53 protein-coding genes and 1 pseudogene (1 of these 54 running past the window's edge) are annotated in these 57,671 nt (G+C 52.7%); 29 read left to right on the forward strand and 25 right to left on the reverse strand.

The window, feature by feature from the left end; translation table 11 throughout:
* Positions 1-181: 181 nt before the first annotated feature.
* From DXU84_RS17105 to DXU84_RS17135, 7 genes and pseudogenes are all read left to right on the forward strand, one after another.
* Positions 182-398: pseudogene (locus DXU84_RS17105) on the forward strand (phage late control D family protein); the annotation flags it as partial.
* A gap of 94 nt (positions 399-492) precedes the next feature.
* Positions 493-714: a DNA-binding transcriptional regulator gene (locus DXU84_RS17110; protein ID WP_014341711.1), complete on the forward strand. Its 222-nt coding sequence runs from the start codon at positions 493-495 to the stop codon at positions 712-714.
* Positions 715-1,137: 423 nt separating this feature from the next.
* Positions 1,138-2,757, forward strand: coding sequence for an ABC transporter substrate-binding protein (locus DXU84_RS17115; RefSeq protein ID WP_223510035.1), 1,620 nt, complete (start codon positions 1,138-1,140; stop codon positions 2,755-2,757).
* A gap of 51 nt (positions 2,758-2,808) precedes the next feature.
* A complete protein-coding gene (locus DXU84_RS17120; RefSeq protein WP_153376311.1) occupies positions 2,809-3,768 on the forward strand; it encodes an ABC transporter permease in 960 nt (319 codons plus the stop codon).
* Positions 3,768-4,715, forward strand: coding sequence for an oligopeptide ABC transporter permease (gene opp4C, locus DXU84_RS17125; protein WP_013577989.1), 948 nt, complete (start codon positions 3,768-3,770; stop codon positions 4,713-4,715). Before DXU84_RS17120 ends, opp4C begins: the two co-directional genes overlap by 1 nt.
* On the forward strand, positions 4,712-5,716 hold the full coding sequence (locus DXU84_RS17130; RefSeq protein ID WP_153376313.1) for an ABC transporter ATP-binding protein: 1,005 nt from the start codon (positions 4,712-4,714) through the stop codon (positions 5,714-5,716). Before opp4C ends, DXU84_RS17130 begins: the two co-directional genes overlap by 4 nt.
* Entirely contained in the window at positions 5,713-6,678 is a 966-nt protein-coding gene (locus DXU84_RS17135; protein ID WP_013577987.1) for an ABC transporter ATP-binding protein, read from the forward strand. The genes DXU84_RS17130 and DXU84_RS17135 overlap by 4 nt, the downstream gene beginning before the upstream one ends.
* An 18-nt stretch (positions 6,679-6,696) precedes the next feature.
* Here DXU84_RS17135 and DXU84_RS17140 read toward each other — a convergent pair whose 3' ends face one another.
* A complete protein-coding gene (locus DXU84_RS17140) occupies positions 6,697-7,668 on the reverse strand; it encodes a LysR family transcriptional regulator (protein WP_367398104.1) in 972 nt (323 codons plus the stop codon).
* 110 nt (positions 7,669-7,778) lie between these two features.
* On the opposite strand from DXU84_RS17140, the gene DXU84_RS17145 reads away from it, so the two are divergent.
* Entirely contained in the window at positions 7,779-8,651 is an 873-nt protein-coding gene (locus DXU84_RS17145) for a fumarylacetoacetate hydrolase family protein (RefSeq protein WP_153376315.1), read from the forward strand.
* 6 nt (positions 8,652-8,657) lie between these two features.
* Here the strand turns inward: DXU84_RS17145 and DXU84_RS17150 are convergent, their stop codons facing one another.
* On the reverse strand, positions 8,658-10,073 hold the full coding sequence (locus tag DXU84_RS17150; RefSeq protein WP_370461800.1) for a PTS transporter subunit EIIC: 1,416 nt from the start codon (positions 10,071-10,073) through the stop codon (positions 8,658-8,660).
* A 309-nt stretch (positions 10,074-10,382) separates the two neighbouring features.
* On the opposite strand from DXU84_RS17150, the gene DXU84_RS17155 reads away from it, so the two are divergent.
* Positions 10,383-11,582 carry an enolase C-terminal domain-like protein gene (locus DXU84_RS17155; protein WP_112197112.1) on the forward strand — a complete coding sequence of 400 codons (1,200 nt, stop codon included), beginning with the start codon at positions 10,383-10,385 and terminating at the stop codon, positions 11,580-11,582.
* A 10-nt stretch (positions 11,583-11,592) separates the two neighbouring features.
* On the opposite strand, the gene DXU84_RS17160 is transcribed toward DXU84_RS17155, so the two are convergent.
* The gene (locus tag DXU84_RS17160) at positions 11,593-12,303 is read right to left on the reverse strand and encodes a GntR family transcriptional regulator (RefSeq protein ID WP_037032703.1); all 711 of its coding nucleotides are present in this window, start codon (positions 12,301-12,303) and stop codon (positions 11,593-11,595) included.
* Positions 12,304-12,510: 207 nt separating this feature from the next.
* Between DXU84_RS17160 and DXU84_RS17165 the strand changes: the two genes are divergently transcribed.
* Positions 12,511-12,762, forward strand: coding sequence for a helix-turn-helix domain-containing protein (locus DXU84_RS17165; protein WP_013577981.1), 252 nt, complete (start codon positions 12,511-12,513; stop codon positions 12,760-12,762).
* A gap of 3 nt (positions 12,763-12,765) precedes the next feature.
* Complete coding sequence (locus tag DXU84_RS17170) at positions 12,766-14,061, forward strand: type II toxin-antitoxin system HipA family toxin (RefSeq protein WP_013577980.1); 1,296 nt, start codon at positions 12,766-12,768, stop codon at positions 14,059-14,061.
* A gap of 63 nt (positions 14,062-14,124) precedes the next feature.
* On the opposite strand, the gene DXU84_RS17175 is transcribed toward DXU84_RS17170, so the two are convergent.
* Both DXU84_RS17175 and DXU84_RS17180 read right to left on the reverse strand, forming a co-directional pair.
* On the reverse strand, positions 14,125-16,602 hold the full coding sequence (locus DXU84_RS17175) for a membrane-bound PQQ-dependent dehydrogenase, glucose/quinate/shikimate family (protein ID WP_041673396.1): 2,478 nt from the start codon (positions 16,600-16,602) through the stop codon (positions 14,125-14,127).
* A 397-nt stretch (positions 16,603-16,999) separates the two neighbouring features.
* Complete coding sequence (locus DXU84_RS17180) at positions 17,000-17,887, reverse strand: LysR family transcriptional regulator (RefSeq protein WP_153376317.1); 888 nt, start codon at positions 17,885-17,887, stop codon at positions 17,000-17,002.
* 140 nt (positions 17,888-18,027) lie between these two features.
* Here DXU84_RS17180 and DXU84_RS17185 point away from each other — a divergent pair, with 140 nt between their 5' ends.
* From DXU84_RS17185 to DXU84_RS17240, 12 genes are all read left to right on the forward strand, one after another.
* Positions 18,028-19,587, forward strand: a complete 1,560-nt coding sequence (locus DXU84_RS17185; protein WP_153376319.1) for an ABC transporter substrate-binding protein — start codon at positions 18,028-18,030, stop codon at positions 19,585-19,587.
* Positions 19,588-19,680: 93 nt separating this feature from the next.
* Positions 19,681-20,565: a dihydrodipicolinate synthase family protein gene (locus tag DXU84_RS17190; protein ID WP_119262376.1), complete on the forward strand. Its 885-nt coding sequence runs from the start codon at positions 19,681-19,683 to the stop codon at positions 20,563-20,565.
* Positions 20,562-21,512, forward strand: a complete 951-nt coding sequence (locus DXU84_RS17195) for a nucleoside hydrolase (RefSeq protein ID WP_370461802.1) — start codon at positions 20,562-20,564, stop codon at positions 21,510-21,512. Before DXU84_RS17190 ends, DXU84_RS17195 begins: the two co-directional genes overlap by 4 nt.
* A 4-nt stretch (positions 21,513-21,516) precedes the next feature.
* Complete coding sequence (locus DXU84_RS17200; RefSeq protein WP_112197107.1) at positions 21,517-22,479, forward strand: nucleoside hydrolase; 963 nt, start codon at positions 21,517-21,519, stop codon at positions 22,477-22,479.
* On the forward strand, positions 22,476-23,450 hold the full coding sequence (locus DXU84_RS17205; protein ID WP_014416605.1) for an ABC transporter permease: 975 nt from the start codon (positions 22,476-22,478) through the stop codon (positions 23,448-23,450). The genes DXU84_RS17200 and DXU84_RS17205 overlap by 4 nt, the downstream gene beginning before the upstream one ends.
* Positions 23,450-24,367: an ABC transporter permease gene (locus DXU84_RS17210; protein WP_013577972.1), complete on the forward strand. Its 918-nt coding sequence runs from the start codon at positions 23,450-23,452 to the stop codon at positions 24,365-24,367. Before DXU84_RS17205 ends, DXU84_RS17210 begins: the two co-directional genes overlap by 1 nt.
* Positions 24,368-24,369: 2 nt before the next feature.
* Positions 24,370-26,169, forward strand: a complete 1,800-nt coding sequence (locus tag DXU84_RS17215) for an ABC transporter ATP-binding protein (protein ID WP_041673456.1) — start codon at positions 24,370-24,372, stop codon at positions 26,167-26,169.
* Between the two features lie 181 nt (positions 26,170-26,350).
* Complete coding sequence (locus DXU84_RS17220) at positions 26,351-27,310, forward strand: 3-oxoacyl-[acyl-carrier-protein] synthase III C-terminal domain-containing protein (RefSeq protein WP_121019847.1); 960 nt, start codon at positions 26,351-26,353, stop codon at positions 27,308-27,310.
* Entirely contained in the window at positions 27,285-27,545 is a 261-nt protein-coding gene (locus tag DXU84_RS17225; RefSeq protein WP_013577969.1) for an acyl carrier protein, read from the forward strand. The genes DXU84_RS17220 and DXU84_RS17225 overlap by 26 nt, the downstream gene beginning before the upstream one ends.
* A gap of 64 nt (positions 27,546-27,609) precedes the next feature.
* Positions 27,610-28,179, forward strand: a complete 570-nt coding sequence (locus tag DXU84_RS17230) for a hypothetical protein (RefSeq protein ID WP_228389021.1) — start codon at positions 27,610-27,612, stop codon at positions 28,177-28,179.
* Positions 28,176-29,528 carry an MATE family efflux transporter gene (locus tag DXU84_RS17235; protein ID WP_112197103.1) on the forward strand — a complete coding sequence of 451 codons (1,353 nt, stop codon included), beginning with the start codon at positions 28,176-28,178 and terminating at the stop codon, positions 29,526-29,528. Before DXU84_RS17230 ends, DXU84_RS17235 begins: the two co-directional genes overlap by 4 nt.
* Complete coding sequence (locus DXU84_RS17240; protein WP_013577966.1) at positions 29,518-30,573, forward strand: alpha/beta fold hydrolase; 1,056 nt, start codon at positions 29,518-29,520, stop codon at positions 30,571-30,573. Before DXU84_RS17235 ends, DXU84_RS17240 begins: the two co-directional genes overlap by 11 nt.
* A 3-nt stretch (positions 30,574-30,576) precedes the next feature.
* Here the strand turns inward: DXU84_RS17240 and DXU84_RS17245 are convergent, their stop codons facing one another.
* On the reverse strand, positions 30,577-31,122 hold the full coding sequence (locus DXU84_RS17245) for a helix-turn-helix transcriptional regulator (protein WP_013577965.1): 546 nt from the start codon (positions 31,120-31,122) through the stop codon (positions 30,577-30,579).
* A 429-nt stretch (positions 31,123-31,551) separates the two neighbouring features.
* Between DXU84_RS17245 and DXU84_RS17250 the strand changes: the two genes are divergently transcribed.
* The 6 genes from DXU84_RS17250 to DXU84_RS17275 are packed head-to-tail and all read left to right on the forward strand — an operon-like array spanning position 31,552 to position 39,420.
* Positions 31,552-32,802 (forward strand): efflux RND transporter periplasmic adaptor subunit, encoded by a 1,251-nt coding sequence (locus DXU84_RS17250; RefSeq protein ID WP_153376321.1) that lies wholly within the window; start codon positions 31,552-31,554, stop codon positions 32,800-32,802.
* Between the two features lie 58 nt (positions 32,803-32,860).
* Positions 32,861-33,577 (forward strand): ABC transporter ATP-binding protein, encoded by a 717-nt coding sequence (locus DXU84_RS17255; RefSeq protein WP_037033254.1) that lies wholly within the window; start codon positions 32,861-32,863, stop codon positions 33,575-33,577.
* A 1-nt stretch (position 33,578) separates the two neighbouring features.
* On the forward strand, positions 33,579-36,008 hold the full coding sequence (locus DXU84_RS17260; RefSeq protein WP_013577962.1) for an ABC transporter permease: 2,430 nt from the start codon (positions 33,579-33,581) through the stop codon (positions 36,006-36,008).
* Positions 36,009-36,055: 47 nt separating this feature from the next.
* Positions 36,056-37,468: a sigma-54 dependent transcriptional regulator gene (locus tag DXU84_RS17265; RefSeq protein ID WP_013577961.1), complete on the forward strand. Its 1,413-nt coding sequence runs from the start codon at positions 36,056-36,058 to the stop codon at positions 37,466-37,468.
* Complete coding sequence (locus DXU84_RS17270; RefSeq protein WP_119262382.1) at positions 37,461-38,774, forward strand: PAS domain-containing sensor histidine kinase; 1,314 nt, start codon at positions 37,461-37,463, stop codon at positions 38,772-38,774. Before DXU84_RS17265 ends, DXU84_RS17270 begins: the two co-directional genes overlap by 8 nt.
* Positions 38,731-39,420 carry a 4'-phosphopantetheinyl transferase superfamily protein gene (locus tag DXU84_RS17275; RefSeq protein ID WP_153376323.1) on the forward strand — a complete coding sequence of 230 codons (690 nt, stop codon included), beginning with the start codon at positions 38,731-38,733 and terminating at the stop codon, positions 39,418-39,420. The genes DXU84_RS17270 and DXU84_RS17275 overlap by 44 nt, the downstream gene beginning before the upstream one ends.
* Positions 39,421-39,429: 9 nt before the next feature.
* On the opposite strand, the gene DXU84_RS17280 is transcribed toward DXU84_RS17275, so the two are convergent.
* The 19 genes from DXU84_RS17280 to DXU84_RS17370 form a co-directional block, all read right to left on the reverse strand.
* Positions 39,430-40,086 carry a GIN domain-containing protein gene (locus DXU84_RS17280; RefSeq protein WP_013577958.1) on the reverse strand — a complete coding sequence of 219 codons (657 nt, stop codon included), beginning with the start codon at positions 40,084-40,086 and terminating at the stop codon, positions 39,430-39,432.
* A gap of 15 nt (positions 40,087-40,101) precedes the next feature.
* Positions 40,102-41,157, reverse strand: coding sequence for a MupA/Atu3671 family FMN-dependent luciferase-like monooxygenase (locus DXU84_RS17285; protein WP_037033172.1), 1,056 nt, complete (start codon positions 41,155-41,157; stop codon positions 40,102-40,104).
* Positions 41,141-42,457 (reverse strand): cytochrome P450, encoded by a 1,317-nt coding sequence (locus tag DXU84_RS17290; RefSeq protein ID WP_153376325.1) that lies wholly within the window; start codon positions 42,455-42,457, stop codon positions 41,141-41,143. Before DXU84_RS17290 ends, DXU84_RS17285 begins: the two co-directional genes overlap by 17 nt.
* Positions 42,450-43,394, reverse strand: a complete 945-nt coding sequence (locus DXU84_RS17295; protein ID WP_153376327.1) for a 3-oxoacyl-ACP synthase — start codon at positions 43,392-43,394, stop codon at positions 42,450-42,452. Before DXU84_RS17295 ends, DXU84_RS17290 begins: the two co-directional genes overlap by 8 nt.
* Complete coding sequence (locus DXU84_RS17300) at positions 43,391-44,242, reverse strand: hypothetical protein (RefSeq protein WP_153376329.1); 852 nt, start codon at positions 44,240-44,242, stop codon at positions 43,391-43,393. The genes DXU84_RS17295 and DXU84_RS17300 overlap by 4 nt, the downstream gene beginning before the upstream one ends.
* Positions 44,229-45,359, reverse strand: a complete 1,131-nt coding sequence (locus DXU84_RS17305) for an acyl-CoA dehydrogenase family protein (protein WP_153376331.1) — start codon at positions 45,357-45,359, stop codon at positions 44,229-44,231. The genes DXU84_RS17300 and DXU84_RS17305 overlap by 14 nt, the downstream gene beginning before the upstream one ends.
* 41 nt (positions 45,360-45,400) lie before the next feature.
* Positions 45,401-46,387 carry a 3-oxoacyl-[acyl-carrier-protein] synthase III C-terminal domain-containing protein gene (locus DXU84_RS17310; protein ID WP_153376333.1) on the reverse strand — a complete coding sequence of 329 codons (987 nt, stop codon included), beginning with the start codon at positions 46,385-46,387 and terminating at the stop codon, positions 45,401-45,403.
* Positions 46,371-47,102, reverse strand: a complete 732-nt coding sequence (locus DXU84_RS17315) for an alpha/beta fold hydrolase (RefSeq protein WP_225444953.1) — start codon at positions 47,100-47,102, stop codon at positions 46,371-46,373. Before DXU84_RS17315 ends, DXU84_RS17310 begins: the two co-directional genes overlap by 17 nt.
* A gap of 89 nt (positions 47,103-47,191) precedes the next feature.
* Positions 47,192-47,698, reverse strand: a complete 507-nt coding sequence (locus DXU84_RS17320; RefSeq protein ID WP_013577950.1) for a hypothetical protein — start codon at positions 47,696-47,698, stop codon at positions 47,192-47,194.
* A complete protein-coding gene (locus tag DXU84_RS17325; protein ID WP_153376335.1) occupies positions 47,689-48,837 on the reverse strand; it encodes an acyl-CoA dehydrogenase family protein in 1,149 nt (382 codons plus the stop codon). The genes DXU84_RS17320 and DXU84_RS17325 overlap by 10 nt, the downstream gene beginning before the upstream one ends.
* The gene (locus DXU84_RS17330) at positions 48,834-49,238 is read right to left on the reverse strand and encodes a VOC family protein (RefSeq protein ID WP_037033156.1); all 405 of its coding nucleotides are present in this window, start codon (positions 49,236-49,238) and stop codon (positions 48,834-48,836) included. The genes DXU84_RS17325 and DXU84_RS17330 overlap by 4 nt, the downstream gene beginning before the upstream one ends.
* Positions 49,239-49,357: 119 nt before the next feature.
* A complete protein-coding gene (locus DXU84_RS17335; RefSeq protein WP_153376337.1) occupies positions 49,358-50,872 on the reverse strand; it encodes an AMP-binding protein in 1,515 nt (504 codons plus the stop codon).
* Positions 50,841-52,394 carry an AMP-binding protein gene (locus DXU84_RS17340; protein WP_153376339.1) on the reverse strand — a complete coding sequence of 518 codons (1,554 nt, stop codon included), beginning with the start codon at positions 52,392-52,394 and terminating at the stop codon, positions 50,841-50,843. Before DXU84_RS17340 ends, DXU84_RS17335 begins: the two co-directional genes overlap by 32 nt.
* Positions 52,395-52,649 carry a phosphopantetheine-binding protein gene (locus tag DXU84_RS17345; protein ID WP_013577945.1) on the reverse strand — a complete coding sequence of 85 codons (255 nt, stop codon included), beginning with the start codon at positions 52,647-52,649 and terminating at the stop codon, positions 52,395-52,397.
* Between the two features lie 10 nt (positions 52,650-52,659).
* A complete protein-coding gene (locus DXU84_RS17350) occupies positions 52,660-54,240 on the reverse strand; it encodes a class I adenylate-forming enzyme family protein (RefSeq protein WP_153376341.1) in 1,581 nt (526 codons plus the stop codon).
* On the reverse strand, positions 54,237-55,127 hold the full coding sequence (locus tag DXU84_RS17355; RefSeq protein ID WP_223510018.1) for a 3-oxoacyl-ACP synthase: 891 nt from the start codon (positions 55,125-55,127) through the stop codon (positions 54,237-54,239). Before DXU84_RS17355 ends, DXU84_RS17350 begins: the two co-directional genes overlap by 4 nt.
* 119 nt (positions 55,128-55,246) lie before the next feature.
* Positions 55,247-56,158 carry a hypothetical protein gene (locus DXU84_RS17360; protein ID WP_014416588.1) on the reverse strand — a complete coding sequence of 304 codons (912 nt, stop codon included), beginning with the start codon at positions 56,156-56,158 and terminating at the stop codon, positions 55,247-55,249.
* 9 nt (positions 56,159-56,167) lie between these two features.
* Positions 56,168-57,475: a type III PLP-dependent enzyme gene (locus tag DXU84_RS17365; RefSeq protein ID WP_037033149.1), complete on the reverse strand. Its 1,308-nt coding sequence runs from the start codon at positions 57,473-57,475 to the stop codon at positions 56,168-56,170.
* On the reverse strand, positions 57,456-57,671 hold the 3' portion of the coding sequence (locus DXU84_RS17370) for a hypothetical protein (protein WP_013577940.1). The gene runs 87 nt beyond the window's last position; 216 of the gene's 303 nt are visible here — the last part of the coding sequence; its start codon lies beyond the right edge, outside the window — the gene reads right to left on this strand; the stop codon is at positions 57,456-57,458. The genes DXU84_RS17365 and DXU84_RS17370 overlap by 20 nt, the downstream gene beginning before the upstream one ends.

Here is a 57,671-nt window from a genome sequence, read left to right on the forward strand (position 1 = left end):
TTCATGGGGATGTCCTCATGTGGCTTATGAAGACATTACTAACATCGTGGTGTATTAATCAACGGGGAGCAGGTCAGACGCTACTAGAAATAAATCCTTTTATTTCATATTTTTAAGCTATTTTTAAAGCGACTTCTCCGTCGCCTTAAAAAATTATTCCGCCAGCGCCGCTTTCTGCGCCTACGCCACGCAAAAGGCCGCCATGCGTGCAGCCCAGGCAAAAGGGGACAAACTCCAGCGCGGTGTCGGGTTTTAAATCCGTGATCGACGCGCAGCCCTGGCTAATCAGCAAGGTGACACACAACCTGGACAGCAGCAGATTTGTGACGATGTTGAATCTGGAAGTATTGCTGTCGGATGTGAGTTATGAGGCGACGGAAAGCGACGGTGCTGAATAAGCTGAATATGTAAATCACTGTAATGTCAGATGTATGTTTTAGCGAATGACATACAATGATTGTATCTGATTAAAATGATTACATGGTGATTATTATGATGCACTGCCCGAAATGCCAGCACGCCGCTCACGCCCGTTCCAGCCGTTACCTGAGCCTCAACACCAAAGAGCGTTATCATCAGTGTCAGAATATTAATTGCAGTTGCACGTTTAAAACTCATGAGTCGATTGCGGACATCATTGTTGAGCCTGGGACGGTTCACGCCGTGCAGTTGCATCCGGACAAACATCAGCAGCAATCTCTACAGATGCACTAAAACAAGAAACCCGCCAATGGCGGGTTTCTTGTCTATTGTGCCTTATCAATGATTACAGGCTGTGATTGTTCGCCGCATTAAGGAGGGCGTTAGCTCTACCGCCATTTCATCGCCATCATAAAGCGTATAGCTAAAAATCAACTTAATTAATCAAAAAATAACATTATGAATTTATTGAATTTAACTTGATTATTTGAAGTTATTTTTTGGCATTAAGAAATAAAAAATAGCTATAAGCCATATTTTTTCGTTGTTAGACAAGGGTAAACGGCATCCTTACTCTTTGTCATGTTTTGTAAACCGTTTGCACACTTATGATGAGGATGTCTTTTGGCTACGTTATTACGCTCTGCATTCGCGCCAGCCGCACAACGCGCGCACCGTACTGCTTCTTTCAAAATCGCATTACTGGCCAGCGCCGTGATGCTGTCTTCTTTTGCATTCGCTGATGATGTATTAAAGGAAGGCATCACACCGGCAACAGATGTCAGCCAGATTCCTGCGGCTGCAAAACTGCGCACTGATACAGTGATCGCCGGGATCTCCGAACCTCAGGGGATTTTTAACCCGTATTTCTTCGTCAACGGCTGGGATGAAAATGTCACTAACGTGATTTTCGCCCGTCTGATTGACTGGGACAGCCAGGGCAAGCTGGTTCCCGGCTTGGCGCAAAGCTGGACCGTCAGCCCGGATGGCAAAACCTATACCATCAAACTACGTCCTGACCTGAAATTCAGTGACGGTTCACCACTGACTGCAGAAGACGTCGCGTTCACGCTGACGGTGTTGTATGACCCGAAATACGATGGTGATACCGATATCACGCTGGCACACATTGCCGGTGGTGATGAATATAAGCAGGGCAAGGCGGACAGCATCAATGGTCTGAAAGTGATTGACCCGTTGACGTTGCAGGTCACCACCACTCAGCCGGGAGCCACCACGTTGCAAAAAATCGGCGGGCCGGTGCTGTCGAAAGCGTATTACGGCAAAGGCTATCAGCGAGGAAATCTCGATTACCTGCGCACGCTGCATGGCAAACCGTTGGGTAATGGCCCGTATGTGTACGATAAGTACATCCCGGGGCAGGAGATCCGTTTCCACGCCAACACCAATTATTATCGCGGCGTACCGCCGACTCCGCGCTTTATCTATCGCGTGACCAATCCGTCGACTAACTTCCAGTTATTCCAGACCGGCGATACTGATTACGATGCCTTCACTTCCCGACCGGATGACATCGAGCAGCTGAAAATGCTCGGCTTTGCCAACATCAACCTGTACGGATCCAGCGATTACAGCAAAATTGAATTTAACGTTCACCGCCCTGCGTTGCAGGATGTGAAAGTGCGTCAGGCGCTGATCTACGGGCTGGATCGCCAGAAACTGATCGACGTGGTTTATCAGGGTTACGGCTCTGTGGCGATTGAGCCGATCGCGCCTATCTCCTGGGCGTACAACACTGATGGCGTGAATCCCTATAAATTCGATCCGGCGCAGGCCAATAAATTGCTGGATGAAGCAGGGTGGAAAGTTGGCGGTGATGGTATTCGTGTGAAAGACGGTAAACGTCTCGAACTGACGCTGCTGGTCAGCAAAAAAGTGCTGAACGATGCGCTGATCCCGATCGCAAAAGAAGACTATCAGAAAATTGGCGTATTGCTGAAACCGCAGGTTGTGGACTTCAACGCCCTGATGTCACAGCGTAAAGCGGGTAATTACGATCTGGCCTCGTTCAGCACCAGCACGCTTAACGATCCGCACGATGGCGTGTGGGATTATTACAGCACCGAGGCTACCGAATCCGGCTACAACAACCCTGAAGTCGATAAGCTGATCAACGAAGGGAACGCGACACTGGATATCGAAAAGCGTAAGCCGATTTACCACGAGCTGTACAAAGTGCTGGCAAACGATCCGCCGGCGATCCTGCTCGGTAACCGCAAAATTCTTTCAGCCAGCAGCGCCCGCGTGACCGGTTTTAAACCGGACATCTACAACGGCCTGACCGGCAGTCTGCCGGATGTCAAAATTGTCAAATAATCAGAAATAACGCCGCTGCCGGGCTCTTCCGGCAGCTTCAATGAGAAAGTCATGAGAAATTTCATTCTGCGTCGTTTACTTCAAACCATTCCGATGTTGTTCCTCGCTTCGCTGCTGATTTTCATGCTGTTTGCCAAAACGCCGGGTGATTTTATCGATGGTAATATTACGCTGACTGCACAACGCGCTGCTGAACTGAAAGCCTTATACGGCCTGGATCAACCGCTGCTCAGCCGCTATCTGCACTGGCTGGGGAATCTGTTGCGGGGGGATCTGGGTTTTTCGTTGCAATATCAGATCCCGGTCAGCCAGTTGCTGAATCAGTACATCTGGAATTCCTTCCTGCTTGCGACCATTGCGATGGTGTTGTACTGGGGGATCGCGCTGGCAGTTGGCATTGTCTCGGCGATGAAGCCTTATTCCCTGTTCGACCATGTGGTGAGCATTGTGATTTTTGCCGCGATGTCCTTCCCGACCTTCTTCCTTTGCCTGCTGCTGATTAAATGGTTTGCCGTGGATCTTCACTGGCTGCCTGTGGGCGGCATGACCAATACCGGCAGTGACGCGACCGGCTGGGCGTGGGTGATGCAGGTGGCCGCGCATCTGGTGTTGCCGGTCGTTGCGCTGGTGATGCTGCAGGCGGGCGGCCTGACGCGTTATTTTCGCGCCAGTATGCTGGACGTCGTGCGGATGGATTTCATCCGTACCGCGCGTGCCAAAGGGCTTCGTGAACGCACGGTTATCCTCAAACACGCGTTGAGAAACGCGCTGCTGCCAATTATTACGCTGCTCGGATTTGAGTTGCCGGGGCTGTTTTCCGGGGCGCTGATCACCGAAAAAGTTTTCAACTGGCCGGGTGCAGGGCACATTCATATTGATTCACTGGCAGCGCGTGATTACCCGGTCCTGATGGGATTCACGCTGTTTCTGGCGGTTTTGACCATTCTTGGCAATCTGATTGCCGACGTGTTGTATGCGTGGGCTGATCCGCGTATCCGTGTGAGGTCGTAATGTTTGGCTCTTTATTTTCAACCAACCGCCGTCTGCGCGAAGCGCAAATTCCGGTGCTGGCTCAGGTGACACCGTCACCCTGGCGACAGGCCTGGCGGGCGTTGCGCCAAAACCGGCTGGCAATGTTTTGCTTAGTTCTGCTGCTGGTTATGGCCGTCTGGTGCATAGCGGGTCCTTACTATTCTCCCTGGCGCGATGATGCCACTGATGCGCTGATGATCAACAAAGCGCCGAATGCAGAACATTGGCTGGGTACCGATTTTCTCGGGCGTGATGTCTATACGCGGTTGCTGCTGGCGGGGCGCATCTCGCTGATTATCGGCATGCTGACCATGTTGCTGTCTGTGACACTCGGGTATCTCATGGGCGCGGTGTCCGGCTATCTCGGTGGTGTGACTGATAAAATCATCATGCGTTTTGCTGATCTGGTGATGACTATTCCGAGCCTGCCGCTGCTGATCGTGATGGGCGCGATGCTTTCTGAACTGGATTTTTCGCCGGATTCCCGTGTGTACATGGTGATCGTGATGCTCAGTTTGCTGGAATGGCCGAAGCTGGCACGTCTGGTGCGCGGGCAAATTCTCTCCCTGCGTGAACGTGATTTCATGCTGGCGACACAGGTGCTCGGCTTGTCTTCACGCCGTCGGCTGTTCGGTCATTTACTGCCAAACACGGTGCCAATTCTGGTGGTGATGGCCACGATGGCCGTGGCGAACGCCATTCTCAGCGAATCTGCACTCAGCTATCTGGGATTAGGCGTGGTGCCGCCGACGCCGTCTTGGGGAAATATGATGGATGCGGCGAACAGTCTGATCGACTTCCAGCGTCGCCCGTGGTTGTGGATGCCGCCTGGCGTGGCGATTTTTATTACGGTGATTGCGATTAACGTGCTGGGTGATGGCCTGCGTGACGCGCTCGATCCAAAACTGAAACGGAGCAAAAAATGACACAACCGTTGATCCGTTTTAATCAGCTTTCGCTGTCGTTCTCCAGCGATCAGGGCCGTGTGCGCGCGGTACAGGATGTCACCTTTGACGTTCAGGCAGGTCAAACTGTCGGTATTGTCGGGGAATCCGGCTGCGGGAAAAGTGTCACGGCGATGTCGCTGATGGGGCTGTTACCGCCACAGGCCGCACGTATTGATGGCGGTGAAATTCTGTTTCAGGGGCGTGACCTGCTTAAACTGCGGCCGTCACAAATGGCGGATTTGCGCGGTAACCAGCTGGCGATGATTTTTCAGGAACCCATGACCGCGCTGAATCCGGTGCTGACCCTCGGTGAGCAACTTGTCGAGCCGCTGATCCGCCACCGCGGTGAATCGCCGAAACTGGCGTGGGCACATGCGACGGAGATGATCACCAACGTCGGGCTGGCGCGTGCGGAAAGCCTGATGACCAGTTATCCGCATCAGCTTTCGGGCGGTATGTTACAGCGCATCATGATTGCGATGGCGCTGAGCTGTAAGCCGCAGTTGCTGATTGCTGACGAGCCCACCACTGCACTGGACGTCACCGTACAGGCGCAGATCCTGCGTTTATTACGTGAACAGGCGCAGCAAAATCATATGGCACTGATGCTGATCACTCATGATTTGGGCGTGATCGCGCAGATGGCCGACCACGTGGTCGTGATGTACGCCGGTAAAATTGTCGAGCAGGGGGCGACCGCCGATGTGCTGCGCAATCCGCTACATCCGTATACCCAGGGACTTATTGCCTCGAGGCCGACACCGGGCGAACGCCGCCGCCGCTTGTATTCCATTCCCGGTCAGGTACCGGATCTGGCCGCGCTGCCGCCTTACTGCGCATTCACCGAACGCTGTTCCCGCGCCACGGAAAGATGTCGCCAGGGCATTCCGCCGCTGGAAGGTCAGTTCCGGCAGGCCGCATGTTTTTATAGCGGACTGAACGCGGTCAGTGAGAAGGAAAACTGGGGGTTACAGCCATGAGTGCTGAATATCTGATTGAAGTGGATGGCCTGAAAAAGTATTTCCCGATCCGTGACGGCGTATTCGGACAGGAAACCGGGCAGTTGCGGGCCGTGGATGGCGTCAGTTTTAACATCCGCAAGGGCACGATTTTTGGGCTGGTCGGTGAATCCGGCAGCGGTAAAACCACCGTCGGACGCACGTTGCTGGGGCTGTATGACAAAACGGCGGGCAGCGTAAAATTTCGTGGCGAAGACCTGCACGGACTGAAACCTAAGCAACTGAAAGCGTTACGTCCGAAAATCCAGCTGGTCTTTCAGGATCCTTACAGTTCGCTGAACCCGCGCATCCGCATTGGTGATGCTATCGGTGAAGCGATGCTGGAACACAAGCTGTGTACGCGGGCGCAACTGCACGGGAAAGTGGTGGAGGTGATGAAGATCTGCGGGCTGTCGCCGCTGCATTACAACCGTTTCCCGCATGAGTTTTCCGGCGGTCAGCGCCAGCGTATCGGCATCGCCCGCGCACTGATCCTGCAACCCGATTTCATTATTGCCGATGAACCCATTTCGGCGCTGGACGTGTCGATTCAGGCACAGATCATTAATTTGTTCGCGGATTTACGTGACGATCACGGCGTGACGTTTCTGTTTATCTCGCACGATCTCGGCGTGGTGGAACATCTGTGTGATGACGTGGCGGTGATGTATCTCGGCCAGTTAGTGGAAACGGCCAGCCGTGATGCGTTGTTCTGTCAGCCCCTGCATCCGTATACGCAGGCGCTGCTGGCGGCGGTGCCGACGCTGGATCCGGACAGTGAGCCGGTGGCGATGGTCAGTGGTGAAATTCCGGATCCGTCAAAACCGCCTGCCGGTTGTCGTTTCCATACCCGCTGCCCGTGTGCAACCGACCGTTGTCATAAAGAAATTCCGTTACTGCGTGAGGTAGAAAGCGGTCATCACGTGGCCTGCCATCTGGTGTAAAAACAAGCCCGCCGGATTTCAGTCTTCCATGATCCGGCGGGCTTCCATCTGCATTTTTTGCCCAACGCTTTTGGTCACGTCGATCACTTTCTGTGTGGCCGGTGAAAGAAACGCACCTTCCAGCCAGGTGATCCCGACCCGGCGTTCCATCACTAACTGGTCGTTATCGATACGGATCAGCCGCGAAAGGAATTCTTCTTCGACCAGAATATTCTCCGACAAAAAGCTCAGCAATCCGCTTTTCGCAATCAGCCCCGGCACCGACGCCAGTGAGCTGATTTCCACTTTCACGTCTGGCGGTGAGCAATGATTTTCATAGAACATTTTATCCAGCCACTGGCGCATCGACACGGTTTTCGCCGGTAAAATCCAGCCATAACGGCTGAGTTCACGCAGGCTGGCGGGTTTACCGGCCAGCGGGTGATCGCGTGACGCGGCGACGATCACCCGGTCGGCGGTTACCGGCAACTGCACCACCGGACTGTCGTAGTTGACCAGCGGACCGATGATCACATCGATCGCATGACGTTCCAGCAACGTAAAAAGCACGTCGTTCATGCCGATCTGGATTTCCAGTTTCATATTCGGCACCTGCGATTGCAGCATTTTGCAGATTTCAGGCAGTAAGAATTGTGTCGCAGAACCTGAGACACCCACGCGAACGATACCGCCCGCGCCGCTGCTCAGTTCATTCATGATTTCCCCAAGCTCAAGATAGGAACTTTGCAGCGCTAAACCACGCTGATAAAGCACCCGTCCCGCCTCGGTCAGTTCCAGCCCGCGACCTGCCCGTTTGAACAGTTTGATGTTCAGTTCTTTCTCTAAACGGGTGATGGATTTCGAAAGCGCAGGTTGAGTTATATTTAAATTTTGTGACGCAAGTCTCAAATTCATTATCTGCGCAGCCGTCACGAAATACTCTAAGTCTCTGTTATTTAACATTGATTCCTGAAATTCATCAATTTGATAATAAAATATAGTAGAAGGCATGAGAGGCAGGGTCAATAATCACGCCAACGTTGTGACCGGCACGCCGTTTTCGCAACACGAACGCCAGCGAATTTACCTGTTTTAAGTAAAATAAGAATCTAAGTGCATCTATGAAAATTGTTAATTTCACCATCAATAAAGACCACACCAAAAGCTTCGGTATCTACCAAAAAGAGGGGATTGTCGACGTCGGCAGTCACTCAGGATGCCGCGATATTAACGAATTCATGGCACGCCATTCACTTGCAGAACTGCAACGCTATGCTGAGTCCCCTGCGGATCTTCAACTGAATGACATCAGTTTCCTGCCGGTTATCGACAGGCCGGGCAAAATTTTCGGCGTGGGCATGAACTACGCGGAAAAACGCAAAGAATTTAATGAAACCAGCGACGCGCCGACATTGTTTGTCCGCTTCGCGGATTCGCAGGTCGGTCACAACGGCACCATCATTAAACCGGCTTCTTCTGAGCAGTTTGATTATGAAGGCGAACTGGCGATTATTATCGGCCGCACGGGCCGCAATATTTCAGCAGAAAACGCACTCGATTTTGTCGCCGGTTACAGCTGCTACATGGATGGCTCAGTACGCGACTGGCAGCATAAATGGTATACCGCAGGTAAAAACTGGCCATCGACAGGCGCATTTGGCCCGTGGATGGTGACGCCGGATGAAGTCGGCGACCCGCAAAATCTGAGTATCAAAACCTGGCTGAATGACCGGCTGGTGCAGGACGACACCACAGCCAATATGGTGCACACCATTCCGCAGATGATTGCCTATATCAGCACCTTCACCCAGCTTTCACCGGGCGATGTGATCATGACCGGTTCACCGGGCGGTGTGGGTAAAACCCGCGTACCGCCGTTGTTCCTGCATGAGAATGACAAGATTGAAGTGGAAATCGAAAATATCGGGCGTCTGACCAATCTTATTCAGAATGCACCGTTGTCTGAGCTTACGCATTCAAAGACAGCGGCCTGATAAATCTCAGCGCGTTTGATTCACCAAAGGCACCGATTGTTCGGTGCCTTTGTTTTTGACGACCATCAGGTAGGTCAGCGTAAACGACAGCCCCAGTGACAGCACTACGCCCATCAGAATGTAAATAAAATAGGGACCGATGTAGGCGGGCAGGCTGAAAATGCTCGACAGAATATAGCCGTACAAACGCACTCCGAAGAACGCGATAAATGCCGACGCCACGGAACTGCTGATGGTGGTGGCGATAAAGGCTTTTTTGTAGCGCGTCAGCACGCCGAATAATGCCGGTTCGGTGATCCCCAGCAAGCCGGAAATCGCCGCAGAGAGCACCACGGATTTTTGTTCACGGGTTTTAACGTGGAAATAAATCGCAAAGGTGGATCCGGCAATCGCCATGTTGGCCATAAACATCATCGGCATCAGCATGTCCCAGCCCTGATCGGTAAAGTTCTGCAACGCAATTGGCGTCATGGCGTGATGCATGCCGGTGAGGATCGCCACCGGGCGGATCGCGCCGACAATAAAGCCCGCAAACACCGCCGATACATCGAACAATCCCTGGATGCCAAACGCCAGCAACTTACCGAGATAAATCCCCGCCGGACCAATCAGCGTCAGTGACACCAGCGCCGCGATAAACAAGGTCAGCGTCGGCGTAAAGACGGTTTTCAGCACATCCGGCATGATTCTATCGACCCAGCGATGGATGTAACTCAGCGCCAGCACCGAGAAAATCACCGGAATGACGCTTGCCGAATAGTTGAAAACAGACACCGGCAGCACATCCATAAAATACAACGCGGTCGGTGCCCCGGCCGTGTGGCTGGCGAGTGCTTTCGCCGCGTCCATCAATGTCGGGTACATCAGGCAGGCGGCTACGGCAGCGGCCAGATATTCATTGGTTTTGAAGATCTTCGCCGCAGAAACCGCGAGGAAAAACGGCAGGAAGTAAAATACGCCGCTGGCGATCAAATCGATGATCATCACGGTTTCGCTTTTGGCCGATATGACTTTCAGGGCAATCAGTCCGGCCAGTAAACCTTTAATCATCCCCGCGCCCGCAATGGCCGGAACGATCGGGCCGAACACGCCGGAGACAGTATCCATGAACATCGATACCAGGCTTTTTCTTCCTTTTGTGGAAACATTTCCTGTTGGTGTTTCGGCGTTGCCGCTCACCGGATCCAGTTGCGACACGATAGCCTCGTACCAGATATTCACCTTTGGTCCGATGATGATTTGCACCTGATCACTCTGGCTTTGCGCGCCGAGCACGCCGGGCAGATTTTTAATCTCATCCCAGGCCACTTTATTTTCGTCGCGTAAATCAAAACGCAGGCGGGTCATGCAGTGCCAGACTTTATTAATATTTCCCGCACCGCCCACCAGTTTAATTACCGAGAGCACTATTTCTGTATTCACCCTAAACCCCGCGACGAAAAAATGAATTATTCTTTATTTGAGTGAAGAGGAGTGTAATGAGGGATATTTTTAAAAACAAACCAATAAAACAGGATCCCCGTCACATAACTTCACTGATCGGTGCAGGTTTGGCACGTCATGGTTAAATTGGTCTGTTTTTTGGTGATATTCAGCCATGCTTTCAAACCAAAATAAAAGCCTGAATTTTAGGTTTACAAGCAGGATAAAAATACGTTGAAATAACCCCAATACGAATATTCCCGCCGCCTTTTTGTGAAAAGGAATTACGGTCTTTATTAAGGATTTATCATGCAGCCTGTGCTGATTACTCATATCGAATGTCAGATAACGCGCCCTGATCGTCATAATTTAGTGGTGGTCAGAATTGAAACTGATCGTGGTATTTTCGGTCTGGGCTGCGCGACATTCCAGCAGCGCCCGCTGGCGGTCAAACTGATGGTGGATGAATATCTCAAACCGCTTTTGATCGGCCGCGATGCCAATCACATCGAAGATTTGTGGCAGATGATGATGGTGAACGCTTACTGGCGTAACGGACCTGTGATCAATAACGCCATTGCGGGCATTGATATGGCGCTGTGGGATATCAAAGGCAAGCTGGCAGATATGCCGCTGTATCATCTGTTTGGCGGTAAATCGAAAGATGCCGTCACGGCGTACAGCCATGCGGCCGGTGAAACGCTGGAAGAATTGTACGGTGAAGTGGATCGCTTGCTGGCTGAAGGTTACCGCCATATCCGCTGCCAGCTAGGTTTTTACGGCGGTAATGCGCGTGATTTCCACAGCACCCGCCAACCGACGGCGGGTGCGTATTACGATCAGGATCAGTACATCGACAACACGCTGGCGATGTTCAAAGCGCTGCGTGAAAAATACGGCAATCAGTTCCACATTCTGCACGACGTTCACGAACGGTTGTTCCCGCAGCAGGCGGTGCAGTTCGCCAAAGCCGTCGAGCAGTACCGGCCTTACTTTATCGAAGATATTCTGCCGCCGGACCAGAACGAATGGCTGGCGCAAATCCGCAGCCAGACTGCGGTGCCGCTGGCGACCGGTGAATTATTTAATAATCCGGCGGAATGGAAAGATCTGGTTATTAACCGCCGCATAGACTTTATCCGCTGCCATGTTTCGCAAATCGGCGGTATCACACCGGCATTAAAACTGGCGCATTTCTGTCAGAGCTTTGGCGTGCGACTGGCGTGGCATTGTCCGCCTGATATGACGCCGATTGGTGCAGCCGTGAATACGCATCTGAATATTCATCTGCATAATGCGGCAATTCAGGAATTTGTCGCGTATCCGGCTAACACGCAGCAGGTCTTTCCGGGCGCACGGGCACCGGAGAACGGGTATTTCTATCCGGGAGAAGAAGCGGGCATTGGTGTGGGCTTTAACAGCCAGGCTGCGGCTGAATTTCCGGTGGTGTACCGTCCGCATGAATGGACGCAAAGCCGCCTGCCGGACGGCGTGATCCACACGCCCTGACAACAGGGTGTTACTTCTGGCGGAAAGCCAGATTGTCCTGATTAAACGGGATGACGTAGGTACAGGAATAATCGATGTCGATAATGTCGCTGAACGCATAAACTTTGCCGCCCTGCAAAATGCCTCTGTTGGTAATGTGCATGGCGGCAATGCCTTTTTTACATCCCAGGATGTGCGCCTGTTCTTTATTGACTGTCACCGCCTGATAGCGGGTGAGGGAATGTGAAATCGCATAGCCCTTGCTCAGAACATATTGCTGAATGGAATGTTCGATGGTCTTCTGATTCAGATCACCAAATTCACGGGCAGGCATACGGGAGTATTCAATCTGTACGTTGCGCTGGCTGATACGCCGCAAACGGGTGAATGCCCAGATAAAATCATCCACACTCAGATCGAAAACCTGCTGCTCTTCTTTATCCGGCCGCCGCTTGTGCAGCTCCAGCATTTTAAAGCTGATCTCGGCGAATTTCTTTTCGGTGATCGAGTTGTACACCAGCGGATTACTGCTCACGCCGGGATTAATGTAAATTCCCGAGCCCTGCACAATGCGCACCGCCCCGATGCTCACCAGTTTTTCCAGCGCCTTGCGCACGGTAAAGCGCGAAACCCCGTATTCTTCCGCTAACTGGCGCTCCGGTGGTAACTTCTCCGGCAGCGATCCGCTGTTCTGATAAATCTTGCTCAGTAAATCCTGAGCGATAAATTCGCTTTTTTTCATGAGGTTTCATCCGTGCGTGGAACAGGTATTTGAGCATGAGGAGGCGGTAGCGGGCAAATTACAGCGTATAAACTGTATTTATCTTTTACAGCTTTCAGGCTGTATTATCCCCTAAAAGGGATATTTTAATTTTATTTGCTTTAAGGGATAAAAGTTGATTTATCCCTTACAAGGGATACACTGAGATTATCCGCCAGGGAGGATAATATGAACATTACATCTGCAAAAATGCTCGCCAATGCGCTGCGTAATGAGCGAAAAAAGCGCAAACTCAGCCAAAGTAAAACGGCTGAAACCATTGGCCTGAAGCAGTCTACGGTTTCTGAGTTCGAAAATTATCCGGACGGTACCCGTCTGGAAACACTGTTCAAATTATTGGCGGCGCTGGATTTAGAGCTACAGATCACGCCAAGGGATAGCAATCCGCAGGAAAAGTGTACCTGGGATCAGGAGTGGTAATACATGGATAAGTTAACGCTCGCATTAAATGGCATTGCTGTCGGTACCCTGGAAAAAGGCGGCAGTGGTGAAATGTCATTTGTTTACCATCAAAGCTGGCTCGATCGCCCCGGAGCCCGCGCCATTTCATTATCATTACCTCTTCAGGCAGATAAATTCCGTGGCGCAGTGGTATACAACTTTTTTGACAATCTTCTACCCGATAACGAACAGATACGCAGCCGTATTCAGGCACGTTTCCACATCCCGACGAAGCAGCCTTTCGATTTGCTTTCGCGGATCGGTGGTGACTGTGTCGGTGCGATCCAGCTCTATCCTGAAGGTGATCAGGTTGCACCTGTCACGGAAATTCATGCCCAACCGCTTGGCGAAAAGGATATTGAGCAGCTTCTGCAGGGATATAAGGATGCACCTTTGGGCATGGAAGCTGACATTGAAGACTTTCGAATTTCTCTGGCCGGTGCACAGGAAAAAACGGCTTTGCTCTGGTATCGCGACCAGTGGCATCGCCCGCAGGGAAGTACGCCTACCAGCCATATCCTTAAACTTCCTATTGGTTATATCGCTAACAATGGCATTGATCTCAGCGAGAGCGTGGAGAATGAATGGTTGTGTCTGAAGATAGCCGAAAAATTTGGATTTCCTGTTGCACGGTCTGAGATTGCCAGTTTTGGCGCTCAGAAGGTGTTGGTCGTTGAGCGTTTTGACCGCCGCTGGTCGCAGGATGGATCCTGGCTGATGCGTTTACCTCAGGAAGATTTTTGTCAGGCGCTGGGTGTTGCTCCCGCATTGAAGTATGAATCTGATGGCGGCCCCGGAATTGCACGCGCAATGAAGCTTTTACTGGGTTCTCAACGGGCGGGGGCGGACAGGGATATGTTCTTTAAAAGCCAGATCCTCTTCTGGATGCTGGCCGCCATTGACGGTCATGCTAAGAATTTCAGTGTTTATATCGAGCCGGGCAGCGCATACCGCATGACACCGTTTTATGACGTGATGTCAGCATTTCCTCTGATGCATCTGCAAGGAATTCCGGCGAAGAAAGCCAAAATGGCGATGGCTGTATTAGGGAAAAACCGGCATTTTCATTGGGACAGAATTCTTCCCCGCCATTTTGTGACGACGGCGCAACGGGTCGAGTACTCGAAAGAAAACGTCTCTGCGATGATGACGGAAATGAAGGAAAAAACTGAGCAGGTGATTGCAGATGTTGAAGCAATAATACCTGCTAATTTTCCGGCAAAAATCAGTGATGCAATTTTTGCAGGCCTGCGCCATCAGGCTGCACGTTTGCCTTAATCTCTTCAATAAAAAAAAGCCCGCCGGTCTGCACCGGCGGGCTTTGTCATTGACTGCTAAATCTTACTTCTGATCAGGCAGTGCGTAGGCGATCACGTAGTCGCCGCGTTCTGCGGACTGACGTGCGCCACCGGCGCTGATGATGATGTACTGTTTACCGGTTTTCGGTGAAACGTAGGTCATCGGGCCGGACTGGCTGCCGACCGGCAGACGGGATTTCCAGATTTCTTTACCGTTTGCGGTATCGAACGCGCGCAGATAGAAATCCTGCGTACCGGCGAAGAACAGCAGGCCGGATTGCGTTGACAGGCTCGCGCCCAGCGTTGGCATACCGACTTCCATTGGCATGCGCATTTTGATGCCCAGCGGACCGGTGTCTTTCACCGTACCGACCGGCACCTGCCAGACGATTTTGCCGGTTTTCAGGTTCACTGCAGACATGGTACCGAACGGTGGTTTCTGGCAAGGAATGCCCAGCGGAGACAGGAAACGCTCGCGGACTGCGCCATAAGGTGTGCCGTCCATCGGTACCAACCCCATCTCGATGCCGCTCGCGCCGGTCGGAACCTGGGCACGCGGAACCATGTAGTTCGCCAGACCCAGACGCATATCATTCACGAACATGATGGCGTTGTTCGGGTCAACCGAGACGCTGCCCCAGTTCATGCCGCCCAGAGAACCCGGGAATTGCAGGGAACGATCCAGACCCGGAGGCGTGTATACGCCCTGGTGACGCATGCCTTTAAACTCGATGCGGCACAGCAGCTGATCCATTGGTGTCGCGCCCCACATATCAGACTCTTTCAGCGTCTGGTTGCCGATGTTTGGCATACCGACAGAGAAAGGCTGCGTTTTGGAGTAGCGTTCGCCAGGGACATTACCCTGCGGTACTTCGCGGTTTTCCACTTTGGCGACCGGCTGGCCGGTTTCGCGGTTCAGCATGAAGATCATGCCTTGTTTGGAGGTCTGCACCAGAACCGGCGTGCTGCCACCTTTCCCGTCCGGCAGGTCATACAGCAGCGGCTGAGACGGCAGGTCGAAGTCCCACAGATCGTGATGGGTGGTCTGGAAGGTCCAGCGGACTTTACCGGTGGCCACATCTACCGCAACAACAGAAGAACTGTATTTGTCATCCAGCTCGGTACGCGTGCCGCCGAAGAAGTCTGGCGTCGCGTTACCGGTAGGCATGTAAATCAGACCCAGTTTTGGATCGTAGGACATGGCCGACCAGACGTTTGGCGTACCACGGGTATAAGTCTGACCTTCCGGTGGCAGTTTGGTGATGTTCGGATTACCCGGATCCCATGCCCACACCAGTGCGCCGGTGTGCACGTCGAATGCACGCACTACGCCCGGAGGTTCGCCGGTAGAGAAGTTATCCGCTACGCGGCCGCCAACGACAACCACGTTACCCGCGACCAGCGGGGTAGAGGTTTGCTGGTAGTAGCCAGGTTTCACTTCGCCCATGCCGACTTTCAGATCCACCACGCCGTTGTCACCGAAATCAGCGCAAGGCTTGCCGGTGTCGGCGTTGATGGCGATCAGACGGGCATCAATGGTTGGCAGGAACAGACGACGTTCGCAGGTGCCGCTGAGGGTACCGCCGGTCGCAGCAGGCGTTTGCGGAGCGTTAGTGGCTGGCGCGGCAGCTTCTGAGGCTGCGTTCGGGCTTGCCGGCTCAGCAGCAGGTACGGCGGCAGGTTGTGCTGCGGGTGCCTGTGGCGCGGCGCTGTTCTCGTAATAGCCCAGACCACGGCAACGCTGCCAGTTAGGTGCGGTGGAGTTGGAATCGTAAGACCACAGCTTTTTACCGTCATCCACATTCAGGGCGATCACTTTGCTGTAAGCGGTACACACAAACAGCTTGTCACCGATTTGCAGCGGCGTGTTCTGGTCTTCAGCGCCGGAGCCGTTGCTCTGCGGGATATCACCGGTATGGGCAATCCACGCAACCTGAAGTTTATCCACGTTGGTTTTGTTGATCTGATCCAGTGCAGCAAAACGGTCGCCAGCGGTAGTGTTACCCCAGTTTTCCCAGTTCTTCTGCTCTGCACCTTTATCTACCGGTTTCACCGGCACCTGATCGCTGTCGGCGCTGATGATTGGCGTCGGCACGAAGGTATTACCGAATGCGGCAATCAGCGCAACGGCCAGAACAGCCGCCAGCGAGAAGCCTGGCCCTTTACGCACCACCAGGCCCGCGCGTGCCTGAAGCAACGGATAGGCCAGTGCCACCAGGAAAGCCAGCACGCCGAAAGTGAACAGGCGGGAGAACAGCGGCCAGAACGTGAAGCCCGCGTCCCAGACAGCCCAGATAATAGAAAGCACAAAGGCCACGGCATACAGCCATGCGCCTGACGGCTTACCTTTAAAAATCAAAACGGCGGAAACGATGAGCGCCAGACCCATCAGCAGGAAGTAAACGCTTCCTCCTAATGTGGCCAGGTACGCACCACCGATACCGAGTGTCAGGCCGATGACGACCATCAGCGCACTCAGTAACCAGAGGAGCCACGTCCACTTGTTATTTGTTGTTGGCATGATTTATCTCACTGCATTGGTTTGTAGAAAATAGGTTGTAGAGAACTGTTGATGAAAAGCTGGTACCACTTAATGACCACCCGTTATTAAATGAACCAAATAGAACAATTTCGCGCAAAGAGTAATACTTCTCATCGAGGTTGTGAATGTGTAACGAAGAGTTTGAAATTAGGTAAATTATTATAGATTAGATTATTATTTATGCAGGTAAATTTTATTCATTGATTTTAAAGAATAAAATAAAGTGTTTTATTCGTTATTTTGATAACTGAAGTGTTTGATATACGTTTTTCATCTAATTAAACGTACCAGCCGTCCGCAGACTTCTCACCATAAAGGGGAGAAGGGGAACACGTTGGACTCACTGGTACGATTTTGGCGAACCTGACGGGGTGTTTTACAAATAGCCTTCAATTAATGCCTTCATTTCTTTGGTGATATGTTCCACCAGACGGCTTTTCGGGATCTGCGGCGGGAAAACGGCGAGATAGGCGATGCTGATATCTGGCGTAAACGGCTTAAGCACGATATCGCTTTTGTGGCTGCGAGCCGTGATGAAATCCACCACACCGATACCCAGATTATTCCCCGCCATCACACAACAATTGTTCAGCGACGTTTCAATCGGGTTATTCATATATAAGTCGAGGCGGCTCATCACCTGATCGAGCTGTTCACGCAGCGGCGTTTTGCGCCCGGGTATAATAGGGCGGTAACGCGTCAGATCCATCGCGGTGACGACATTCTGTTTGGCCAGCGGGTGACGTGGTGACATCACGGCAACGGCATTGGCCCGCGCCAGCATTTCCGCTTCCAGCCCTTTCACATCCGGCTTACCGAAAATGAACCCGACGTCGTACTGATTGCTGGTCACCACATCGGTGATGTGCGTCGTGCTTTCGATATCCAGAAACAGCGAGATATCGTCAATACTCTCAATCAGCGGCGGCAAAATGTGTTCGACGCACAGCGCGGAAAGCGCCGCAACCGTGCCAATGCGCAAAACGCTGCCTTTTGAATGACGTATTTCGTCGGCGATACGTGAAATATGTTCAAGTCCGAGATACAAACGCTCGACTTCACGATACAACTTGATGGCATCGTCGCGCGGGATCAACCCGCGTCCGTCGCGGTCAAACAGCTTCAGATCAACCGCATATTCGAAATCGCGGATCAGGCGGCTGACCGCAGGCTGCGTAATGTTCATCATATTGGCGGCGGCGGTCATGCCACCGGTAAGGATCACCTTGTGAAAAGCTTCTACCTGTCTGGGATTAATTTTCATATGCATCCTCAAGATCCATAACATTTGTTTATGGATGTAACACAAAATACAATTTTCAATTCAGAAGTCCACCCCCTAGACTCCAGTTTACGATCTGATACACATTGCCTGAAAATCTAAAATAATTAAGGGTTAAATGAATGAGAAAGTCCGTTTTGGCAGGAGTGCTTTCCTCAGCACTGGCCACGCTTTTTGCTTTACAGACCGTACAGGCTGCTGATCTTAATATCGGCCTTGCCGCATCTACCACGTCTATGGATCCGCAGTTTTACGTCGGCGGTGCCAACAGTGCGATGGCACGCAACATATTCGACGGCCTGGTGAATCAGGACGAAAAACAACACATAACGCCAGCGCTTGCAGTGTCATGGAAAGTCATCAACGACACCACCTGGGAATTTGCCCTGCGTCCCGGTGTGAAATTCCACGATGGCAGCGATTTCACTGCCAAAGATGTGATTGCCAGCGTGAAACGCGTGGCGCTGGCCTCAAAAAACAGCCCGAGCGCCTATACGCCGTACGTCAACGATATCGCTGACGTCACCGAAGTGAATCCTTTAACGGTGAGAATTGTCACCAAAGCGCCAACACCATTATTACTTAACAACTTAAGCCGTGTTGCTATTTTACCGGCCCGGCTTGAGACGGTCGGATCGCAAACCCTTAATGAAGGGAAAGATGTCATCGGTACCGGCCCGTTCAAATTTGTCAGCTGGACACCGGACGATAACGTCGTGCTGGCGCGTAACGATCAGTACTGGGGCGGAAAACCGCAGTGGGATAACGTCACCTTGCGCGTGTTCAAAAACCCGAGTGCCCGCGTGGCGGCAATGCGTTCAGGCGACGTTGATATGATTGAAAGCGTGCCGACGGCAGACGGGCGGGATCTGGGCAAACAAGCCAGCCTGCATCTGGAATCTGTCGCCGGTAACCGTATTTTGTATTTACATCCGGATCAGGATCGCGATGTGTCGCCATTCGCCAAAGGGTCGGATGGCAGCAATCCGCTGAAAAAACGCGAAGTGCGTGAGGCGATGTCGCTGGCGATAAACCGTCAGGCGATTGTGGATCGCATTATGGACGGGCAGGGCGTTCCGGCGTCGCAACTGGTGCCGAAAGGTTACTTCGGCTATACGCCGTCGATTGCCGCACCGGTTTACGATCCGGTGAAAGCGAAACAATTGCTGGCGCAGGCCGGTTATCCGGATGGTTTTACGCTGACGTTCCATGCGTCGAATGACCGTTATCCGAACGATTCTAAAATTGCGCAGGCGCTCGGCCAGATGTTCAGCCGCGTTGGCATTAAAACTGACGTCGTGACCATGCCGGGCAGCGTGTATTTCTCCCGTGCATCCAAACGCGATTTCAGCCTGATTATGGGCGGTGCGGCGATTGAAACCGGTGAAGCCTCCGGTGTGCTGGGACCATTACTCGAAACCTTCGGTCCGAACGGCGGACAAGGCAATCGCGGGCGTTACTCGAACCCTGAATTTGATAAAACACTGCTGCAGGCGCGGGAAACTCTCGACGATGGCCAGCGTGAAAAGTTACTGCAACACGCCACAGAGATTGCGATGAAAGACGAAGGCACCATTCCGTTGCTGTTCCTTTCATACACCTGGGCGATGAAAACACCTTATACCTACGTTGGTCGCTCAGATGGCTATACGTTGCCGTACTTTGTCCATAAGAAACAGTAAGTAAACGCAAAGTGCATACCAAACCCAGGCGGGAATACAGCACCAACACCAGGGCTGTACTAAGGTAGTAGTTTACTAAAAGAGAGAGAAGCTATGACTTCTTTTAGCGGTGTGTATCCCTATCTGGTTTCGCCGGTCACTGATGGCGGCCAGATAGACAAACCAGTGTTAACAGCGCTGGTCGAACACCTGATAAACAGCGGGGTGCATGGTCTGACGCCGCTCGGCAGTACAGGTGAATTCGCTTATCTCAATGCAGAACAACGCACGGAGATAGTGAAAATTGTCGTTGAAGCCGCTCGAGGCCGCGTTCCGGTTATTGCCGGTGTCGCAGCCACCACCATTCAGGACGCCGTAGCGCAAACCGCTCGCTACGTCGCGCTGGGTGTCGACGGTATTCTGGCGATCCTCGAGGCCTATTTCCCGGTGCCCGAACAGGGCGTCGAGGATTATTTTCGTGCCATCGCGACCGCAGCCGGAAAGCTGCCGGTTGTGCTGTATACCAATCCGCAGTTCCAGCGTTCTGATCTCAGCCTGCCTGTCATCGAGCGGCTCAGTCACGTGGAAAATATCAACTATATTAAAGATGCCTCGACCAATACCGGCCGGTTGTTGTCGATTATCGAACGCACGCAGGGGCGGATGCAGGTATTTGCCGCATCGGCACACATTCCTGCCTGCGTGATGCTGATTGGCGGCGTGGGCTGGATGGCCGGTCCGGCCTGTATTGTGCCGAAGCAAAGTCTGGCGCTGTATGAGGCCGCGAAGCAGGGCGACTGGAAAAAGGCGATGGAGTTGCAGCGTCCGCTGTGGCGCATCAATGAAATCTTCGCCAAATATTCTATCGCCGGTTGTATTAAAGCCGCGCTGCAATTGCAGGGTTTTGAGGTCGGCGATCCGTTGCCGCCGCAGGTGCCATTAAATCAGGCCGCGCGTCAGGAAATCGCTGACGTTTTACGTTCCGTGGGGGCGCTGTGAAAACCCTGCCGGTGATCATTGACTGCGATCCGGGCATTGACGACGCCATTGCACTGCTCAGCGCGTTCGTCGCGCCGCAACTGAACATTCTCGGCATTTGCACCGTGTGTGGCAATCAGCCGCTGGCGAATACCACACGTAATGCGCTGCAAATTACCGAGCTGGGTTACCGGCTTGATATCCCGGTGTTTGCCGGTTGTCATCAGCCGCTGCTGCGCGCGCCGATCCACGGCCAGTTTCACGGCGAAAACGGTCTGGGTAATACCACCTTTCCCGCGCCACAGAAACAGGCTGACGCCGTTCATGCCGTTAACTTTCTGATCAGCCGCTGTGAGCAGGCGATTGAACATAATCAGCCACTGACGCTGTGCGTGCTCGGGCCACTGACCAATCTGGCAACGGCGCTGCGCATGAAACCTGGGATCACTGAGGGTATTGGTCGCGTGGTGCTGATGGGCGGTGCGTATCGCGAAGCCGGTAACCGCACCATGACCTCTGAATTCAATATGCTCGCCGATCCCCATGCCGCGCATATTGTGTTTTCCTCGGATCTGAACATCACGGTTTTACCGCTCGATGCCACGCATCAGGTGATTCTGACGCCGGAACATGTGGCGAAATTTATCAAAGTCTCCGGGCGGATCTCCGTTCAGTTGGGCGAATTAATGGCGTTCTGGGATCGCAACGACGTGCGCCGCTACGGTTCACGCGGCGGGCCGCTACACGACCCGCTGGTGATTGCTTACCTGCTGGCGCCGGAACTGTTCAGCACCGAAAAAGCGCGGGTGTTTGTCGAACACGACAGCGAGTTGTGTATGGGGCAAACCGTCGCTGACTGGTATGGCAAGTCGGGGCTGACACCCAACGTTGATATCGTCACGCACGCAGAGGCCGACAAAGTCTTCGCGCTGTTTTACGAACTGCTTTCACGTTATGCCGGGAAATAAAATTATGAGCCAGCGCATCATTATCGATACCGATCCTGGCGTGGATGACGCCATCGCGTTGTGGCTGGCGCTGGCCTCGCCGGAACTGGATGTGCTTGGTGTGACCGTTGTCGCTGGCAACGTGGCGCTGCAAGACACCGTGCGCAATGCCTGCAAAATTGTCGCGTTGTCTGGCAGGACCGCTACGCCCGTTTATGCCGGCGCACCCGGTCCGCTGGTGCGTGAACAGGTTTATGGCAAATACGCACACATTGGCGCGTTCAAAAATGAACTGGTGCCAGACACGGAACTGCAACCGCAGGCCGGACACGCGGTGGATTTTCTGGTGCGGACATTACGACAGGCCGCCGGAGAGAACTCACCGATCACCTTGTGCGTCATCGGTCCGATGACCAATATTGCGCTGGCGCTGGGAATGCACCCGGACGTCGCGCGTGGCATTAAACAGATCGTCACCATGAGCTGCGCCTTTACCGCCCTCGGCCATCGCGTGCCGTGGGCCGAATTTAACGTCTATGCCGATCCGCATGCCGCTGAAAAAGTGTTTAACAGCGGCGTGCCATTGATCATCATGCCGCTTGATATGACTTTTCAGGCGCTGATCAGCGCAGATGATATTGAAGCATTAAAACAGGACGGCGGACTGCCGGGCGAATCTACTTCTGCTTTACTTAATGCGTTTGACCGCAGTGATCTCAACCGGTTTGGCCGCGAAGGCGGGCCGGTGCATGACGCCACCACCGTCGCGTGGTTGTTGCAGCCAGGCCTGTTTGAAGGCCAGCCCGCGCGCGTGGGCGTAGCGGTTTCCGGTACTACCGCCGGATATACCTACGCGGATTTCTGGAACAAACTGTCGACGCCGCCTAACGCCACGGTCATGCAGAAAGTGGATGAATACGGTTTTTTCAGTCTGCTGCGCCGTGTTTTCTCGCGATACGGCAGCCGCGATGGCGACGCAAACGCATGAGCCGTTACCTGCTCGGGCGTTTCGGGCAAACGTTGCTGACGCTGCTGGTGATGTCATTGCTGGTTTTCGGCGGCGTGTATCTGGTCGGCAATCCGGTTGACCTGCTGCTCAGCACGACCGCGACGCCTGCTGAACGCCTGAGTGTGATCCAGTCTTTTGGCCTCGATAAACCGGTGTGGGAGCAGTATGGCCTGTTCGTGGTCAATGCCCTGCATGGCGATATGGGTAACTCCTTCATCTACAATCAGCCCGCGCTGCACCTGATTTTCCAGCGTATGCCCGCCACGCTTGAACTGGCGCTGGTGGCGTTTGTGCTGGCGCTGGTGACCGGCATTCCGCTCGGCGTATACGCCGGTCTGCGCCCTGACGGCTGGTTATCGAAGTCGATCATGACCGTCTCAATTTTAGGCTTCAGCCTGCCGACGTTCTGGATTGGCCTGATGATGATCATGCTGTTCAGCGTCAAACTCGGCGTGCTTCCGGCCTCCGGGCGCGGTGCCACGGTAGACATTTTCGGCGTCCCCGTCAGTCTGTTTACCGCCGACGGTCTCGCGCATCTGATCCTGCCCGCCCTGAATCTGGCGCTGTTTAAAATCTCGCTGATTATCCGTCTGACCCGCGCGGGTGTGCTCGAATGCCTGCAACAGGACTTCATCCGTTTCGCCCGCGCCAAGGGTTTATCGGAAAGCCGCATCGTGCTGGTTCACGTATTGAAAAACACCCTGATCCCGCTGATTACCGTCATCGGCCTTGAGCTGGGTTCGCTGATTGCTTTCGCAGTAGTCACTGAAACCATTTACGCCTGGCCGGGGATGGGCAAGCTGATCATCGATTCTATCGCCGTACTCGACCGGCCGGTGATCCTGGCGTATCTGATGATCACCGTGGTGATGTTCAGCCTGATTAATCTGCTGGTGGATGTGCTGTATGTGCTGGTGGATCCGCGCGTCCGGCTGGGGGGCGAAAACTGATGGCGTCTGATTCCGTACATTCGCGCAGCGCTGTTCAGGGCAAACCGCATTCCGCGTTTTACCACACCGTGCGTGCGCTGCTGCGCAACAAATTCTCCTTATGCGGTCTGATCATTTTAGGTATCGCCATTGTGCTGGCGGTGCTGGCGCCGTGGATCTCGCCACAAAATCCGTACGATTTATCGCAGCTCGACATCATGGATGGCCGCCTGAAACCGGGCACCACCAGTATGAGTGGCATGATTTACTGGCTGGGCACTGACGATCAGGGGCGCGATTTGCTGAGCGCGATTTTGTACGGCACGCGAACCAGTCTGCTGGTGGGTGTCTCCAGCGCGATGATTGCGCTGACCATTGGCGCAGCACTGGGGCTGATCAGCGCTTACGTTGGTGGCAAAACGGACGCGCTGATCATGCGTATTGTCGATATCCAGCTCAGCTTCCCGCCGATCCTGATTGCGCTGATTTTGCTGGCGGCACTCGGGCAGGGTGTCGATAAAATCATACTGGCGCTGGTGGTCACGCAATGGGCGTATTACGCACGCACCATTCGCGGCTCGGCGCTGCTGGAACGTCGCCGCAGTTACGTGGACGCTGCGCGCAGCATGGCGCTGTCGAACCCGCGCATTCTGTTCCGTCATATTCTGCCCAACTGCCTGCCGCCGCTGATTGTGGTGGCGACCATGCGTATTGCTTACGCCATTATGCTCGAAGCCACGCTGTCGTTTCTTGGCATCGGTTTGCCGGTGACCGAGCCTTCGCTCGGCCTGCTGATTGCCAACGGTTTTGATTACCTGATGTCCGGCGATTACTGGATAAGCTTCTTCCCCGGCGTCACGCTGCTGGTACTGATCGTCGCCATCAACTTAGTGGGTGACGCCCTGCGCGATATCCTCAACCCGCGGAATAAAGATTGATGATGCAACCCCCGGTTTTACAGGTCGATAAACTGAATACCGCGTTTTCCGTGGGCGGCGAATGGCTGAATGTGGTGCGGGACCTTTCGTTCTCGATTGGCCCGAAAGAAACGCTGGCGCTGGTGGGCGAATCCGGTTCGGGTAAAAGTGTGACGGCGATGTCCGTCATGCGTTTGCTGGATGAAAAGCAGACCCGTTATTCCGGCAACATCCGGTTTGACGGTCAGGATTTACTGAGTCTCAACCGTTCGCAGATGCAAGGCATTCGCGGCAACCGCATCGGCATGATTTTTCAGGAGCCGATGACCAGCCTGAATCCGGTGCTGAAAATCGGCGTGCAAATCACCGAAGTGCTCAAACGCCATCGCGGCATGGACGATAAAACCGCGCGCGCCGAAGCCGTCCGGTTGCTGGAGAAAGTACGTATTCCGGCGGCCACCGCACGACTCAATGAATATCCGCTGAGTTTTTCCGGCGGCATGCGTCAGCGCGTGGTGATTGCTATCGCGCTGGCCTGTAATCCGCGTTTGCTGATAGCGGATGAACCGACAACGGCACTGGATGTCACCATTCAGGCGCAAATTCTGGCGCTGATCAAATCCTTGCAGGAAGAAGAGGGCATGTCCGTGCTGTTCATCACCCATGATATGGGCGTGGTGGCGGAAGTGGCGGATCGCACGCTGGTGATGCACCGTGGCGAAGCCGTGGAACAGGCAACCACGCGGGAAATCTTCCATCATCCCACACATCCTTATACGCGCGCGCTGCTGTCGGCGGTGCCGCGACTGGGTGCGATGAACGGCGTGGCGCTGCCGAAACGCTTCCCGCTGACCGACAGCCAAACCGGCGAAGTGCTGCCGGTGGCGGAGTCTGTCGATACGCTGCGCACCGGTCAGCCGGTGCTGGAGGTTAAAAATCTGGTGACGCGTTTTGATGTGAGATCCGGTCTGCTGCGCCGTGTTTCTGCCCGGGTGCATGCGGTGGAGGATCTGTCATTCAGCCTGCAACCGGGCGAAACGCTGTCACTGGTGGGGGAATCCGGCTGCGGGAAATCCACCACCGGACGCACGATTTTACGTCTCACGGAAGCGACTTCCGGTGATGTGCTGATCCGCGGGCAGGATATCCGCCGGGCTGACAGTGCACGGCTGGCGGATATCCGCACCCAGGCGCAGATGATTTTTCAGGATCCGTATGAAAGCCTGAACCCGAGAATGCGCATTGGTCAGGCGATTGCCGAACCGATGATAAGCCTCGGCTTGCATGATGCCGCCAGCGCCAGCATTCGCGTGGCGCAACTGCTGGAACAGGTCGGCTTGCAAAGCAATATGGCGACGCGCTTTCCGCACCAGTTTTCCGGCGGTCAGCGGCAGCGTATCTGTATTGCCCGCGCACTGGCGCTGGAGCCGAAAATGATCATCGCTGATGAAGCCGTGTCGGCGCTGGATGTGTCAGTCAAAGCGCAGGTGATTAATCTGATGCTCGATCTGCAACAGGAACTCGGGCTGGCGTATCTGTTTATTTCGCACGATATGGCGGTGGTCGAGCGCATCAGTCACCGTGTGGCGGTGATGTATCTGGGCGAAATCGTCGAAATCGGTTCGCGTGCCGATATCTTCGAAAACCCGCAACACGCCTATACCCGCAAACTGCTGGCCGCCGTGCCGGTGCCCGACCCGGATGTTCACCGCACACGTCCCGTGGTACCGGAAGAGCTTGCCAGCCCGCTGCGCTCAGCCACTTATCAGCCGCCGGTGCGTCATTACCGCGAAGTCAGCAACGGTCACTTTGTACAGCTATAACAGCTCCGTTTGTACGCTGTTCTTTCCGATTTTCCCTCCTGAACACTCATAACATTCCATTTTTGGGATTCAAAAATGGGAATTCCTGCCCTTTAAGCAATTGCAGGCAAAAAAGACGTTTTTTTTCTGGGATTATGGACTGCGTTTATAATAACTCTAAAATAATTCCCTGTGAGAATATATGTTGCCACTTAATGATTTATGCTGGTTGCCTGGTCGCATCTCTTTAAGGCCATTAAGTACGCTTGAATCATCTCATAATTTAAAAACAGGCGCGCGTAAGGTACTTGAACGTTATTACTCTCTGCACACAGTGGGAATGTTCTCTGGTAGCCATACAGAAATGTTACATGAAACCCTTTCAACTCTGGTGAATGAAAATCTGAATGTCGCTAAGGGGCGGGGATATTTGGTCTATGCAAAAACGCAAACGCATAATACTTTTTTTGATGACTGCTGGCTTGATGAGATAGCGGCCCGTTGTGGAATCGGGCATTGGGAAAAATTAACAATTAGTCTCAATCATTGCGCATCGGCTTTGTCGGCGATTCATTTATTAAAGAACCGGGTAATAAAAAGCCAGTTGCCGATGATCCTCATCACCGGTGAAAAGGCTTTCCACTGTGATATTAATAAGCTTGATAATAGTGTTATGGCGGAAATTCCTGCTGCCATGCTCCTCAATGCGGGGCATTCACCGTGGCAAATCAAGCAAACCGCCGTGCGGCATCTGTCTTCATTTTATAATAATCACAGAGAATTTCCGGCTGCCCGACGGCGGGAACTTTTCTCCTCACTCGAACAAGATTATTATGATTTCTATCTTTACGTACTGGATAAGTTTAGCCTTACGATTGACCATATAGATGCGATTGTTCCGGGTAATATAGATTTACCCATGCTCAGGAGAATTGCCGATAAACTGAACTTCAAGGGCGAGCTTTTTACTGAGCATATATCAGGATATGGACACGCTTATTGCTCCGATATTTTATTTAACTTGTCTTCTTTATTAAAGAGCTTCGAAGGTAAAAGAATTCTCTGTGTTGCTATGGGGATGGGGATAACGATGTCCTGTATCCTGATTGAAAAAAACGAAAATAATGAGGTAAACCATGTCACAACTTCTGTCAGCCGTTAATGATGCATTAAATGATGTCATGTCTGCAAAAATCAACATCACGCCGGAAACGGATTTTAATGAAGATTTGGATCTCGATTCAGTATTATTTGTGCAGTTCTTATTAACGCTGGAAGAAAAGATCCCCGGCCTGATGTTTGAACCTGATCAAATCAACCAGGATGCCTTCACCACTGTCGGGAAACTTATTCAATGGATTGAACAGCATCTGCAACTGGAGAGCTCTGATGTGTGAAGCAGAGTTTACCCGACTTTACTTTTTGTTCAGGGACCATGAGCCGGCAGAAGCCTTCCGGCAGATGCGGCAGAAATGGGCCAACCCGGCCAGCGGCGTATTTTGCGGCGGGTATCAGATTCTGGCAGCAGAAGGTGAAACCTGCGCGGAGCAGCACGCTGAGTCTGATCGTATTCTGGCGTCACTCGGGATTGCTTTGCAGCATACCGGCACAGAAACCATCACTGATGATCCGATCCCGCTGATGGCTTCTTTTGCGGCGCGCCTGGGGCTCCTGAGCCAGATCCTGGCGGTGAGCTGGAAGCACTTATCCGCGCGAAAAAGTTTTGGCATAAAAACCACCCGACATCAGTTAGTGAAGGCGGATTTTGCCGATCTGAGCAACCAGACAGATTTACTTTTGCTCCAGTGGCAGATGCGCATTACGGCGCAGGACTATGCTGACCCGGAAGCGGATCACTGGCAGATTACGGAGCTAACCAACCGGGCAGAAAAACTGATGGGCGGGCATGGCTATTTATCAGGCTCGACGCACAGCCTTTCTTACCTGTCGATGATGATTTACAGCCTGTACGGGAAGGCCGCAGACGCTGCCATAACCGTGTTGCCAGCACGTCAGGAGCGTAGAGTATGAATACTTCACCTGAGATGACGTTGCTACGGCGTAACAGCCTGAGCAAAGATATCGCGGACCTGCTGAAGTTAGCCTGGCCGATGATCGTGGTGGCCATTGCCGTCTCATTTTCGCAAAACATTCAGACCGCGATTCTGGGGCACGGGAAAGAAACCAGTTCAATTTATTTGCTTTCGATGCTCCAGCCGTTCAGTTTCTTATTCCTGGCTATTCTGGAATGCCTGGCTATCACCAATCAGGTTTTCAGTGCCCGTTCGCTGAATATGTGGTCCCGCCAAAAGGTACTGGCGGCGACCTCCCTGCTGGCGACACTGGGCATCGTGATTGTGGCGCTGCTGAGCGGCGTGACGGCGCTTTGCGCTCCTCTTTTGCAAACCCTGTTGCCGGTCGCCGGCAATGCATTTTATTCCTCGGCATTACCGCTCTATTTCCTTTCCATGCTGCCGTTTATTCAGCTTGAGATGTGTAACAGCGCATTGCGCGGGCAGGGGAAAAGCGCGCTAAGCATGCTGTTAGTCATCGCGTATATCGTGCTGAATGCGTTGATCTGCTACACCGGCTATCAGGTTTATGGATTAGGCTTCAATTCGATTATTATTTCCAACGCCCTGGCTTCTGCTCTGCTTATCCCTGTCGCGCTTTGGCTGGTACGGCGTACCGGTCGCCATGCGGAAGATGACCGCCCCGGCGCATTTATTCCGCGTCTCAGCGGGCTTTTGCTTCAGGTGGGGATGCCCATTTTTGCCTCGTTAGTGGTACTGTTTTTCAGTTCTCTGCTGATATTCCCGTTAATCGGCACCCTGGGTGAGCAATATGTCGCCGGTTTTCTTATTGTGACCAAGATTCGGATGTTTATTGTCATCCCCGCCGTGGCCTGCGGATCCGCGCTGGCGATATTAATTAACCAGCGGCTGGCCATCAGCAGCGGAGAAGAATTAAAACGATTGCTGCACCGTGGGTTAGCCTTTATTTGCATTATTTACCTTCTGCTGACCTCCGGCGTCTATTTCACCGAAGTGAGTCTGATAAAAATTCTGTCCGGTGACCGAATAATTCAGGATGTCAGCAGCCAGATTTTACTGATTCTGTTACCGACGTTTTTCATGACCTCTTTTGTTGCCTCGCTTCAGGCATTGCTGGAACAATTAGAACAGGCCCGGCGGGTATTGGTATTAACCGTTATCATCGAATTGCTGACTGTCATCACCTTGCTGGTGGGATGGGATAAGTTCTCGCAACTGCAAAGTATTATGAATCTGATCATTGTCTTTAATGTGGTGTACTTTATCGCGTTCGGCAGAGAATACTGGCGGCTGGCCAATAAAATAGGAAGTGAGAATGTTTTATAGCTTCTTTTATCCGGTCCTGTTGTTTTTATCGCTGGTTCACCAAAATTATCTGCGGGTTTTGGTCATTATGCGATTGCGTCCGACGTTACTGATGAAAGCCAAAATAAGGCCTGCGACGCATTATACCCGGGCATGCAAATTAATCAGTTTATTCGACTTATATTCCCTGCATGCCATGTCTTCCTATCTTTCTGCGTTATACGCGTTGCGTCTTTTCGAAAAGACCCGGCCTTTACCCTATAAGCAGGGGGAAATCATGCTGCTCAGTCGCTGCGTGCAGGAGGAGCTTTATTGGCGCAAATCTTTTGTTAAGGTCTTCATTTATCCGCAAGCGGATCCTCAGGCAGAAAAAGTGTTGCTTCTTCACGGGTGGGATGGCCGGAGTATAATGTTACGGCAGATGGCGCAGCGGTTGCAGGAAAAAGGCTATACGGTTTTTGCGCCTGACCTGCCCGCACATGGTATTTCTCCCGGAAAAAAAGTGTCTTTCTATGATCTGTCGCGGGCCGTCATGGAGATGGAAAAGCATTACGGGCACTTCTCTGTGATCATTGGTCATTCGACCGGCGGATTAATTGGCTGCATGGCCGCGCTACAGGGACTGCTTTTTAAACGGATGATTTTAATCGGCAGTCCGTGCAGTTACGGGAAAATGATGGACAGATATGTGCGCAATAATAAACTGCCCAGGCGCATTGCCGTATCGATGAAAAAGCTTTATCAGCGCCGCTATGGTGTACATCCTGATGTTATTGGTCCCGAGCTTATCGGTTCAATAACGCAACCTGTCATGATATTGCATGATAAGAATGATCTCAGTATTGAACTGGATGAGGCCGAAATACTGAGCCATTCATTGAAGAAAAGTGAATTAATCGTTACAGAGGGAAAGGGCCACAACGGCGCATTACGTGACCCTGTTGTTTTCAATTATATTTCAAACTTTCTGAGGGATACTTTGCATGAGGATTTTTCATCTTTCCATGAACCAAAACTGATATTGCGTGTAGAGAATAATAAAAAATGGCATAAGAAATCTTATTAATAATTATAAGAAGTGCAGGTTGCTGATTAACATACTTCTTGAAAAGTTGTTTCTCTGGATGCCGAAAATGAAATCATAATCTGATGATTCTTTTTTTATTTCCGGGCGTGTTGTCCTGATGACATTCTGTTTGAATTTGAGCGGAGACTCGTTATAGGTCTTGCTGAAACTTCGGGAAAAATGCGGCAGCGACGAAAATCCACAAGCATAGCTGATATCTGTCAAAGACCACTCAGGGGCTAAATGGATAAATTCCCTGGCCAGCGCCAGCCGGACCTTCCACATCCACTTTATAGGCGTGACATCATAGAAATGTTTGAATATGCGGCAAATATCAAAGCGGGTTTTACCACATATTTTTTCCAGATCTTCAAGTGTGATCTCGTCAGAAATATTCTCCAGCATATAATTAATAATCTTAACAATACATAATGCTTTGTCTGTATGAGCGTGCTTGCCATAGATAGTCAAATGACGATTATCGAGATCCTCGGTTATTTTCTGTGTGAAAAGACTTTTTTCAGCGTTCGATAGTTTGCGTTCCCACATACACACCCCTTCTGCGTAATTAATGAGTGATGAACAAATTTTTAAAATTGGAATACCGTCCCCGCTATTCTCTAAGCAATTACTATGCCATGTTTTTATTTGTTTCAACTTATTGTTTATAATGGATATTATTATTCTTTCCTGTTATGTAAATAGTAAAATCCCATTTTCGAAACACACTAATTAACTTGCCTGATTTAATATCCCAATATTGGGAATGCATGATATGCGTGGGGTTTCGCAGGCAAAAGAGGGTAATCAGGGCATGCCGTCCCGATTTTCGTTCCATTAATGAGATAGAAAATGATTAAGGGAAAAGGCGTAATTGGCGACTTTTTAAAAAACACATAAAAATCAGTTAGTTAATTAAATTTAAAGGTTGGCACGATTTGTGCTCATGGGTAAGGAGTTATCAGAAAAGGTATTATTATGGACATATCAATCCCGCAACCCGGGAATAAATTCATACTGAAGCGATACCGCAAATTTATTGTTGCGGGCGCACTCTTTTTAGCCACGCTGGCGGCAATCTATAATTACCGTTTTTCGCCTTATCAGATCTCCCGCGGGAGTATCGCGGTCGGGCAGGTTCAATATGGAAATTTCTCGGTTGAAGTGCGGGGTAACGGGGTACTGTTACCGCGTGATATCAATTGGGTTGCGGCCAATGTTGATGCCCGCGTGGAAGAGGTCATTTACAAACCTGGCATGAAGGTGAATAAAGGCCAGTTATTGGTCAGAATGAGTAACCCGACGCTGGAACAAAAATTACAGGAAAACCGGCTCGAGCTGGATGCCCGCCGGGCTGAGACTGACGCCACTAATGCAGAATTACAAAATAAAATTCTGAGTCAGGAAGCCTTGGTATTGGATGCGAAAAGCCGGTTACTCAGCTCTACGATGCGGCTTGCTGCGCAAAAGAAATATATTGCGGCAGTGCCGATGCTGGAATACGAAACGACCCGTATTAATACTGAACAATATCGTCAGCAAGTTGTGCTTGAGGAAAAACGATTAAAAACACTCAAGCTGAGCATTGATGCTGATATCAAAGCCAGTGCGATGCGCCTTAACAAACTGGAATCTTTGGTGCTGCTGAGCCAGCAGGAAGTCGATTCGCTGAATGTTACCTCACCGATTGAAGGCATTTTGCAGGATGTGAAAGTCCAGGTCGGCCAGCGGGTCACCACCGGCACCAGTATTGCCCGTCTGGCGAAAGAAAAGGAACTTTATGCTGAACTCAAAGTGCCGGAATTACAGTCCCGTGATCTTGCCGTCGGGCAGCAGGTTACCATTAACACCGGACGCAGCCAGTTCACCGGGGTATTGTCACGGGTGGATCCTGCGGTGACCAATGGCACCGTTAAAGTGGATGTGACATTCAATCAACCACTGCCGCAGGAAGCCCGTCCTGATCTGAGCGTTGATGGTTTAATCGCAGTGACAAAAATTAATGATTCCCTGTACGTTGAGCGGCCACCGTTTGCCCAGAATAATTTACCTTCGATGCTTTACCGGCTCGATGAAAAGGAACGCTTTGCCACCAAAATGAAGGTCAACTTTGGTCAGGGATCTGCGGATTATATTCAGGTGACCAGTGGACTGCGTGCGGGAGATAAAATTATTCTCAGTGACGGCAGCGCCTGGCAAGGGGCAGATCAAATTGAGATTACTAAATAATGCCGGCTCACCTGCAAAAGACGCCAGCTTACAGGACAATGCGATGGAGATGAAAATGATGGAATCACTGGTAGAACTCACTGACGTGAATAAGATTTTTTTGACCGATGAAATTGAGACACACGCCCTGAGCAAGATCACGCTCAGCATTTCCAAAGGGGAATACGTGGCGATTTCCGGGCCTTCAGGCTGTGGTAAATCAACGCTGCTTTCGATTTTGGGTCTGCTCGATGTGGCCTCTACCGGGACCTATCAGCTGGCCGGGCACAACGTGGAAAATATTTCTAAAAAGCAGCGTGCCCTGGTGAGAAATCGTGATATCGGCTTTATCTTTCAGTCATTTAATCTCATCAGCGATTTAACCATTGAGGAAAATGTCTCCCTGCCACTGACTTACCGCAAGGATATTTCTAAAACTGAACGGCAGCAGAGAGTGGCGGAAGCCTTAGACAAGGTCAATATGTCCCACCGGGGACGCCATTATCCCTCGCAGCTTTCCGGCGGACAGCAGCAGCGCGTGGCCGTCGCACGGGCTATCGTGGGCAATCCCTCCATCATTCTGGCGGATGAACCGACCGGTAACCTGGACTCCCACAATGCCGAGGCGGTGCTGAATATTCTCGATAAGTTACATCAGGAGGGCGCCACGATCTGCATCGTCACCCATGATCCTCGTTCAGCCGAGCGGGCGCAGCGCAGCATCGTGCTTTCTGACGGGCAGGTCGTCGGAGACGGACATGTGGCACGGGAACTGACCCTGATAAAGGAAGCATAAAATGCTTTTTGATATCCGATATGCCTTACGCCTGTTACTCAAAAGCCCGTCATTTACCTTTATCACCGTGCTCATCATGTCCTGCGGTCTGGCACTGACGCTTTATATGTTTTCAGTCATTAACACCATCATGTTTACGCCGCTTCCTTATCCGGACGGGAAAAACATGGTGTTAGTAAACCCGACGGTCAACGGCGTCAGTCTGAGTGACTCTGGGGTCAACTTCCTGGACTACCAGGAAATTAAGGCCCGCAATACCACGCTCAATGACGTGGGTTATTTTTATGCTGAACGTGCCGATATCAGTGACGGCACCAAAGCGGTTTCCTATATGGCGATCCGCAATACGCCGGAGATGTTTTCTTATACTGGCATCCAGCCTTATCGTGGCAGGGTGCTGAACAGTGAAGATGTCCAGCCTGGCGCGACACCGGTTGCCGTTATCAGCTATGGCATGTGGCAAAACTACTTTGCTGCCGATGCGCAACTCATTGGCAGAGATGTCCTGATCAATGGGATACACACGCGCATTGTGGGCATTATGCCCGCCAATTTTGCCTTTCCTTTCTTTCATGATCTCTGGCTGCCTTCTAAGCTGGATCCTGCACAGTATCTGGTCCGCAAAGGTGCGCCGGAAGTATCCGTTTATGCGCGCCTGAAACCCGGTGTTCCGCTCGCCGATGCTGACGGTGACCTCGCTCAGGTGATGCAGTCGCTGGCCTCTGAGTATCCTGAAAGCAATAAAGGGCTGTCGGCGCAGGTACTGACATTCCAGGAAAATTTCATGGGTGAGGAGACCATGCCGATCTTCATCGTCATGCTTTTTGCCGTGGCTTTTGTGCTGGTGCTGGCGTGTTGTAATGTCGGTAACTTATTGCTGGCAAGAACCACAGAGCGTTCAAAAGAAATCGCTATCCGCGTTGCTCTGGGCTCGCCTTCCGGTCGTCTGGTCATGCAAATGATGTGGGAAAGCTTATTTATTTGCGCCTTCTCGGGCATCATCGCCGTTCTGCTCGCCGCCTGGGGACTCGAGATCACCAATACATTACTGCCGACGTTCGTACCGAACAAAATTCCGTTCTGGTGGCATTTGTCACTCGATAACGTCATGATCCTCAATGCGTTAGTGCTGGTCATCATGACGGCTGTCGTTACCAGTGCATTGCCTGCGTGGAAAATCACCCACGGTAATTTCAACGATGTTTTGCGTGATGGAACGCGGGGCGCGCAAAGTCGCGGGGCAGGCAGGGTGTCCCGTATTCTGGTGACGTTTGAAGTCGGATTATCCTGTTCCATTTTATGCATCAGTGCGCTGCTGGCGCTGCTGGTTTACCAGGCGACCCGTGCCGATTACGGGGTGGCGACGCAGGGCTATCTCACCGGTCAGATTAACCTCAATGCCAACCAGTATCCTGATGATGCGAGCCGGATCCTGTTCTATCAGCGCCTGCAATCGTCCCTCAGCGGGATCCCCGGTGTTGAAAAAACGGCCATCACCACCAGTGCCGTCGGACAATTTACCGTACCCCGTCAGGTGGATATCGATTCGTCTACCAACAACAGCAAAGACCGCTGGTCTTATCCTCTGGTCAATGATGTCCAGGTGATGCCGGGAAGCCTGACGGCAATGGGGATCACGCCGGTGGCCGGAAGGGAGTTTGCCAGCAGTGATACGCAGGACTCACAGCCCGTGGTGGTGGTCAGCCAGTCGTTTGCGGAGCAGTTCTGGCCCGGTGAGCGGGATGTCATCGGAAAACGCCTGCGTTTTCGTGATACGGATGATCAGCGCTGGTTCACGGTTATCGGTGTGGTGCCGAACGTCATTCATGGCCGGCCTTTCAGCGCGTTCCGCCAGCGGGTCACGGTTTACCGCTCGCTGGCGCAAATACCCGCGGCGTCATTAACGCTGGTGCTCAGGGCTCAGAATCCTGATACGTTAGGGCCTGCGCTCATGAATGCGGTGCGCCAGATTGACAGCACGCTCTCCGTTAATCAGGTGCAAACGTTGAATCAACGTCTGGCCAGGAATACCGCCGGGCTGCATTTCATTGCCAACCTCTTTATGTTGTTTGGTCTGGTCGCGGTCATTCTGGCGGCCACCGGTATTTATGCCGTGATGCGCAATGTGATCAATCAACGTATTCAGGAGATCGGGGTGCGTATGGCGATGGGGGCAACGGAAGGCGTTCTGTTACGGATGCTGATGCTTCAGGGCAGTAAGCAATTATTCATTGGACTGATTATCGGGTTGCCTTTGGCCTTCTTTGTCGCACCCAAGTTGACGCGTATATTGGGCAACGGGCATACCTCCTTTGCACTGCTCTTTTGGGGTGTCGCCGTCATGATTTCTTTAATTGTGGCGTTAGCGGTCTGGTTGCCTTCCCGACGCGCCATTCGGATGTCGCCTGCGGACGCCATTCGCTATGAATAATCTGTCGCCGTGCCTGACGGGTGCGGCGGCACAAGCCGGATGCTTTAATGAACGAAAAAAAACGTATTCTTGTCATTGATGATGACGCGGGCATTCTGACCAGCCTCGACATGCTGCTCCGTATGGAAGGGTATGACGTGACGCTGGAAACGCAGGCCAACCGTTTATTGTCACATTTGTCCGCAAAGCCCTTTGATCTGGTACTGATGGACATGAACTTCCAGAAAGACACCACGTCGGGTCTGGAAGGTTTGCAACTGCTGGATGAGTTAAAAAAATTTGATGACTGTCTGCCCGCTGTAGCCATGACGGGATGGGGAAGTGTTGACATCATCGTCAGCGCCATGCGGGCCGGTGCGGCGGATTTTATTCAAAAACCCTGGGATAACGAACGCCTGTTAAGCATTGTTCAGCAACAGATTGCACTGAGCCAGGCGAGACGCTCCGGGAATTGCCTGCGAGAAGAAAACAAGCTGCTGAAAATGGCGCTTGAAGATGACATGGGCAATGAATGGGTTGTCCGCTCTCAGGCCATGAAGCAGTTAATCAACGTGGTGGAAACCGTGGCTGCCACGGATACCAGCATCCTGATTCTGGGTGAAAATGGCACCGGCAAAAGCCTGCTCGCCCGCTATATCCATCAGCTCTCATCCCGCCGTGAGCACAGCATTGTTGAAGTTAACATGGGGTGCATCAATGAGCAGTTGTTTGAAAGTGAAATGTTCGGGCACGTAAAAGGCGCGTTTACCGATGCGCGGGAAAATCGTATCGGACGCTTTGAACTGGCCGATAAAGGCACATTATTCCTCGATGAAATTGGCAATTTGCCCTTGTCCCAGCAGGTAAAATTACTGCGTGTCCTGGAAGAACGGCAGTTCGAACGCGTGGGTTCATCACGGACGCAAACCACACAGTGCCGCATCATTGCGGCCACCAACACGGATCTTGAAAAAGCCGTGACTGAAGGGCGGTTCCGGCAGGATTTGCTCTACCGGCTGAATGTTATTCAAATTCCGTTACCGCCGCTACGTGAACGGCAGGAAGATATTGAGCCGCTGGCCGAACGTTTCCTGCAACGTTTTGCCCGCAAATACAGTAAACCTAAACCGGTATTATCGGCGATGGCGCGACAGGGGCTGCATGAATATTCATGGCCGGGGAATATCCGAGAACTGAGCCATTTGCTGGAACGCGGCGTATTGCTTTGCCGCAATAATACGATCGACCTGGCAGATCTTTGCCTGCCGCTGCCTGTGAAGGGGCAAAACAGCGGTCATGAGCCACAACAAAAACCGGTAACGCAACTTGAGACGGGCACGCTGGCAGAAGTGGAAGAAACTGTGCTCTTACAGCGCCTGCGTCACTATGACGGGAATGCAGTGAAAGCGGCAGAATCGTTAGGGCTGAGTCGCAGCGCTTTTTACCGACGACTGGATAAATTAAAAATCTGTCATGAGTAAACTTTTTCGATCCTTTGAGTCACGTCATTTAATACTGTGCAGTTTGTCCCCGCTGGGGGGCGTTGTTGCCTATCTGCTGCTGTGGTTTTTCCCACAGCAGTCTCTCTACCTGAAATTTCTCACGCTCTTTATTCTGTGCGTCACGTTAGTGTATTTTTCCTATCACTTTTTCCAGCAACTTCTCTACAAAATCAATGTGATTTCTAACCTGTTAGAAGCCGTTGAGCAGGAAGATTTTAGCCTTCGCGGTGTGACCAGCGGGGAAGGGGTGTTTGAAGGGGTCATTGAACAGATCAACGCCATTTCGGGTCAGTTATCCCGCCACCGCCAGCAGCAAAGAGAAATGGATTTTCTGCTGCAAAAAGTGATTTCTAATATCACGGTGGCGATTTTCGCGATTGACGGCAATAACCGGCTGATGTGGTGTAATGATGCGGCCTCGCGGATGCTGGGCACATCACTGGAAAAGCTGATTGGCGAAAAATGCAGTCACTGGCAACTTGATACGTTGTTGCAAAATGCCAACCGGGAGCATCCGGTGGAGTCCAGTCATGCAGGGCGTCCGGGGCGTTATAAAGTGTCCAGTGACACCTATATGGTGGACGGGATCCAAAACGTGTTGCTGTTTGTCAGTGATGTTGACGACATGCTGCGTAAGGAAGAACAAAAAGCCTGGCAAAACCTGCTGCGGGTGATCAGCCATGAAATAAACAATTCTCTTAGCCCGATTGCCTCCATCAGCCAGATGCTCCAGCAGCATTATCGCCGCCATACAGAAAACCTGCCGGAGGGCTTTGCGGAAGGCATCGATCTGATCAACCGCCGGGCCAAAGAACTTATCGCTTTTATCAGCAGTTACCGCCAGCTCAGTAAACTCGCCCCCCCCGTCAAAGCACCGCTTGATTTTGCCGCCCTGATTGCGGAGCTGCCGCTGTTGTTTGCGCACCGTAAAATTACCCTGAAAGGCCCGGCGCCGCTGAGTGTAAATGTCGACCGGGTGCAACTCCATCAGTTGCTTATCAACCTGATTAAGAATGCCGATGAGGCGATGAGCGATACCACGGCGCCGGTGTGTATTGAATGGTCAGAAGAAAAAGGCTGTCTGTTTGTGACCATTCTTGACCAGGGTGTCGGGCTGACCAATCCCAAAAATCTGTTTGTTCCTTTCTATACCACCAAACCCAATGGCAGTGGCATCGGGCTGATTTTGTGCCGGCAAATCGCTGAAAGTCATGGCGGGTATCTGTCTCTGGAGAATCGCCATGATCGAACCGGTTGCCGCGTTACCCTCAATCTCCCACTGTGATCCCCTGCCTGAACTGAAGGCAGGAGAGGGGCTTTGCCTGCTCCGTCACTTTGAGGCGTCGCTGTCAGGGCAACTGCTGCGACAGCAGGCGCAGTGCTGGCTGCGTCAGGTATTGTCGGGCTACTTATCAGTGACCGATGAACAGTTAAGTATCGCAAGAACGCCTCAGGGTAAGCCCTGGCTCCCTGATTTCCCGGGATTGTGCTTCAACTTATCCCACAGCGGAACTTCGGCGGCGATTGTGCTGTGTCGCGGGGCAGAGGTCGGGGTGGATTTGGAAAAAGTCAGCGGAAACGTTGAGGCGAAAAAAGCCATCGCCCGCCGGTTTTTCAACCCTGATGAACAGCACTGGCTGGCAGAAGATGAGGCGCATTACCTGTTGCGTTTTACCCGACTGTGGAGTGTGAAGGAAGCGTGGCTCAAAGTCAGGGGAACCGGCCTTACGCAGTCGCTCGCCGGTTTTTGTGCCATCCCGCAGCACAGTGGCATCGCGCACGTATACGATGAGCGTAAAGAAGAGATCGGCCTGTTACATCACCGGCTGATTGAAAACGACGGGGTGTATTGTCTGGCGTATGGCGCCTGTGCTCCGCTGAAAGACCTGCCGGTCAGATGGCAGGTCTGTATTTTTCAGGCGGACAGTTAATCAGGCGCGTTAAGCACAGCCAGAAGTGGAAATCTCGCTGGCAAATGAGCTGGCAGAACCGGTATCCACCTGAGCAGAGGCGCTGACGGAAACACGAGCGCCTGCCGCAAGCGTGCCCTGAATTTTGGGGATATGACACAGTGAGGATTCCGCGCCCATGCTCATGCGCACGTTAGCCGATTCCGCCGTAAAATTCTGAGGCTTCTTGTTAAAACTCCCGCCCATGGCCAGATCCAGATTCAGTTCAGCCGTTTTGCCTTCAGCGCGGATATCCGTGCCCATACTGCCGGAAACGGCCAGTGTTTTCGGATCCACCGCACAGGCCGGTGCGGCTATTTTAACACCCGCTTTTCCGGCCAGACTGTTCAGCGGGCCGCTGGTATACAGGGTGATATCCAGCGTGTGCGAGATAAAGCGATCATTTTCAGCGGCATCATTGACCAGCAGTAAAGCGTGATTGTCATGGGTGACTTTCAATTTATTCAGCGTGTCTTGCGAACCGGAGACCACCATAGACGGCGTTGCGGCACACTTAATGGTGAGATTAATGCCCTGTCTGGCTTCTACTGCGCTAAAGGCTTCCAGGGGGAATGTTTTTTCTGCGGCGAGGGCAGAAGTGCTGGTGACACAGGCGAGCAGGGTAAGCGCCAGGGTGATTTTTTTCATCATAGTTCCTTGATTTCATAACAATGTAGCAAGTGTCCGAAGCGTTTCTTCCACACTTGATTGAGGCATTCCAAAATCCATAAGGCACGCAACTTCATCGATTCCTTCCTGCCTGAGACGGGCAAGCTGATCTGCGCATTCTTGTGCAGAGCCAAATAAACCGCAGTGGTTGAGATATTTCTCCACTCCCCATTTCAGTGTGTAGGCTTGCTTCTTCTCATTTTGCTCCGCATCGGCGACCCGTGGTTGACTGAGATTGTCGGAAAGCGCCATAAATGCCTGCAGATAACCGGTAAGTGCCGGTTTAATCCGTGGCAACAGCGTTTTTCGTGCTGCTCCGGCCTGCGTGTGCAGCATCAATGTGACGGTGCCTTCTGCGGGATCAAAACCCGCCTGACGGCGTGCGAGGCGATACGCCGCGCAGTTTTCCACCAGTTGCTCGCGGGTCTGCGAAACCAGATGGGTGAGCACATTCAGCCCGCGTTTTCCGGCCTCAGTAAATAAATCGGGATTACTGCCGGTGGTCAGCCAGACGGGGATCTCCGTCTGAAAAGGTGCCGGCCAGGTTTTCAGGCTGACCGGTTCGGGTTGCGCAGGCAGCGAAAGCTCGTGGCGTGTGACGGATTCACCGCGCCACAGCGCCTGAACCTGCGCCAGTGAGGAAAAAAGAACCTGTTGTCTCTGGCGGTAATTCTCAGCCCTGAGCACAAAATCATTACGCTGCCAGCCGCTGGCAAACGCCACGCCAGCGCGGCCATGAGACAGGTTATCGACGATGGCCCATTCTTCGGCAACCCGCAGAGGATCATGTAACGGCAGCACCACGCTGCCTGCCCGGATACCGATACGTTGCGTGCAGGCCGCCAGCGCCGCGCTGACCACCGAAGGATTAGCAAACATGCCGCCAAAGGTATGGAAATGCCGCTCGGGCGTCCAGATAGCATGAAAATTCAGCGTATCTGCCAGCCGTGCGGTACTTAATAATTGTTCATATTTATCAGCAAAGTTGTCTCTGGCCACATCGGCGAAGCAGAACAGGCTCAGCGCCGGGATCTCACGGGATGTGGTCATGCTGTTCAGCCTTGTTTGTGGACGTGAGAATGAAAGACAGGTCACCGCGCGGGATGACATTAAGCGCAAAAAGCGGGGTGAGGGCGGCAGGTGACGTCGAAGGGGCGAGCGAAAACTGAAAATGTTCGCACAGTGTCGCGACCGCCGTGGTCAGCTGGTCGAGAGCCAGAGTCATGCCCACACAGTTTCGTTTTCCGACGCTAAAGGGTAAAAAATGCTCCGGCGCAATTTTCTCTTCACCCAGAAACCGTTCCGGCCTGAAGCAAAGCGGTTCTGCCCAGCAGGCGGCATGACGGTGAATCAGCCAGGGGGAAAATAAAACCCGCGTGCCCGCCGTAATCACCACGTCATCCACCACGATATTTTCTGCCACCCGGCGCTCAAAAAACGCTGTCACCGGCGTCAGACGGAGCGATTCCCGGACAATGGCTGAGGCCATGTTTCGTTTGCCCTGAGCCGCTTCCTCACGTACGCAGTGCTGATAGTTCAGGTGCTGCGAAAGATGTGTCAGCGTCCATAGCAAGGCAATACCCGTGTTATCGACGCTGGCGGCAAGATTGCCCAGCAGAAGACTGATCACTCTCTCACGCGCTTCGGGGTGCGCGCCGGGACTGAGCGCCTGACAAAGACGTTCCAGCATCGTGGTATTGCCGCCCCTGGCGTCATCCAGCAACGGGCCAAGCAGGGACTCAGCCTCCAGCCGGAAGGCGACCAGTGCCGGATGCCTGCACAGTGCCTCATAATCCGCGTCCGGTGCGGCGATAATCAGTTGCAGATAGATATCACGGAAATGGCCAATCAGCGTATTCAGTTGGGGCAGACTGATCTCCCGGCCAAAAAATCCTTCCGCCACACACATCAGCGCCCAGTGCAGGCAGATTTCACGCAATGAGGTCTGCTGCGGATCCTGCAGAATATCCAGCAGCCAGCGGGCGGAGAGGTCGGTGCTTTGTTTCAGCAACGGGGATTTAGGGTTCACCAGCGGTGTGGTGAGTTTTCTCGCCAGCCGCCATTCCTCGCCCTCTTTGGATGTCGTCAGTGACTGGCCCAGCAAGATGCGTCCGATAGTTGAGGCTGAGGAAAGATGTTCAAATTCCTTCACGAACTGGCTTTCCTGCTCAATCAGCAACCGGACATGGCGGGCGCCGGCAAGCAGCAGCACTGCATTGTCTTTTTCACCAATCCAGACTTTATCTCCGTGCTGACGACAGGCCATTTCGGCGATTTTAAGAAAACCGAGCCGGGCAAACTGTGAGGAAGGCGGGGTGAAAAAAGGGATGGCTTGCGCGTTATCAGGCATCCTGAGGCTCCGCAAATGTGTCTGAAGTGATCATGGCGCTGCCTACCCAACCGCCGAGCCCGACAGAAAGTAAAATGGCTGGCTGGCCGGTTTCGGCTGGCGGGTGGGTATCGAGCAGTAAGAGAGGATCGGTGGTGTAACAATGTCCGCATTGCCCGATGAGATCGGTGGCGATCCGCTGATGGGCGCGATCAGGATGCCGCCGCCAGGTTTGCCAGCTCAGGCGGTTAATGTTGTGAGGCAGTAACCATGCGTCCTTCCGCTGTTCAGCCGGATACTGACGCAGCGCCATGTCGATCAGAGCGTCATGAGACTGATAAAAACGCTTAATATCTTCCCGGCTGCCGTCGAGGCCCTGCCAGAATGCGGGATGATGAAAACAGTGAATGCCGGACACCCTGCGCTCACCGCCGCCCGGTCTCAGTAAGGCACACACAAAGGCATCACCGATTAATGTGCAGCCGGGAACATAGCGCTCTGCCAGACTGAAATCTGCCAGCGTGTCGCCTGCCAGCAGAGCCACACACTGATATTTTCCCTGCTCAAGCATGCGCCCGGCCATCAGCAGACCCCAGAATAACGTGGCGCAGTTTTGCTGATTGAGGGTGATGAGATGTGCGTCAGGGGCAATAAAATCAAAACGTTGCCGCAGCAACGCTAAATCAACCCGTTGCCGTCGTGAACGGGCGGGCAATCCCTGAACCAAAATAATCGCATCGATTTTTTCAGCCTGCGTTAACTGTACGGCGGTTTGCTGCAACAGCGATTCAAACGTCGCGGCGGCACTTTCGTCTTCAGCCAGCGTTGATGCTTCCTGAAAACCGAAAAGATGCCGGAAGGTCCGGGCTTCGCTGGGGTTCGCGCCGCGATGGGCGAGGATCGCGTCAAGCGATATCCGTGTGACAGGAATACAGGTTTTCAGCGCAAAAATATTCATCTCAGGTTCTCTGCTGCCGCCAGACCGCACAGGCTTATCCGTCCGTTGTGTTCACTCATCAGCAGATAATCACGTCCGGGCTGCCAGTTTTGACCCAGGGCGACAAAAGGCGCCGCGCAAAGTAAACGGGGATTGACCGCCAGTGACGTAAAGCCTTCCGGTAAACTGGCGAGACAATTTTGAGGGCCGATCAGCGTTAACCGTTCGCGGGTAAAACCGAAATGCTCAACGGACTGCAAGATGGCCTCGCTAAAATCTGCGGACGTTTTCAGACGCTGATACCCCAGATAACGTAATCCGCGCTGTTGCGTATTGACCAGACAGAGGCAGGCATTGTTTTCCGGTTGCAGGCGCGCCATCAGCGGTGAAAAGTACATCAGGCTTTTTTGTTCGGCGATCAGTAACAATCCGTCTTCCGCTTTCCCTTGCAGGCAGTCGCTGAGGCCATCAAGGGCGAACAACGCCGCATCCGGCCCGCGATCGCTGATTGCCAGCGCCAGACAGTCGGTGAGGCCGAGCTGATGTATGGCTAAATTCACCACAGAACTCCCCATGTGCAGGTCAGGCGTCCAGTGCGCCATCAGCACCGTTTTCACCCGCTGCGGCTGAACGACCGGGGCAAGATGCGGCAGCAATGTAGCGACCATGTCGCTGAAGGCCGCCCGTTCATTGCTGGTGATCCAGGTATTAACCTGCTCGTTTTCCTGACTGAGCGGCTCACCGTTAGCGGCGAAAAAATGCTGAACATACGAACGCCAGTGCGGAATATCCGTTTCCCACTCCGGTTGAGGGACGTCGGTGTGATGAAACGACTGGCTGACAATATCGGCGGGATCAAGGTACAGCATGGCGTTGATCTCCCTGAATTTCAGGTGTGCGGAAGCTGTTAAGTAAGTGGATATTGCTGGTGCCTTCCATGTATTCAAAAGCAAAGCTGTCGCGGTAGCGCTTGCGCAGGAAAGTCTCTTCCAGCCAGTCTTCGGTGGCGAGCCAGTGGGGCAGATGGCTCGCCGTCTCTTCGGCCAGACGGGTAGCGCTTAATTTGAGGCGGCTGGTGCTGGCATATTGCTGCTGACCCGTACGGTAGCCTTCCGCCAGTGCGAGCATCTGCTGAAAGAGAACATGATATTTACGCCACTGGCAGGCGATCCAATGTTGCGCAGTTGCGGGTAATGGTCGGGTTTCCAGCGCTTTCAGCAGGCCGTAAGTGGTGCCCAGCGCCATAGCCGCCACCATGGGACGGTGGCGCTCAAAGACCTTGCTCAGCGCATTAAGCCCCTGCTGCAATCCCCGGCGTTCCTGCCCTAAAATATCGTCTTCTTTGACACTCAGATTGGTCATCGTCAGACGTGTCAGTGCCGCACCCGCTAACCCGAAGGTATCGAGCAGTTCACGCTGCAAAGGTCCGGTTCTGCCTTCGGGAAACACCATCACCAGCCGGTGGCTCTGTTCATAACGGGCAAATACCAGGCCCGCGCTGGCGCGCATCGCGCCGCCGACCAGCATCTTTTGCCCGTTCAGCCACCATCCCTGACTGTTTTGCGTGAGTTCGCAGGCAATTGCCGTGGCGTCGGAGCCAAACCCCGGCTCGGTGACGGCAAAAAATGTCCAGGCAGGGCTGTGTTCAAAGCAGGCGAAAAAACGCGCCTGTTGCCGTTCAGTGCCGAGCGTCAAAATAGCGCGGGTGCTGAGGGATGCGCCGGGCAACATCATCATCGCGCTGGCATCTGCCCGGCTCAGATATTCGATGATCTGTAAGTGATGTGAGTAATCAACGTCAGAAAAGGCCGCCGTTTCCCAGGGATTAAAACGGGAGGGAATGCCGATACAGGCAATGCTCATCAGTTCGGGATGATCAAAACAGGCCAGCGCCTGATCCGGTTTATATTCCGAAATTTTGCCAGCCGTGGTGAGCAGTGCCTGGAGTTCATTCAGCTGCGGGTAGTATCGGGTAATATCAGCCATGAGGAGTTAACACATCACATAAAGAACAAGTGCGTATTAACTTAATCCTGCTTAATATCTGGAAATTGCTCCAAATTGCAAAATACCGGAATTTCATTACCGGCTGATAATACCAGCAGCAATGAAGAGAAGGTCGCGCCCATGCCTACGCTTACCAGCATCACATGATTGCCGGGCGATAATCTTTTCTGACGGATCAATGTCGCCAAATTCAGATAAGGATCTGCGCCGAAACAATGACCATAACGTGGCACGTTTTCGAGAAATAGTGTTTGCCGCGGAATATTCAGTTCGTCAGCAAGTTTCTGCCATGACGATAAATTCACATTATGCGGTGCAATCCAGTCAAGCGAACCGGCAGTATGCCCGAAATGTTCCAGGGCATTGCGCATCGCGGTGGCGATAAAAGAAAAATAAACGCTGGCGAAGCGTGATTCCTTACCTGATTCATTTCCGCGATGCTGACTGAATTCACCCGCCTGCATGCTGTATCTGGCGGTCACTTTGCAGCGTTCCCCGGTGCGACTGAGCAGAACGGCGCAGGCCGCTTCGCCCATAATGGTGGTATCGTCGATCAGTTCGACTTTGGGGTGAAAGGCCTTTTCGCCGACCAGCAACAAAGCATATTCCCCCGTTTTAATCCGGCTGCAAACATATTCCACGGCTGACAATGACGTCGAACAATGCCCCATCGTCAGCGAGGTGTAATGGGTGTCGTCAGCAAATCCGGCCTCGTCGAGCAGGGCTTTGCCCGACAGGTCGAAAGGGCGAATGCCGGGCAGCGTATGGGCATGCACCACATGTTTAATGCGGGGGAGCCAATCAGCGTGATGGTCGGTGAACTGCTTTAACAACGGGCGCAACAGATCATCAAGTGAACCCGGCTGGCGTGGGAAATTTGCCAGCCCGTAAAAGCGGGAAAACATTCTGATATCCAGCGGACTCAGTTGCAGCGCGGGCGCGACTTCCGCCAGTGATTTCCGTTGTTCAGGAATGTAGACCGTCAGGGATTCAATGTGACCCAACATAGTGGCTCCTTTTTTCAGGATCAGCGTTTGCCGTACGGAGAAAGGCGTTTAATTCGTAGTGTGTCCGTTGATGAGTCAGCACACCCAGATGGCCGGTATGCTCTATCAATGCCAGTTGGCTGCCGGGTAACTGACGGTGAATTTTCCACGCATCGGCCGGATTGATTCTGGTGTCCTGCTGACCCTGAAGTATCAGTGCAGGGATGTCGCCCAGCGCAAAAAGCGAGTCCGTTGCGGGCATCTCCGGTGCCGGGAAGCGGGCCTGATACCACGCGCACAGCGGGGCAAGATAAGATTCAGGCAGATGATTTTGCCGCAGATAGTGTTGCAACAGGCTGGTAAACGAGGCCGGAACTGACATCAGCACCAGCCGGCTGAAGCGAAAGCCGAGAGATGCCGACAAGGCGGTGATCAGCCCGCCAGCAGAATGGGCAACGACGGTGTCGAAAGCACCAAAGGTATTTTGCAGGGTGAGCAGTAACTGGCACTGTGCGGGAAAATCACAGGGGGCTGGCGTTTGCGGATCATGTCCGAGTAAAAACGGCAGATACACTTCATATCCCTGCGCCAGCAGAATATCTTTAGCCTGCGCCAGCATCAGGGGATGACCGCCCCAGCCATGTAACACAAGCGCTTTTTTTGCCGCCTGCATCGGACCTTGACTGATCAGCACCCGGCTGCGATATGGCCCGCAATGCACTGTTTCCGTTCTCATTAGCGCGAGCTGCTGCACCTCTGAAGGTCGCATCGGAAAAACAGCCGGGGTTGACAGCTTATCTGTCAGCGAAACCAGCAAATTATCCATTACTTTCTCAACATCCGTGCCGAGAAAATCAGATAGTGCAATTCTGACTCCTGAGGCGTGGGATCCTGACTCAGCCTTTGTATCGGGTCGTAGAGATAAAGTAAGCGGCATTCCTCCTGCATCAGGGTCTGAGCCAGCCTGTACGCCTCACCGGGATCAAAACGGCCACTGCAAATCCCCCAGGCTTCGGAAAATTCCGGGCAGTGGCACAGCAAACTTTGCAGTAAAGGGGTGGCGCCGCGTGCGGCCGGATACCGTGAATCGTAGACCAGCAGACTCTCCGTAGAGGAGAGAACATGGTGCTGGCAAAGCGTGATCAGGGCTTTAGCATGCAGACGGTTTCCGCAATCCTCTTCAGGCCAGTGATGATACCAGTCGCCCGCCGCCCTGTGTTCTGTCGCCAAAAGTTCTGAAGCAATGAAATGCCGGCTGTCCGGTGTGACGGCCTGGCTGCGGGTGAGAACCGTTATCGTGCCCTGACCGAGCAAGGTGACGGTTACAGGCATGTGTTCACCTCTTGCGGCCGGGAAAATCCCTGATTTAAACGGTGGATCTGCCGCGTTCCCTCAGTGTATTCAAAGGCTTTCACATCCCGGAAGGCCTGCCATAGTGTGTTTAGCAGACGCATATCTCTGGCCGGTGTACGGTGAATCAGTCCGCAGATCAGCTCTTCCGCCAGGATCACGCAACTGGTTTTTACCATTCCGGGATGATTTTCCGGCGCAAGCTTATCTTCGGTTTGCTGGCAGACCCGCAGCCCGTGGTGATAGACCACCAGCCAGCGGCGTTCCATCTGCGACAGCCAGGCAGACTGCGAAGGTGTCAGTCGCCGCTCATGTTGCCATTCGTGCAGTGCGCGCCGCGCGACACCCAGCGCCAGCGCGCCGACGCAAGGACGCAGGGCATCGAATGTGGCGATGGCGGATTTTGCAAACCGCTCCGTCGGCTTCAGATGCCTGCCCAACATGTCTGCTTCAGGGATAAACAGATCATCAAACTGCATGTGCGCAAGGTTAGTGCCTTTCAACCCGTTTAATTCCAGTGCGTAGCGGGAAATTTCTGCTGACTGCGGATTAAAAATAAAAGCATTAATACCGAGAGGTCCGGGTGCTGTGCGGGCAAATATCACACCGGTATCGGCAATCATGCCGTTGCCGATGAACATTTTTCTCCCGCAGAGCAGATACCCGCCGTCAACCGGCGACGCCGTGGTTTCCATGGCACCTGCATCGCTTCCCTGCGCCGGTTCAGTCATCGCAAAACATGACCAGCTTAAGGTCTGCTGAAAGCGGCTAAAAAAAGCATCCTGTTGTTGTTCTGTCCCCAGCCCGGAGACGGCAAAAGCCGCCATGCCGGGGCCGGGAGCCGAAAACATGAGTATCGGGGAGATAAAGGCCACTTTTTCATAGAGCCGGTAGCGCTCAGTCAAACGGATGTGCTGATAAGCCTGAAGATGTGGCTTGTGTGACGGGTATTCAGCGGGCACGCCGAGGAGATTAAACGCCGCAGCCTGCGACCACTGGCTGATGACCGTCCGCGTGTCGTCCGGCGAGGTTATCTGGCGGAGCTTATCGGCAATCGCCTGCGCCTGGGCATCCGGCGTGAAAAAATCCGCGTCTGATGGGTGATCGTAAAATGATTTCATAGCGACCCCGACATGATTTCGATGATTCCGGCATCAGGATGATAAAGGTGGCTGGCGCGGTGATGATTATTAAAGGCATGAAACGGGCGCGTTAATACCATCCAGCCTGCGGATTTCATGGTTTGATATTGCTGGTCAAAATCATCGACAACAAAACAAATATGATAAGGCAGGGATGACTTGCCTGATTTATCCAGCATGCTTTGCAGATGAATATTATCTGGCAATGGCTCAACCAGCTCGACCTGGTTATTTCCCTCTGCCGTGGACAGCAACGTGATTAACACCCGCTGAGCATGAATCTGTTCTTTATACCTGACGGTCACGGGGAAAAAGAGTTTAATAGCCGCGACGGTTGCATCGGTATCTGATACGACATAACCGGTATGATCGAAACGCATGATAACCCCGTTAACCCGTCATAAAATTATATGGCCTTCATCATCATGAAGATAAATTGATGCCGGGTATTTTCTCAGCAATTACGCTGGATTTTTTATATGTGATTGCAGGATGTCGATTAAAAACTGTCAGAAACCGCGTATTGCCGGACGAGTTCCTGCCGGTCTATTTTGCCATGCAATGTCAGGGGGAAGTGTTGGCAAAAGACCAGTTGTTTAGGGATCATGTATCCCGGTAGTTGCCCGGACAAGAAATGGCGTAAGGCTTGCCGCTGCAGCGCATTGTCATCATGCAGTTGTACAAACAGTTGCAGGTCGGTCACTTTTCCCTGTTCTTCGAGCGGTACCAGACAGCACTGGATCACGTTGGCATTTCGGCACACGGCGGATTCTACTTCTGCCAGCTCAATGCGATTGCCATGCAACTTAAACTGTCCGTCATCTCTGCCGCAAATAAACAGTGACTGATTTTCGTCGACAAAACCGCGATCGCCCGTGGCGTAATAGCGACCCCATTCATCCTCAGCAAAAGCCTGATTGCGGGGGTGATCCTCCGGCAGATAGCCCTGTGAAACCTGAGGGCCGTAAAGCCTGACTTCACCTACCGTTGTGGCAGAAACCGGATGACCGGCCGCATCGACGATGCGAATGCGGTTCAGCCCTTGCGGCTTGCCCAGCGGCAATAACCCCGCCTGATGGTGTAGCGGCTGGGACAAAAGATGCGTATGCGTCACGCAGGTTGTCTCGGTCGGGCCATAAGCGTGCATCACTTCAAGCGCCGGAAAGCGCGTCTGTAACTGTGTGATCAAACCTGGTGCAACCCGTTCACCGCCGATATAAAAACGCTTCAGGGCGGGGAACTTAACGTGGCTGAACAGCGCGTCTTTAAGCATGAGTTCAGCAAAACTGGGTGTTGAAAACCAACTGGTGACGGCCACATCTGGCTCTCTTGTCATCAGCCTGATGTTTTGCCGGGGCAAAACATTATTGCAATGATCCAGCATCAGCACGGTCTGCCCGCAGCTGAGAACCGGAATGAGATCGAGGATCGCCATATCAAAAGAAAAACAGGCGTGATTAATATGGCAGCCCTTGTCCGTTCCGCCGGTGACTTGCGGTGCGAACCACGCGCTGAAAGCGGCAAAATTGTCATAACTGACCATAACGCCTTTAGGCTCACCGGTGCTGCCCGAGGTGGAAAGGATATAGAAAAGAGATTGGGTTAATGATGGTTCAGCGGGCAGCGTTGCAGGAGAAATGTCTGCCAGTGAAGCACTGACACACTGCGGCCATTGTTCCAGCCCGGCGAGGGGGTGCGGCAGGGTGGTGATGATCACTTCCGTGCGCGTCATCCGGGCTATTTTTTCAATTCTGGACGGCGGATTTGCCTGATCCACAAAGGTAAAACAACAGCCTTTACTGATGCAGGCCAGAATAGCGGCGACCGCATCGAGTTGTTTATGACCGTAGATCAGCACATTGCGACCCGCCAGAGGGGTAAGAAAATGGGCGATGGCGGCCGTCCGTGCGCCCAGTTCAGCAAAACTGTAGGTGCCTTGCTGATTAATCAGCGCGATGGCGTCATCGCGGTTGCGAAGCCGGTCAAACAGCGGTCTGATTTGCGATAAAAACATATTTCTCCCCTTTATCCAGTGCCAGATCACGCGCCGCGCTGCGGTCAAGTTTTCCGTTATGATTCAAAATAGTATGAGGAATGGCATACCAGTAACGGGGGATCGACCACGGCGGGAAATGTGCCTGCATCGCGTGGCCCAGCGCTGAAAGCGCGCAGGAATCATTGAGGATCACGCAGGCCTGGATAGCCTCGGCATTGCCTTTGCGTAGAAAAGGCACTGCAACGACATCCGACACAAGATTCTGGCTACGCAGGAAATGCTCAATTTCATAGAGATCGATGCGGTGTCCCTGGATCTTGACTTCCCCGTCCTCGCGGCCAAGAAAATAGTAACAATCTCCCTTCGCCTGGCCGATATCACCGGTCAGATAGGCATTTTGCCCGGCATGGCGGATAAACTGTGTTTGCTGTTTCAGCGGTGCATTGAGGTAGCCTGGCCCGACGCAGGGGCCGCTGATTAACAGCTCGCCCCGGCCGCTGTCACTTTCCTGTCCGTGCAGGCTGAGTACCGCGCCCGGTCTGGCCGCGCCAATCGGCAAGGGTAGCGGGTCGCTGATCATTGCAGGTGTAATAAGCACCGAGGTCACCGCAACCGTGCATTCCGTCGGGCCATAGGTGTTTATCACGCTGGCATCGGGAAATCGTGTCCATAGCTGTGTGACGATGTCTTTTGTCAGTGTTTCACCGCAAAAAATAAACCGCCTGAGCAGGGGAAGTTGTGCGGCACTGAACGTGGGGTCCAGCAGATAAAGGCGGATAATCGAAGGCGTGGATACCCAGCAGACAACACCGGTTTCTGCATGCTGTGCAATCATTTTGCGGGTGCTGATGAGTTCGCGGTGATCGAGCACTGACAGCGGTTGCAGGAAAATCCAGGCTAACCAGATTTCAAATAAGGAAACATCAAAGCAGTAGCGAACATTGCCGGTGACGGCACCGTCCAGTGGAAAATCTTCGCGGATCCAGTGAATGAAATTCACCATATTGCGCAGGGTGATTTGGATCCCTTTCGGCTCGCCGGTGGTGCCGGAGGAAAACATGATGTAAGCCAGCGGTTCGCCGGGGGCATCCTGCAAACGCTGGCGGCTTTCACTCAGCAGCGCATGCAGTGTGGCATCCGTACAGACAGGTCCGTTAATTTCCGCCGTGTCGAGTACCCTGACCGCGTTCATCTGAACCGGCGTCGCCGTCGTATTCAGCAGCAGAGCTGCGCCGAGGGTGAGCGCAATTTTCTCCACCCGCTCCGGGCTGTTATCCGATTCAACGGGCACCACCGGGCAGCCGCAGAGCAGGCATGCCCACCAGGCGGCAATAAAATCGAACGACTTATGCCCGTATACCAGCACCGGTTTTACATGGCGGTCAGTGTCTGTCTGATGCTGGCGGATCTGCACGGCGAGATCCATTGCGCGCTGACTCAGCGTGGCATAATCGCGACGGTGTGTATCATGGCACCAGGCAAGTTCGGGCCGGTGCCGGAAACGCATGAAAATCGCGATAACCTCTGCCCATTGTTCCATTCAGGCAGCCCGGTTCGCGAGTTGCAGTTGAATGAATCTCGATAAGCTGCCCACGGTTTCAAAATGCTCAAATTCCAGCGTGGCCGGATCCAGGATCAGCCCGTCGACTTTCTCTTCCAGATACATAATCAGTTCAATATACAGCCCGCTTTCAAAGCCTAAATCGCGTTCCAGATGTGTTTCTGCATGCAGTTCTGAGAGATGAGAACTTTCCAGCACTAAGCCGATGGCCTCAATGATTGTTGAAGTAAACATAATGATTTCCTTATGATTTTACGGATTCGCGTTGAACATCATGGGAGCGCTGTAACAGGAGTTCAGGCAGCCGGTTACGATCAATCTTTCCGTTATTATTTTTGGGTAACGCCTCACTGAAATAATAGCGGTGAGGGCGCTTGTAGCTTTCGAGATGGGTCTGACAGAAGGCTTTGAGCAGGGCAATATCGGGCGCCGTCACACATTCAATACAGGCGACGATCTCATCACCGTAAATGGCATGAGGGACGCCAATCACCGCTACCTGTCCGACCCCGGGGATGCGTTTGAGCACGCCTTCGACTTCCCGCGGCGCCACTTTTTCGCCGTTGGTTTTCAGAATGTCATCTTTGCGGGCGACAAAATAAAGCAGGCCACGTTCATCCAGCCGGCAGATGTCTCCGGTATACAGCACGGATTCGCCGGGCAGCGGGCCGGGACGTAATTTCTTTTGCGTCTGTTCTTCATTGCGCCAGTAACCGCGCATGACCGTCGCGCCACGAATAACCAGCTCGCCCGTGGCATTGCTGCGATGCGGGACACCGTTGTCATCCACCACCCAAAGTTCGGTATTCGGGATGGCGTAACCGACGCTCTCTTTATGTGTCGACAACATCGCTGGCGGAAGCCAGGTGCAGCGATGGCATTCCGTCAGTCCGTACATAGAGAAAATTTCTGCCTGAGGGAACAGGGCAATCAGCGTATCAATATCATTGGAATGCAACGCGGCAGCCGTATTCGTGATTTTACGCACGGATGAAAAATCATAACGTTTTGCCAGAGGGGCAATGAGGGCCAGCATGGTGGGGACAATCGGCAAAACCGATGCCCGCTGTTTCACCAGTTGTTTGAGGGCAAACAACGGACGGCTGAAATCTTTTTCGATAATCAGCGTCGCGCCCACTCTGGTGGCCATGATGGCCTGATAAAGCCCGTAGTCAAAACTCATCGGGATCGTGCAGAAAATCCGATCGCTTGCCCTCAGATCCAGATAGGTGCTGACGGATGTCGCCGCGCTCAACATATTGCGCTGGGTCAGCATGACGCCTTTCGGATCTCCGGTGGAACCGGATGTGTAAATCAGGCAGGCCAGATCGATATCCAGCGCGTCTTCCGGCACAAGCGGTGTGACGTCTGCCTGCGCCGCGATCTGCTGTAATGAAAGTAACGCCGGGCGGCTCAGACTTTCTGTGCCCGGCTTGTCAAACAGCACCGGATACGGGGCGCGATCTGCACTAGCCGTGACCCGCGCATCCGCCTGATCTGCACTGCTGATCAGCAAACTGGCTTCCGCGTTGTTGCATATCCAGCCCACGCGCGCGACGGGCGTGTCAGGGTTAAGAGGGACAAAAATGGCTTGCAGGTACTGAACCGCCCAGAAGCACACCACAAAGTCGATACTGTTCGGCAGCCAGACCACCACCCGATCGCCCCGTTTAATGTGATGCTGTTGCAAACAGGTGGCCGTTTTCATGACCCGCTGGAACAGTGCTGACCAGCTTATCTCTTCATCACCGGCAACCAGGGCGGTTTTCTCGGGAAAAGCCTGTGCAGCACGGGCCAGCCACTGTGTTAAATGGGTTGTGCTCATGGAATATCCTCATTGTCTGATTCGAGAACCATTGCGCCAAAGGTGCCCGCCACGCCTGAGGCCAGAGCCAGAATGCACCGCGCTCTGACGGCATTATCCCCACAGGCAAGCAGGCTTTTGATATTGAGAAACGCATCGCTGCAAAAGCAGTGACCGAGCGTGTAGAGGTTATGGCGAAATACGATGTCCCGGCTAAACCCGCTGCGATCAGCAAGGCGGTCAAAGGTCACCGGGCTGATGTGGTAAGGGAGCACGGCGCTGAGTTCTTCCGGTTTACGTCCCGCGCCCGCCAGCGTTTTTTGAATGGTTTCGGTCATCACCGGCAAAAATGCGTGGTCATAGGCATTTTCACTTTCGCGATCCGTTTCCCGCATCCGCGTGCCATAAGCCCCGAGTTGTTGTAAATGCAGTGCGCGCAGATGCAGCGAATGAGGAGAAGGGGCCATGCCAACCAGCGTGGCGCAAAAGGCTTCGCCAAAATAACCATTCTGATCGACATATTGCACCGTGCGGTGAAAACATTTTTCACCGGTGATCAGCACCCCGCAGACAGAGGCCTGGTTCTCAGAGCCACAGTTCTCAGAGAGAGTGTTCTGCTGTGCGGCGCGCATTTTCGCCTGCAAATATTTCAAACTCACCAGACCTGAAGCGCAGGAAGCCTGTGTCGCAGAAAAAAATTCGATCTCCTGATCGCCAAAAAACGTCTGAAATACCGTGGACAGTTCTTCCATCCGGTCAAACGGGCTTGTGGCGTGCAGAGAATGCGCCCACGCGACATAGCGGATTTGGCGAAATAAACCGGGGTCGCATTCAGCGCGTAATTTTTGCAGAAGGTCGGAGAGCAGATCCGGCAATGTTTCATCAGCAAACAGACTGGCAGATTGCATCTTATGAAAACGGCTAAAAATTTTATGATTCCGTTCTCCCCAGCAGTATTTTTTTTCCAGCAGGGAGAGCGGGGTAAGAACCGGAGCTATCAGGCTTGTGATGGCATGGATATACACCTTCAGCTCTCCATCACAAAACTGGCGAAGATCATATTCTTCCCTTCCGGCATCATTAATAAGAACCGCGTATTTTTCTGAGCGAGTTTTTTTAATAACACCCAGGGTGCTGAAGACAGTAAAGCATCGTCCCAGGTTTCTATCCTGACACCCGAGAAGTTGGCATCCCGTTGCAGAACCTGTGAAAACGATTTGCTGGTCAGAATAATCAGCGGCAATGCGTTTTCAGCGGCACTGAACATCTTCAGCGTGGAAAGCAGGGGATAAATGTCCGCCGTTGAAACCGGCAGCGAGGTTTTCTGATAATTTTTAAAGGTAATATTACCGGCGACCTTATGGGGTTCGTGGGTCGCGTTGCTTTGTAAAAGGAGCAAACAGCAACTGGCCGCAGGGTGGAAATTGGCGAGATAAGGGCTGTCATACAGAATGGCATCCTGATCTGCCATCATCAGCAGGGCTTTACGCGGACGTTTGTCCCCGCTGATATCTTCCAGGTAATCTTCAATGATTTGCAACGCGACAAATCCACTGCTTAAACCATGATCGCTGATGGCAATACCAAAAGCGTTATGAGAACCGGTTTCATAAATAATGGCATTGGTCACTGAAGCGCCAATTTCAGCATCGGGCGTCCAGTGGGTCAGCACCACCAAATCCAGGTCATTGACCAGCGCCTGCTCTTCCAACTGGGTCACCAGTTTTTTGAGCATCGTCGTGAATGTCAGGTTTTGAGAGTTAACCCAACGGGAGACGGGCTGAAGCTGGGCTTCGCATGTGCGGGAATGTGACTGAAAAAAAGCGTTAACAAAACTTTTAACTTTATCCAGTTGTTCACTCTCCACCGTAGCAGAAGGATTGTTATTTTTTTCAAACTCATGCCAAAGAATATTGGAGGCTGAAAATTCCAGAGACATACAGATTCCTCAGGCATTTTCGACAGATAAAGGCTGATATATCTGAGGTGCCAATAATGTCTCAATGCTATCTGCGGTTCGGATAAGGAAAGCCTGACCTTTCTCCACCAGAATTTCGGCGGGATGACCAAAACTTAAAAAGTTGACGGGTGAAGCACTGGCCCCGTATGCGCCTGAATGTCCGATGCCGATCAGGTCGCCCGGATGCAGTTCCGCCAGCATAATGTTTTCACCTAATATATCGGTGGGGGTACAAAGCGGGCCGGTGACCTGATAACGATGTTGTGTCCCGGCACGGGTTTCACCCAGACGGGCCATCGGAAAATTACGCCGGATCAGCGAGTTGATGCCAGCGGCGCTGCCGTGACAGTTGGCTCCGCCATCACACACCGCGAACCATTCGTCCCGGGAGGGTTTAAGATAATTAACGCGGGTGACGAAAATGCCTGCACGGGCAATCAGATATCTGCCCAGTTCGACGATGATCTTACAGCGCGGAAATTTGTCATGATAATTGCGGATAACGGGCGCTAACGCGCCACCGAGCGCAACAATATCCAGTGGCTTTTCTTTATCAAAATACCTGACGCCAAAACCCCCGCCGACATCGACAAAATCAAAATCGACCTTGTAGATCTCCTGCAAAGATCCCGCCAGTGACAGAATATTCAGGGTATTTTTAGCCAGCGCTTGCCAGTCGAGGATCCGTGTACCGAGATAAATATGGATCCCCGCCAGTCGTAAATTTTCCTGCTGCGCGACACAGGCAAATGCCTGCGGTAAAAGTTGTTCGTCGATGCCAAATTGCCGTGGTTTGCCGCTCATCACCAGTTTGGCTTTTTCGCCCGTAAACTCAGGGTTGATGCGCAAGGCGATGGTTTGTATAACGCCCATGCTGGCAGCAATATCATTCAGAAGTTTTATTTCTTCAATGGATTCGATGACGACAGCTTTAATACCGATGCGACAACATTGGGTTAATTCAGCAATGTATTTTCCGGGACCCACAAAAATAATATCCTCCGGGGGCACACCCTGACTTATCACTGTTTCCAGTTCTGCCAGAGAACACACTTCACAACCTGTTCCTTCCCGGTTTAACAACTGAACCAGTGTTTTATTGGGATTAGCTTTGAGCGAATAAAAATAATGAATCTCATCCGGAAGTGACTTTTTTAATGCTGAAAAGTCGGCCTTTATTTGCGAGGCGCTGTAGGCATAAAACGGCGTCGGCACCCTGTCAGCCAGACGCTGATAAGGAATGTCGTCGATTTTTTCTGTACTGATAAACTGGCTATCAGGAGGAAAAGCTGACATCGCTAAACCTCCGGGATAACAGTGATTCAATCTGATTGATATTTTTGAAGTTTTCGAAAAGATCGCCATCGAGGATATCAAAAAAACTCCCGGAAACCTCGGTTCTGGCTTCCATCCATTCGCCCATCTCTGCGATAAAGCCCACTAAATGGATTGAGTCCAGTAACCCTTCAGGCCCGTAGATATCAGCTCCCTG

The organism is Rahnella sp. RcJ3, from assembly GCF_009498575.1.
GTDB classification, from domain to species: Bacteria; Pseudomonadota; Gammaproteobacteria; order Enterobacterales; family Enterobacteriaceae; genus Rahnella; species Rahnella aceris.

What these genes read in the sequence shown, in the direction of transcription:
- DXU84_RS17135 (WP_013577987.1), top strand. Translation starts at nt 5,713, where the DNA reads ATGAGTGCTGAATATCTGATTGAAGTGGATGGCCTGAAAAAGTATTTC.
- DXU84_RS17290 (WP_153376325.1), bottom strand. Translation starts at nt 42,457, where the DNA reads ATGCCTGATAACGCGCAAGCCATCCCTTTTTTCACCCCGCCTTCCTCA.
- DXU84_RS17215 (WP_041673456.1), top strand. Translation starts at nt 24,370, where the DNA reads ATGCAACCCCCGGTTTTACAGGTCGATAAACTGAATACCGCGTTTTCC.
- DXU84_RS17175 (WP_041673396.1), bottom strand. Translation starts at nt 16,602, where the DNA reads ATGCCAACAACAAATAACAAGTGGACGTGGCTCCTCTGGTTACTGAGT.
- DXU84_RS17155 (WP_112197112.1), top strand. Translation starts at nt 10,383, where the DNA reads ATGCAGCCTGTGCTGATTACTCATATCGAATGTCAGATAACGCGCCCT.
- DXU84_RS17315 (WP_225444953.1), bottom strand. Translation starts at nt 47,102, where the DNA reads ATGAGAACGGAAACAGTGCATTGCGGGCCATATCGCAGCCGGGTGCTG.
- DXU84_RS17255 (WP_037033254.1), top strand. Translation starts at nt 32,861, where the DNA reads ATGGAATCACTGGTAGAACTCACTGACGTGAATAAGATTTTTTTGACC.
- DXU84_RS17330 (WP_037033156.1), bottom strand. Translation starts at nt 49,238, where the DNA reads ATGCGTTTCGATCATACCGGTTATGTCGTATCAGATACCGATGCAACC.
- DXU84_RS17335 (WP_153376337.1), bottom strand. Translation starts at nt 50,872, where the DNA reads ATGTTTTTATCGCAAATCAGACCGCTGTTTGACCGGCTTCGCAACCGC.
- DXU84_RS17225 (WP_013577969.1), top strand. Translation starts at nt 27,285, where the DNA reads ATGTCACAACTTCTGTCAGCCGTTAATGATGCATTAAATGATGTCATG.
- DXU84_RS17295 (WP_153376327.1), bottom strand. Translation starts at nt 43,394, where the DNA reads ATGAATATTTTTGCGCTGAAAACCTGTATTCCTGTCACACGGATATCG.
- DXU84_RS17360 (WP_014416588.1), bottom strand. Translation starts at nt 56,158, where the DNA reads ATGTCTCTGGAATTTTCAGCCTCCAATATTCTTTGGCATGAGTTTGAA.
- DXU84_RS17220 (WP_121019847.1), top strand. Translation starts at nt 26,351, where the DNA reads ATGTTGCCACTTAATGATTTATGCTGGTTGCCTGGTCGCATCTCTTTA.
- DXU84_RS17165 (WP_013577981.1), top strand. Translation starts at nt 12,511, where the DNA reads ATGAACATTACATCTGCAAAAATGCTCGCCAATGCGCTGCGTAATGAG.
- DXU84_RS17115 (WP_223510035.1), top strand. Translation starts at nt 1,138, where the DNA reads ATGCTGTCTTCTTTTGCATTCGCTGATGATGTATTAAAGGAAGGCATC.
- DXU84_RS17325 (WP_153376335.1), bottom strand. Translation starts at nt 48,837, where the DNA reads ATGAAATCATTTTACGATCACCCATCAGACGCGGATTTTTTCACGCCG.
- DXU84_RS17365 (WP_037033149.1), bottom strand. Translation starts at nt 57,475, where the DNA reads ATGTCAGCTTTTCCTCCTGATAGCCAGTTTATCAGTACAGAAAAAATC.
- DXU84_RS17270 (WP_119262382.1), top strand. Translation starts at nt 37,461, where the DNA reads ATGAGTAAACTTTTTCGATCCTTTGAGTCACGTCATTTAATACTGTGC.
- DXU84_RS17260 (WP_013577962.1), top strand. Translation starts at nt 33,579, where the DNA reads ATGCTTTTTGATATCCGATATGCCTTACGCCTGTTACTCAAAAGCCCG.
- DXU84_RS17320 (WP_013577950.1), bottom strand. Translation starts at nt 47,698, where the DNA reads ATGCCTGTAACCGTCACCTTGCTCGGTCAGGGCACGATAACGGTTCTC.
- DXU84_RS17300 (WP_153376329.1), bottom strand. Translation starts at nt 44,242, where the DNA reads ATGCTGTACCTTGATCCCGCCGATATTGTCAGCCAGTCGTTTCATCAC.
- DXU84_RS17265 (WP_013577961.1), top strand. Translation starts at nt 36,056, where the DNA reads ATGAACGAAAAAAAACGTATTCTTGTCATTGATGATGACGCGGGCATT.
- DXU84_RS17180 (WP_153376317.1), bottom strand. Translation starts at nt 17,887, where the DNA reads ATGAAAATTAATCCCAGACAGGTAGAAGCTTTTCACAAGGTGATCCTT.
- DXU84_RS17245 (WP_013577965.1), bottom strand. Translation starts at nt 31,122, where the DNA reads ATGTGGGAACGCAAACTATCGAACGCTGAAAAAAGTCTTTTCACACAG.
- DXU84_RS17210 (WP_013577972.1), top strand. Translation starts at nt 23,450, where the DNA reads ATGGCGTCTGATTCCGTACATTCGCGCAGCGCTGTTCAGGGCAAACCG.
- DXU84_RS17130 (WP_153376313.1), top strand. Translation starts at nt 4,712, where the DNA reads ATGACACAACCGTTGATCCGTTTTAATCAGCTTTCGCTGTCGTTCTCC.
- DXU84_RS17200 (WP_112197107.1), top strand. Translation starts at nt 21,517, where the DNA reads ATGAGCCAGCGCATCATTATCGATACCGATCCTGGCGTGGATGACGCC.
- DXU84_RS17145 (WP_153376315.1), top strand. Translation starts at nt 7,779, where the DNA reads ATGAAAATTGTTAATTTCACCATCAATAAAGACCACACCAAAAGCTTC.
- DXU84_RS17160 (WP_037032703.1), bottom strand. Translation starts at nt 12,303, where the DNA reads ATGAAAAAAAGCGAATTTATCGCTCAGGATTTACTGAGCAAGATTTAT.
- DXU84_RS17355 (WP_223510018.1), bottom strand. Translation starts at nt 55,127, where the DNA reads ATGCAATCTGCCAGTCTGTTTGCTGATGAAACATTGCCGGATCTGCTC.
- DXU84_RS17250 (WP_153376321.1), top strand. Translation starts at nt 31,552, where the DNA reads ATGGACATATCAATCCCGCAACCCGGGAATAAATTCATACTGAAGCGA.
- DXU84_RS17310 (WP_153376333.1), bottom strand. Translation starts at nt 46,387, where the DNA reads ATGTTGGGTCACATTGAATCCCTGACGGTCTACATTCCTGAACAACGG.
- DXU84_RS17205 (WP_014416605.1), top strand. Translation starts at nt 22,476, where the DNA reads ATGAGCCGTTACCTGCTCGGGCGTTTCGGGCAAACGTTGCTGACGCTG.
- DXU84_RS17280 (WP_013577958.1), bottom strand. Translation starts at nt 40,086, where the DNA reads ATGAAAAAAATCACCCTGGCGCTTACCCTGCTCGCCTGTGTCACCAGC.
- DXU84_RS17190 (WP_119262376.1), top strand. Translation starts at nt 19,681, where the DNA reads ATGACTTCTTTTAGCGGTGTGTATCCCTATCTGGTTTCGCCGGTCACT.
- DXU84_RS17120 (WP_153376311.1), top strand. Translation starts at nt 2,809, where the DNA reads ATGAGAAATTTCATTCTGCGTCGTTTACTTCAAACCATTCCGATGTTG.
- DXU84_RS17275 (WP_153376323.1), top strand. Translation starts at nt 38,731, where the DNA reads ATGATCGAACCGGTTGCCGCGTTACCCTCAATCTCCCACTGTGATCCC.
- DXU84_RS17345 (WP_013577945.1), bottom strand. Translation starts at nt 52,649, where the DNA reads ATGTTTACTTCAACAATCATTGAGGCCATCGGCTTAGTGCTGGAAAGT.
- DXU84_RS17110 (WP_014341711.1), top strand. Translation starts at nt 493, where the DNA reads ATGATGCACTGCCCGAAATGCCAGCACGCCGCTCACGCCCGTTCCAGC.
- DXU84_RS17285 (WP_037033172.1), bottom strand. Translation starts at nt 41,157, where the DNA reads ATGACCACATCCCGTGAGATCCCGGCGCTGAGCCTGTTCTGCTTCGCC.
- DXU84_RS17235 (WP_112197103.1), top strand. Translation starts at nt 28,176, where the DNA reads ATGAATACTTCACCTGAGATGACGTTGCTACGGCGTAACAGCCTGAGC.
- opp4C (WP_013577989.1), top strand. Translation starts at nt 3,768, where the DNA reads ATGTTTGGCTCTTTATTTTCAACCAACCGCCGTCTGCGCGAAGCGCAA.
- DXU84_RS17185 (WP_153376319.1), top strand. Translation starts at nt 18,028, where the DNA reads ATGAGAAAGTCCGTTTTGGCAGGAGTGCTTTCCTCAGCACTGGCCACG.
- DXU84_RS17230 (WP_228389021.1), top strand. Translation starts at nt 27,610, where the DNA reads ATGCGGCAGAAATGGGCCAACCCGGCCAGCGGCGTATTTTGCGGCGGG.
- DXU84_RS17305 (WP_153376331.1), bottom strand. Translation starts at nt 45,359, where the DNA reads ATGGCTGATATTACCCGATACTACCCGCAGCTGAATGAACTCCAGGCA.
- DXU84_RS17140 (WP_367398104.1), bottom strand. Translation starts at nt 7,668, where the DNA reads ATGCCTTCTACTATATTTTATTATCAAATTGATGAATTTCAGGAATCA.
- DXU84_RS17170 (WP_013577980.1), top strand. Translation starts at nt 12,766, where the DNA reads ATGGATAAGTTAACGCTCGCATTAAATGGCATTGCTGTCGGTACCCTG.
- DXU84_RS17350 (WP_153376341.1), bottom strand. Translation starts at nt 54,240, where the DNA reads ATGAGCACAACCCATTTAACACAGTGGCTGGCCCGTGCTGCACAGGCT.
- DXU84_RS17340 (WP_153376339.1), bottom strand. Translation starts at nt 52,394, where the DNA reads ATGGAACAATGGGCAGAGGTTATCGCGATTTTCATGCGTTTCCGGCAC.
- DXU84_RS17240 (WP_013577966.1), top strand. Translation starts at nt 29,518, where the DNA reads ATGTTTTATAGCTTCTTTTATCCGGTCCTGTTGTTTTTATCGCTGGTT.